49 protein-coding genes, 2 pseudogenes and 1 riboswitch (2 of these 52 running past the window's edge) are annotated in these 56,072 nt (G+C 65.5%); of the genes and pseudogenes, 19 read left to right on the top strand and 32 right to left on the bottom strand.

The window, feature by feature from the left end; translation table 11 throughout:
- The 3 genes in view from recD to recC are tightly spaced (each overlapping or abutting the next) and all read right to left on the bottom strand, a layout consistent with a single transcriptional unit that may run on beyond the window.
- Positions 1 to 1,938: the 5' portion of an exodeoxyribonuclease V subunit alpha gene (gene recD / locus ACAW63_RS10690; RefSeq protein ID WP_371233547.1), read on the bottom strand. It extends 99 nt beyond the left edge of the window; only the first 1,938 of its 2,037 coding nucleotides appear in the window; the start codon lies at positions 1,936 to 1,938; the stop codon falls past the left edge of the window.
- Positions 1,935 to 5,636, bottom strand: coding sequence for an exodeoxyribonuclease V subunit beta (gene recB / locus ACAW63_RS10685; protein ID WP_371233545.1), 3,702 nt, complete (start codon positions 5,634 to 5,636; stop codon positions 1,935 to 1,937). Before recB ends, recD begins: the two co-directional genes overlap by 4 nt.
- Positions 5,633 to 9,100 carry an exodeoxyribonuclease V subunit gamma gene (recC, locus tag ACAW63_RS10680; RefSeq protein WP_371233543.1) on the bottom strand — a complete coding sequence of 1,156 codons (3,468 nt, stop codon included), beginning with the start codon at positions 9,098 to 9,100 and terminating at the stop codon, positions 5,633 to 5,635. The genes recB and recC overlap by 4 nt, the downstream gene beginning before the upstream one ends.
- Positions 9,101 to 9,367: 267 nt before the next feature.
- Between recC and ppk2 the strand changes: the two genes are divergently transcribed.
- On the top strand, positions 9,368 to 10,186 hold the full coding sequence (ppk2, locus tag ACAW63_RS10675; RefSeq protein ID WP_371233541.1) for a polyphosphate kinase 2: 819 nt from the start codon (positions 9,368 to 9,370) through the stop codon (positions 10,184 to 10,186).
- Between the two features lie 276 nt (positions 10,187 to 10,462).
- On the top strand, positions 10,463 to 11,065 hold the full coding sequence (locus tag ACAW63_RS10670) for a glutathione S-transferase family protein (protein ID WP_371233539.1): 603 nt from the start codon (positions 10,463 to 10,465) through the stop codon (positions 11,063 to 11,065).
- Here the strand turns inward: ACAW63_RS10670 and ACAW63_RS10665 are convergent, their stop codons facing one another.
- Positions 11,066 to 12,268 (bottom strand): MFS transporter, encoded by a 1,203-nt coding sequence (locus ACAW63_RS10665; RefSeq protein WP_371233536.1) that lies wholly within the window; start codon positions 12,266 to 12,268, stop codon positions 11,066 to 11,068.
- A gap of 190 nt (positions 12,269 to 12,458) precedes the next feature.
- Between ACAW63_RS10665 and ACAW63_RS10660 the strand changes: the two genes are divergently transcribed.
- On the top strand, positions 12,459 to 12,689 hold the full coding sequence (locus tag ACAW63_RS10660; RefSeq protein ID WP_275610447.1) for a DUF2789 domain-containing protein: 231 nt from the start codon (positions 12,459 to 12,461) through the stop codon (positions 12,687 to 12,689).
- 1 nt (position 12,690) lies between these two features.
- Here ACAW63_RS10660 and ACAW63_RS10655 read toward each other — a convergent pair whose 3' ends face one another.
- Entirely contained in the window at positions 12,691 to 12,966 is a 276-nt protein-coding gene (locus ACAW63_RS10655; protein ID WP_371233533.1) for a metal/formaldehyde-sensitive transcriptional repressor, read from the bottom strand.
- A gap of 59 nt (positions 12,967 to 13,025) precedes the next feature.
- On the opposite strand from ACAW63_RS10655, the gene dmeF reads away from it, so the two are divergent.
- The 3 genes from dmeF (at position 13,026) to ACAW63_RS10640 (ending at position 15,204) form a co-directional block, all read left to right on the top strand.
- On the top strand, positions 13,026 to 13,979 hold the full coding sequence (gene dmeF, locus ACAW63_RS10650; protein WP_371233531.1) for a CDF family Co(II)/Ni(II) efflux transporter DmeF: 954 nt from the start codon (positions 13,026 to 13,028) through the stop codon (positions 13,977 to 13,979).
- Between the two features lie 82 nt (positions 13,980 to 14,061).
- Positions 14,062 to 14,991, top strand: a complete 930-nt coding sequence (locus tag ACAW63_RS10645) for a pseudouridine synthase (protein WP_371233529.1) — start codon at positions 14,062 to 14,064, stop codon at positions 14,989 to 14,991.
- Between the two features lie 78 nt (positions 14,992 to 15,069).
- The gene (locus tag ACAW63_RS10640; protein ID WP_275610443.1) at positions 15,070 to 15,204 is read left to right on the top strand and encodes a hypothetical protein; all 135 of its coding nucleotides are present in this window, start codon (positions 15,070 to 15,072) and stop codon (positions 15,202 to 15,204) included.
- 263 nt (positions 15,205 to 15,467) lie between these two features.
- Here ACAW63_RS10640 and ACAW63_RS10635 read toward each other — a convergent pair whose 3' ends face one another.
- Positions 15,468 to 15,773, bottom strand: a complete 306-nt coding sequence (locus ACAW63_RS10635) for a PsiF family protein (RefSeq protein WP_371233527.1) — start codon at positions 15,771 to 15,773, stop codon at positions 15,468 to 15,470.
- 225 nt (positions 15,774 to 15,998) lie between these two features.
- On the opposite strand from ACAW63_RS10635, the gene ACAW63_RS10630 reads away from it, so the two are divergent.
- The 3 genes from ACAW63_RS10630 (at position 15,999) to ACAW63_RS10620 (ending at position 19,244) form a co-directional block, all read left to right on the top strand.
- Entirely contained in the window at positions 15,999 to 17,075 is a 1,077-nt protein-coding gene (locus tag ACAW63_RS10630; protein ID WP_371233525.1) for a sigma-54 interaction domain-containing protein, read from the top strand.
- Positions 17,076 to 17,273: 198 nt separating this feature from the next.
- Positions 17,274 to 17,495 (top strand): hypothetical protein, encoded by a 222-nt coding sequence (locus ACAW63_RS10625; protein ID WP_371233523.1) that lies wholly within the window; start codon positions 17,274 to 17,276, stop codon positions 17,493 to 17,495.
- Positions 17,496 to 17,774: 279 nt separating this feature from the next.
- On the top strand, positions 17,775 to 19,244 hold the full coding sequence (locus ACAW63_RS10620) for an inorganic phosphate transporter (protein WP_275610439.1): 1,470 nt from the start codon (positions 17,775 to 17,777) through the stop codon (positions 19,242 to 19,244).
- Between the two features lie 176 nt (positions 19,245 to 19,420).
- Here the strand turns inward: ACAW63_RS10620 and ACAW63_RS10615 are convergent, their stop codons facing one another.
- A complete protein-coding gene (locus tag ACAW63_RS10615) occupies positions 19,421 to 22,198 on the bottom strand; it encodes an ATP-binding protein (protein ID WP_371233521.1) in 2,778 nt (925 codons plus the stop codon).
- 8 nt (positions 22,199 to 22,206) lie between these two features.
- A complete protein-coding gene (locus ACAW63_RS10610; protein ID WP_371233519.1) occupies positions 22,207 to 22,686 on the bottom strand; it encodes a TadE/TadG family type IV pilus assembly protein in 480 nt (159 codons plus the stop codon).
- A gap of 209 nt (positions 22,687 to 22,895) precedes the next feature.
- On the opposite strand from ACAW63_RS10610, the gene ACAW63_RS10605 reads away from it, so the two are divergent.
- Together ACAW63_RS10605 and ACAW63_RS10600 are read left to right on the top strand one after the other, a co-directional pair.
- Complete coding sequence (locus ACAW63_RS10605; protein ID WP_371233517.1) at positions 22,896 to 23,375, top strand: prepilin peptidase; 480 nt, start codon at positions 22,896 to 22,898, stop codon at positions 23,373 to 23,375.
- Between the two features lie 148 nt (positions 23,376 to 23,523).
- Positions 23,524 to 24,348 (top strand): response regulator transcription factor, encoded by an 825-nt coding sequence (locus ACAW63_RS10600; RefSeq protein WP_371233516.1) that lies wholly within the window; start codon positions 23,524 to 23,526, stop codon positions 24,346 to 24,348.
- Positions 24,349 to 24,363: 15 nt separating this feature from the next.
- Here the strand turns inward: ACAW63_RS10600 and ACAW63_RS10595 are convergent, their stop codons facing one another.
- Genes ACAW63_RS10595 through cpaB form a run of 9 tightly spaced genes read right to left on the bottom strand, consistent with a single transcriptional unit; the run spans position 24,364 to position 33,700 of the window.
- Complete coding sequence (locus ACAW63_RS10595) at positions 24,364 to 26,100, bottom strand: pilus assembly protein TadG-related protein (protein ID WP_371233515.1); 1,737 nt, start codon at positions 26,098 to 26,100, stop codon at positions 24,364 to 24,366.
- 17 nt (positions 26,101 to 26,117) lie between these two features.
- Positions 26,118 to 26,399: a DUF3613 domain-containing protein gene (locus ACAW63_RS10590; protein ID WP_371233513.1), complete on the bottom strand. Its 282-nt coding sequence runs from the start codon at positions 26,397 to 26,399 to the stop codon at positions 26,118 to 26,120.
- A 20-nt stretch (positions 26,400 to 26,419) separates the two neighbouring features.
- Positions 26,420 to 27,244: a hypothetical protein gene (locus ACAW63_RS10585; protein WP_371233511.1), complete on the bottom strand. Its 825-nt coding sequence runs from the start codon at positions 27,242 to 27,244 to the stop codon at positions 26,420 to 26,422.
- On the bottom strand, positions 27,241 to 28,149 hold the full coding sequence (locus ACAW63_RS10580) for a type II secretion system F family protein (RefSeq protein ID WP_371233509.1): 909 nt from the start codon (positions 28,147 to 28,149) through the stop codon (positions 27,241 to 27,243). The genes ACAW63_RS10585 and ACAW63_RS10580 overlap by 4 nt, the downstream gene beginning before the upstream one ends.
- 10 nt (positions 28,150 to 28,159) lie before the next feature.
- Complete coding sequence (locus ACAW63_RS10575; RefSeq protein ID WP_371233507.1) at positions 28,160 to 29,050, bottom strand: type II secretion system F family protein; 891 nt, start codon at positions 29,048 to 29,050, stop codon at positions 28,160 to 28,162.
- Positions 29,047 to 30,297 (bottom strand): type 4b pilus Flp biogenesis ATPase TadA, encoded by a 1,251-nt coding sequence (tadA, locus tag ACAW63_RS10570; RefSeq protein WP_371233506.1) that lies wholly within the window; start codon positions 30,295 to 30,297, stop codon positions 29,047 to 29,049. Before tadA ends, ACAW63_RS10575 begins: the two co-directional genes overlap by 4 nt.
- The gene (tadZ, locus tag ACAW63_RS10565) at positions 30,294 to 31,478 is read right to left on the bottom strand and encodes a type 4b pilus Flp biogenesis protein TadZ (RefSeq protein WP_371233505.1); all 1,185 of its coding nucleotides are present in this window, start codon (positions 31,476 to 31,478) and stop codon (positions 30,294 to 30,296) included. The genes tadA and tadZ overlap by 4 nt, the downstream gene beginning before the upstream one ends.
- Positions 31,479 to 31,537: 59 nt before the next feature.
- The gene (locus tag ACAW63_RS10560; protein ID WP_371233504.1) at positions 31,538 to 32,770 is read right to left on the bottom strand and encodes a type II and III secretion system protein family protein; all 1,233 of its coding nucleotides are present in this window, start codon (positions 32,768 to 32,770) and stop codon (positions 31,538 to 31,540) included.
- Positions 32,771 to 32,785: 15 nt separating this feature from the next.
- On the bottom strand, positions 32,786 to 33,700 hold the full coding sequence (cpaB, locus tag ACAW63_RS10555) for a Flp pilus assembly protein CpaB (RefSeq protein WP_371233502.1): 915 nt from the start codon (positions 33,698 to 33,700) through the stop codon (positions 32,786 to 32,788).
- A 362-nt stretch (positions 33,701 to 34,062) separates the two neighbouring features.
- On the opposite strand from cpaB, the gene ACAW63_RS10550 reads away from it, so the two are divergent.
- The 4 genes and pseudogenes from ACAW63_RS10550 to ACAW63_RS10535 all read left to right on the top strand — a co-directional run bounded on the left by ACAW63_RS10550 (position 34,063) and on the right by ACAW63_RS10535 (position 38,540).
- A complete protein-coding gene (locus ACAW63_RS10550) occupies positions 34,063 to 34,263 on the top strand; it encodes a Flp family type IVb pilin (protein WP_371233501.1) in 201 nt (66 codons plus the stop codon).
- Between the two features lie 167 nt (positions 34,264 to 34,430).
- Positions 34,431 to 35,423, top strand: a pseudogene (locus tag ACAW63_RS10545) (cache and HAMP domain-containing protein); the annotation flags it as partial.
- Between the two features lie 138 nt (positions 35,424 to 35,561).
- Positions 35,562 to 36,326, top strand: coding sequence for a methyl-accepting chemotaxis protein (locus ACAW63_RS10540; protein WP_371234640.1), 765 nt, complete (start codon positions 35,562 to 35,564; stop codon positions 36,324 to 36,326).
- Between the two features lie 324 nt (positions 36,327 to 36,650).
- On the top strand, positions 36,651 to 38,540 hold the full coding sequence (locus ACAW63_RS10535; protein WP_371233499.1) for a methyl-accepting chemotaxis protein: 1,890 nt from the start codon (positions 36,651 to 36,653) through the stop codon (positions 38,538 to 38,540).
- 132 nt (positions 38,541 to 38,672) lie between these two features.
- Here ACAW63_RS10535 and ACAW63_RS10530 read toward each other — a convergent pair whose 3' ends face one another.
- The 12 genes from ACAW63_RS10530 to ACAW63_RS10475 form a co-directional block, all read right to left on the bottom strand.
- Positions 38,673 to 40,160, bottom strand: a complete 1,488-nt coding sequence (locus ACAW63_RS10530) for a helicase HerA-like domain-containing protein (protein ID WP_371233496.1) — start codon at positions 40,158 to 40,160, stop codon at positions 38,673 to 38,675.
- A 78-nt stretch (positions 40,161 to 40,238) separates the two neighbouring features.
- Positions 40,239 to 41,438 (bottom strand): nicotinate phosphoribosyltransferase, encoded by a 1,200-nt coding sequence (pncB, locus tag ACAW63_RS10525; RefSeq protein ID WP_371233494.1) that lies wholly within the window; start codon positions 41,436 to 41,438, stop codon positions 40,239 to 40,241.
- A gap of 313 nt (positions 41,439 to 41,751) precedes the next feature.
- A complete protein-coding gene (locus ACAW63_RS10520; protein ID WP_275610419.1) occupies positions 41,752 to 42,456 on the bottom strand; it encodes a lipopolysaccharide kinase InaA family protein in 705 nt (234 codons plus the stop codon).
- A 2-nt stretch (positions 42,457 to 42,458) separates the two neighbouring features.
- Positions 42,459 to 43,130: a class I SAM-dependent methyltransferase gene (locus ACAW63_RS10515; protein ID WP_371233493.1), complete on the bottom strand. Its 672-nt coding sequence runs from the start codon at positions 43,128 to 43,130 to the stop codon at positions 42,459 to 42,461.
- A gap of 82 nt (positions 43,131 to 43,212) precedes the next feature.
- Positions 43,213 to 44,487, bottom strand: a complete 1,275-nt coding sequence (locus tag ACAW63_RS10510) for a sensor histidine kinase (RefSeq protein WP_371233492.1) — start codon at positions 44,485 to 44,487, stop codon at positions 43,213 to 43,215.
- Positions 44,477 to 45,160 carry a response regulator transcription factor gene (locus ACAW63_RS10505; RefSeq protein ID WP_275610416.1) on the bottom strand — a complete coding sequence of 228 codons (684 nt, stop codon included), beginning with the start codon at positions 45,158 to 45,160 and terminating at the stop codon, positions 44,477 to 44,479. The genes ACAW63_RS10510 and ACAW63_RS10505 overlap by 11 nt, the downstream gene beginning before the upstream one ends.
- A 126-nt stretch (positions 45,161 to 45,286) precedes the next feature.
- On the bottom strand, positions 45,287 to 45,607 hold the full coding sequence (locus ACAW63_RS10500; protein ID WP_371233490.1) for a DUF190 domain-containing protein: 321 nt from the start codon (positions 45,605 to 45,607) through the stop codon (positions 45,287 to 45,289).
- 16 nt (positions 45,608 to 45,623) lie between these two features.
- Positions 45,624 to 46,007 carry a fluoride efflux transporter CrcB gene (gene crcB / locus ACAW63_RS10495; protein ID WP_371233488.1) on the bottom strand — a complete coding sequence of 128 codons (384 nt, stop codon included), beginning with the start codon at positions 46,005 to 46,007 and terminating at the stop codon, positions 45,624 to 45,626.
- Positions 46,008 to 46,072: 65 nt separating this feature from the next.
- Positions 46,073 to 46,135: riboswitch (Fluoride riboswitch) on the bottom strand.
- 73 nt (positions 46,136 to 46,208) lie between these two features.
- Positions 46,209 to 47,849, bottom strand: coding sequence for a chaperonin GroEL (gene groL / locus ACAW63_RS10490; protein WP_275610413.1), 1,641 nt, complete (start codon positions 47,847 to 47,849; stop codon positions 46,209 to 46,211).
- Between the two features lie 48 nt (positions 47,850 to 47,897).
- Positions 47,898 to 48,191: a co-chaperone GroES gene (locus ACAW63_RS10485; protein WP_009617968.1), complete on the bottom strand. Its 294-nt coding sequence runs from the start codon at positions 48,189 to 48,191 to the stop codon at positions 47,898 to 47,900.
- Positions 48,192 to 48,427: 236 nt separating this feature from the next.
- Positions 48,428 to 48,895, bottom strand: coding sequence for an FxsA family protein (locus tag ACAW63_RS10480; RefSeq protein ID WP_371233486.1), 468 nt, complete (start codon positions 48,893 to 48,895; stop codon positions 48,428 to 48,430).
- Between the two features lie 75 nt (positions 48,896 to 48,970).
- Positions 48,971 to 49,708: a HugZ family protein gene (locus ACAW63_RS10475; RefSeq protein WP_371233484.1), complete on the bottom strand. Its 738-nt coding sequence runs from the start codon at positions 49,706 to 49,708 to the stop codon at positions 48,971 to 48,973.
- 108 nt (positions 49,709 to 49,816) lie between these two features.
- Here ACAW63_RS10475 and ACAW63_RS10470 point away from each other — a divergent pair, with 108 nt between their 5' ends.
- Positions 49,817 to 50,575: an SDR family oxidoreductase gene (locus tag ACAW63_RS10470; protein ID WP_275610410.1), complete on the top strand. Its 759-nt coding sequence runs from the start codon at positions 49,817 to 49,819 to the stop codon at positions 50,573 to 50,575.
- A 194-nt stretch (positions 50,576 to 50,769) separates the two neighbouring features.
- Here the strand turns inward: ACAW63_RS10470 and ACAW63_RS10465 are convergent, their stop codons facing one another.
- Positions 50,770 to 51,771, bottom strand: a complete 1,002-nt coding sequence (locus tag ACAW63_RS10465) for a DUF481 domain-containing protein (RefSeq protein ID WP_371233483.1) — start codon at positions 51,769 to 51,771, stop codon at positions 50,770 to 50,772.
- 195 nt (positions 51,772 to 51,966) lie between these two features.
- On the opposite strand from ACAW63_RS10465, the gene ACAW63_RS10460 reads away from it, so the two are divergent.
- Both ACAW63_RS10460 and ACAW63_RS10455 read left to right on the top strand, forming a co-directional pair.
- Positions 51,967 to 52,341 (top strand): MGMT family protein, encoded by a 375-nt coding sequence (locus ACAW63_RS10460; RefSeq protein WP_371233481.1) that lies wholly within the window; start codon positions 51,967 to 51,969, stop codon positions 52,339 to 52,341.
- 41 nt (positions 52,342 to 52,382) lie between these two features.
- The gene (locus ACAW63_RS10455; RefSeq protein ID WP_371233479.1) at positions 52,383 to 54,197 is read left to right on the top strand and encodes an AmpG family muropeptide MFS transporter; all 1,815 of its coding nucleotides are present in this window, start codon (positions 52,383 to 52,385) and stop codon (positions 54,195 to 54,197) included.
- Between the two features lie 45 nt (positions 54,198 to 54,242).
- Here the strand turns inward: ACAW63_RS10455 and ACAW63_RS10450 are convergent, their stop codons facing one another.
- Positions 54,243 to 55,085 carry a mechanosensitive ion channel family protein gene (locus ACAW63_RS10450; protein ID WP_371233477.1) on the bottom strand — a complete coding sequence of 281 codons (843 nt, stop codon included), beginning with the start codon at positions 55,083 to 55,085 and terminating at the stop codon, positions 54,243 to 54,245.
- Positions 55,086 to 55,236: 151 nt separating this feature from the next.
- A complete protein-coding gene (locus ACAW63_RS10445) occupies positions 55,237 to 55,716 on the bottom strand; it encodes a YajQ family cyclic di-GMP-binding protein (RefSeq protein WP_207883810.1) in 480 nt (159 codons plus the stop codon).
- 140 nt (positions 55,717 to 55,856) lie between these two features.
- On the opposite strand from ACAW63_RS10445, the pseudogene ACAW63_RS10440 reads away from it, so the two are divergent.
- Positions 55,857 to 56,072, top strand: a pseudogene (locus ACAW63_RS10440) (response regulator); its annotated part runs 765 nt beyond the window's last position; the annotation flags it as partial.

Genomic DNA, 56,072 nt, shown 5'->3' with positions numbered 1-56,072 from the left:
GCGGGCACGGGTGATGCCGGTGTAGACCAGCTCGCGGGTGAGGATCGGGTTGAGGCTGTCGGGCAGCAGCAACGCGGCGTGGGTGAATTCCGAGCCCTGCGACTTGTGCACCGTCATGGCGAATACGGTCTCCACCGCCTGCAGGCGGCTGGGCAGGATCCAGCGAATCGCATCACTGCCGTCGCCCGCCGGGAAGGCCACGCGCGGCGCCCAGCGCACGCTGCCGTCGTCCGCCGGCTGGGGCAGCGCCAGGGTGATGCCGATGTCGCCGTTCATCAGCCCCAGGCCGTAGTCGTTGCGCGTCACCAGCACCGGGCGGCCGAGGAACCAGACCTGCGTCGAGGGGATCAGCCCTTCGCTGTGCAGCATTCCAGTGATCAGGGTGTTGAGCCCTTCGACGCCCCAGGGACCACGCCGCAAGGCGCAGAGCAGCTGGAACTGCCCATGGGCCTCCAGCACCTGCCGGGCCCATTCGTCCAGCGCCGCCTGGTCAGCATTCTCGGCTGGCCGCCTGGCCGCCAGCACGCTCAGGTAATGGCGGTAGCCGACCGGTCCGAACAGATCGCCGCCACGTCCGCCGTCCACCACCAGGTCGCGCAGGCTGCGGGTGTCCTGGGCGTCGACGGCGATGCGGGTCAGGTCTTCGTGGCGCGCCTTCCATACCTCGCGCAGGGCCGGGATATCGCCGGCGTTCACGGCCTCCGCCAACTGGCCGATGCCGCTGCCCGCGCTGAAGCGGTGGCTGTGGCGGAGCATGGCCACGGCCTGGTCGAGTTCGCTGCCCTGCTCGTCCAGCAACGCCGCATCGATGGGCTCTCCCGTCACTGCTTCCAGCCAGTCGCGAGTGGCCGGGCGGTAGTGACCTTCGCGGGCGCGGCTGCACAGTTCGCCGAGTACCGCGCCGGCTTCCACCGAGGCCAACTGGTCCTTGTCGCCGAGCAGGATCAGCCGTGCGCGCGGTGGCAGGGCGGCGAGCAGCGAGGCCATCATCTCCAGATCGACCATCGAGGCTTCGTCCACCACCAGCAGCTCCAACGCCAACGGGTTGCCGGCGTGATGGCGGAACTGACGACTGTCCGGGCGGCTGCCGAGCAGGCGGTGCAGCGTGGTGACTTCGGTGGGAATCGCCTCGCGCGCGGCCTCGCCATTGGGCAGGCCGTCGAGCTGCAGGCGCTGCACGGCGCCGGCGATGGATTCATTCAGGCGCGCAGCCGCCTTGCCAGTGGGTGCCGCGAGACGGATGCGCAATGGCCGCCCGCCCTCCCCCAGCGCCAGGCTTTGCAACAGCGCCAGCAACTTGACCACGGTGGTGGTCTTGCCGGTGCCGGGGCCGCCGGTGACGATGCCGAAGGCATTCCCCGCCACCAGCGCACAGGCCAGTTTCTGCCAGTCCGCTGGAGCGCCGGCCTTCTTCGGGAACAACGCATCCAGCGCCTGGCGCAACGGCGCGGCGGGCAAGCCGGCACGCAAGGCTTCGCCCTGGCGCAGGCGCTGGTCGATGCCGGCGCGCACCGCGCATTCGTATTGCCAGTAGCGCCGCAGGTACAGGCGCCGGCCGACCCGCACCAACGGCGTATCGCCGGCGCCCTCGCCGATCAGGCGCGGGTCGTTCAGCTCCGCCTGCCAGGCGTCCAGCGTCGTGCTGTCGAGCAGTACGCCGGGCAGCTCGGGCGCGTCCTTCGCGGAGTCACCCTCCGGCGGCAGCGACAGCGCGAAACGGCTGTCGGCCAGGGTCGCAGCAAGGTCCAGGCAGACATGCCCGCGACCGAGCTGGTGGCTGGCCAGCGCGGCGGCCAGGATCAACAGCGGATGCGCATCCGGTGCCCGCTCCACCAGGAAGGCGGCGAAGGCGCGGTCGAGCTCGCGCAGCCAGCCGCGCTCGGCCCAGCGGCCGATCAGTTCGAGCATTTCACCGGCGGTGTTCAGCGGCGCAGTCATGCCGGAATCTCCTCATCGACCGCGCGGAACAAGCGGTCCAGTTCCTCCATCAGGGCCTTGGCCGGGCGCTCCAGGTACATGCCCTGGGTCGCCGACTGGCTGCCGCGCAGGAACAGGTAGATCGCGCCGCCAACATGCCGCTCGTAGTCGTAGTCCGGCAGGCGTGCCTGCAGCAGGCGGTGCAGGGCGAACAGGTAGAGCGCGTACTGCAGGTCGTAGCGGTGCTCCAGCAGCGCTTCGCGCAGGGCCGGCTCGGTGTAGGCCTCGTCGTCGGCGCCGAGCCAGTTGGATTTGTAGTCGGCGACGTAGTAGCGGCCTTGGTGTTCGAACACCAGGTCGATGAAGCCCTTGAGCATGCCGTTGAGCTGGTTGGCCTGCAGCGCCGGCCGCGCCGCGCCGCCGAGGGTATGGCGGGTGACGATGCGGTCCAGGCGCTGGCTGTCCACCTGGCGGGTGGCGAACCAGAACTCCATTTCCTTCTGGTAGCTGGAGAGCCCGGCAAGGCTGACCGGAGTGGCATCGGGCAGGCGGAACTCGGTGTGCAGCAACTGCGTCAGCCAGCCATGCAGGGGCTCGATCCAGGCTTCCCAGCCGCGCACCTGGCAACGCCGCGCCAATTGATCGCGCAATTGCTGCGGGTCGCAGGCGCCGAAGCCTTCGTCGGCCGCCCACTCCAGCAGACCATGGAGGAAGCTGCCGGGGTTGGCCCCTCGGGGGAAGGCGTGCAGGCTGAACGGCGCCGGCACGGCATCGGCTTCGCGGGCTTCCTCCAGGCTGCTTTCACGCAGCAGGTCTTCGTCTGCGCTGGTGGGCTCGTCCGCCGCCGGCGCGGGTGCGGGTGACTCGATGTCCTCGTCGCCGGCCAGGTTCGCCAGCGCGGAGTAGCTGGCGATCCACCACTTCTCCGCCACCCGTCGGCGCGGCTCGCGGGCCGCGCCCAGTTCGCCGGCCTGCGGGCCGACGAACAGTTGCAGGTCGGCAAGGGGCGCCGCTTCCAGAACGATCTCGCGGTGGCCGGCCTGCAATTCGCCCAGGCGCGTGGCGAGGTCTTCCACGCCCAGCGCATTGCCGCCACCGAGCAGGTAGCCGATCGCGCCCTTGTGCAGTTCCGGGCTCTTGCTGTTGCTCATCACCAGCGGCGCCACGCCCAGCCACACGGCGTGGCAGGCACGGGTCAGGGCCACGTAGAGCAGGCGCATGTCCTCGCTCAGGCGTTCGTCGTTGGCCTGTTGATAAGCCGCCTTGGCCAGTTCCTTGTCGCGGGACAGCTCCACCACCCGCGCCTCCCCTGCCTGGAAGCTCGGCGGCGTGCCGCTCTTGCCATCCAGCTCGCGCCAGCTGCAGATGAAGGGCAGCAGCACCAGCGGATACTCCAGGCCCTTGGACTTGTGGATGGTCACCACCTTGATCAGGTCGGCGTCGCTTTCCAGACGAAGGATTTCTTCGCTGGAGGGGCTTTCCAGCTGCTCCGCCAGCACGCGCAGCAGCGCGTGTTCGCCGTCGAGCTCCACTGCCTCGCGTTGCAGCCACTCGGCCAGGTGCAGCAGGTTGGTCAGGCTGCGCTCGCCGTCGATCTGCCGCAGCAGGCGCGCCGGCAAGGCGAAGTCGGCGAGCAGGCGACGCAGCATCGGCAGCACGCCCTGCTGCTGCCAGAGCACGCGGTAGTCGCGGAAGCGCAGCACCATGTCTTCCCAGAAGCGCTCGTCCTGGTTCAACCGTTCCAGGGTTGCCCAGTCCAGCGCCAGGCTGCGGGTGGCCAGGGCGATGCGCAGGGTACCGTCATTACCGGGGTCGGCGCAGGCGCGCAGCCAGTGCAGCAGGTCCACCGCTTCGGGGCTGTCGAACACCGAGTCGCGGTCGGACAGGTACACGCTGGCCAGCCGGCGTGCGGCCAGCTCGCTCCGGATCGCCTCGGCCTCGCTGCGGCCCCGCACCAGGATGGCGATGTCCGCCGGGCGCAGTGCGCGCCAGTGGCCATCGGCCTTGCGGAAGCCGCTCTGCGCCGAACTCAACCAGCGCTGGATGGCGCTGGCGCTGCGCGCGGCCATCTCCTGGCGGTAGACAGTCGAGCCGCAGACCTGGCCGTCGTTGTCCAACTGCCAGAAGGTCATGGCCGGCGCTTCGCCACCTTCCAGCAGCAGGGTTTCGTCACGCCCACGGGCGCCGACTTCGAGGAAGGGTACGGGGTTGTCCTGCCCCTGCTGCGCAAAACGGAAGGCGCCGCGCGGATGCGCCTCGGCGAACTGGAAGCAGCGGTTGGCCGCCGCCACCATGGCGCGCGTGGAGCGGAAGTTGGTGCCCAGGGTGTAGTGACGCCCGGCGGTGGCGGAGCGGGCGCGCAGGTAGGTGTGGATGTCGGCGCCACGGAAGGCGTAGATCGCCTGCTTGGGGTCGCCGATCATGAAAAGACCGAGGCTGCGCGGGTTCTCTGCGATGCGGTAGACGCGCTCGAAGATGCGATACTGCAGCGGGTCGGTGTCCTGGAATTCGTCGATCAGCGCCACCGGGAACTGCTCGCGGATGCGCTCGGCCAGGCGCTCACCGCCGCTGCCGGCCAACGCGCGGTCGAGGCGCACCAGCAGGTCGTCGAAGCCCAGTTCGGCACGCTTCTGCTTCTCCGCCTCCAGGCTCTGGCGCACTTCGCCCAGGGCATGCAGCAGGAGCTGCGGGGCGATCTCCGGACGCTGCTCGGCGCGCTCGCACCAGGCGTCGATGGCCTGCAATGCCGGGTGTTCCGGCACCACGGCCTTGGCCTTCACCTTGATTCGCGTCTGGCCGAACCTGGCCAGGTTGTCCGGTGCGTCGGCGCCTTCGCTCCAGGCGTCCAACGCCTCGATCCAGCCGCCGAAGATGGCGTCGTCGTCCTTGCCGCGATAGCTGTTGCCGTTGAGGTCACCGCGCAGGTTGCGCAGCAGTTCGGCGAGATTCGCCCGGTCCGCGGCCCAGGCTTCGCGCGCGCGGGTCTGGGCGGCCTCGAGTTCCTCGTACCAGTGGCCGGTGGACTCCAGCAACTCGCCCAGCGAGGTCGGCGCATCGAGCGGCTGGTCGCCGTAGCGGAAGCCCGCCTCCTGCGCCGCCAGCAGCGGCTGCAAGGCGCGCATCAGTGCCTCCGGGCCGGCGTAGCAATGGCGCACGGCATTGGCGGCGGCCACGCCCAGGGGATAGAAATTGCGCCGCCAGTAATCGCGTACCGCTTCGGCGAGCAGTTCGCTCTGGTCGGCGGCCAGGTCCTGGGTGAACAGGCTGCCGCTGTCAAAGGCATGCTCGCGCAGCATGCGGTAGCACCAGCTGTGGATGGTGGAGACGGCGGCCTCGTCCATCCATTCGGCGGCCAGGCGCAGCAGACGCGCGCAGCCCGGCCAGCGCTCGACGGGATAGCTGTCGCGCAGCGTCCGCAGCAGGCCGTCGTGCTCGCCCTCGGGCTCGGCGAAGCAGTGCGCGGCTTCACCCAGGCGCGCGCGGATACGTTCGCGCAACTCCTGGGTCGCGGCTTCGGTGAAGGTCACCACGAGGACCTCCGGCGGACTCAGCGGCCGGCCGAAGGCCTGTTCGCCGCCGTGGTCGAGCACCAGGCGCACGTAGAGCAAGGCGATGGTGAAGGTCTTGCCGGTGCCGGCGCTGGCCTCGATCAGCCGGCTGCCGTGCAGCGGGAAGCTCAGCGGGTCGAGCGCTTGCGAACCTGAATCGACGGCGCTCATGCGGCCTCCTCCTTGCGCTGCAGCAATTCGAACAGGGGCCCGTAGAGCGACTCGGCCCAGGCGGCGAATTCTCCGCTGGCCTCGAGGCTGTCGAAGTCCGGGTAGACCCGCGCCAGCGCCGGCGAGGACGCCGCCTCGCCAGCGAGATTGAAGCCGCCGTCGTAGCGCTTGGCGGCTTCACGCCTGGCGCGGTCGGCATCCTCGCCGGCCGCCAGCCAGGCGAAGGCGGTCTTGCAGGCCACCGGCAGCGGCCGGCTCATGCCCTGGAACCATGCGTCCATCAGGCTGTTCAGTTCGGCGCGCGCCTGCTCGGCGGGCAGCGGCGGGAATTCGAGGGTGCCGGTCAGGCCGACCAGCACGCTGGTTACCGGCTCGCCGCACAGTTGCAGCGCGAGATGGCGCACCCACGGGCGCACCAGGCCATGCCATTTGTAGCCCTTGCCTTCGTGGAGCTTGCCGCTGACCAGTTGCAGGCTGGCGAGCTGGCCATCGGCATTGCGGCGCAGGCCGCCGAGCCAGTCGGCCAGCTCGATGCCGGCATGCCCATGGTTGAGTTCGCGCTGCTCCTCTTCAACCTGCGACCAGTGCTCGAGCTGCTCGCGGTAGCGCGCCAGCAGGTCCTGCAGCGGCGCCACCAGCGACTGGGCGGAAAACTCGCCGAAGGCCGCCAGCGGCAGGCGGCCTTCGCGGCGCAAGCGCTCCACCTGCCCGGTCAGCTGCGAATCCAGCTGCTCGGCCTGCCAATGCTGCTCCACCCAGGGACGCAGGCGCTCGCACAGTTCGAACTGCAGCTGCCAGACGTCCAGGCCGTTGAGCTCGAAGGGCTCCTCGTCCTGGCCGGTGAGCTGCTCCTCGGCGAAGCGCACCTTGAGGCGCTGGACGAAGAAGGCGCCCACCGGGTTGGCAATGAAATCGGACAGCGTGCGCAAGCCGATCGGCGCATCGAGGCCCAGCGGCGGCAACGGCGCGTCATCCGTTTCGGCATCCTGTTCGCGGTGCACGTCGCGCCATTCGCGGGCGTAGGTGTAGAGGCCGTCGACACCCCGGCCCGGCGCCTGGGCGAAGTAGGCGCGGCTGAAGGGTTGCAGCGGATGTTCCAGGGTCAGGCCGTGCAGCAGGTCGCCGCCATCGGCGCGCCGCCAGCCATCGGCGAGGTGGTCGCGCAACTGGCCGATCAGCACCGACGGCGGGCGGTCAGTGTTATCGCGAATGCTCCGGCCAACCCAGCTGACGTAGAGCTGGCGGCGGGCCGAGAGCAGCGCTTCGAGCAACAGGTAGCGGTCGTCCTCGCGACGCGAACGGTCGCCGGGGCGGTAGTCGTTGCGCATCAGGTCGAAGTCCAGCGGCGATTGTGGGCGCGGGTAGTCGCCGTCGTTCATGCCCAGCAGGCAGACCAGCTGGAAGGGAATCGCGCGCATCGGCATCAGGGTGCAGAAGCTTACCGCGCCGGCCAGGAAGCGCTGGTTCAGGCCGCCCGCGTCCAGGCCGCCGAGCCAGGCCTCGCGCACCACCGAGAGCGGCAATGGGTCGCTGAAGCCGGCGTGCTGGCAGATTTCCAGCCAGCGTTCGAGCAGGTCCAGCAATTGCTGGCGCAGCAGTTCGTCGTGATCGTCGGTCACCCGGAAGAAGGCGTCGAGCAGCCCGCGCAGGCGCTCCACCCACTGCTGCGGCGCGGCCTCTTCGGCGAGGGTGAAGCAGGCCTGTTCCAGGGCGCCGAGCAGCCCCGCGAGCGGGCCGAGCGCGGCGGCATCCAGCCCGCCGATTTCCGCGTAGGGCTGGATGCCCTGGAAGGCCTCGCCCTCGCCCACCGCGAAGCCGAGCAGCATGCGCCGCAAGCCGAAGCGCCAGCTGTTGGCTTCGGCGGCGGCGGGCAGGCCGAGGCGTTCGCGCTGCTGGCCGTCGAGCCCCCAGCGCACGCCGGCACCGTCGATCCAGCGGCGCAGCAGCGGCAGGTCGGCATCGGTCAGGCCGAAGCGCTCACGCAGGGCGGCCACGTCCAGCAGGTCGAGGACTTCGCTCACCGCGAAGCGGCTGTCGGGCAGCCGCAGCAGGTGCTCCAGCGCCACCAGCAGCGGCTCGCGGCCACGCTGGCCCTGGTCGGCCAGGGTGTAGGGAATGAAGCGTTTGTCATCGCGCGGCAACTGGCCGAATACGGCTTCGATGTGCGGCGCGTAGGGGTTGATGTCCGGCACCATGACGATCACGTCGCGCGGGCGCAGCGTGGGGTCGGCGTCGAAGCGGGCGAGCAGCTGGTCGTGGAGGATTTCCACCTCGCGCTGTGCGCTGTGGGCGACGTGGAAGCGGATCGAGTCGTCGGCCTGCGGGTCGACCGCCGGCCAGTGCCCGCGGCTTTCGGCCAGCGGGCGCAGTTCGAGAATGTCGTCCTGCAACTGGCCGAGCAGGTTGCGCGGCTCGTCCTCGCTGAACAGGTCGATGCGCCCGTTGCTCACCGCTCCCAGACGCGCACGATAGCTGTCCGGGTCGTCGTACTGGTCGAGCAGGTTGATGTAGTCGCGGCCCTGCTTGCCCCAGGCGGCTAGCAGCGGCTGGGCGTACTGGTGCTGCTGGTCGTCGGAGAGCAGCTCCGGCGTGCCGGCGCGGCGACGCTGGCGGCGGTACTCGTGGCGCAGCAGGTCCTTGTCGGCGACGATGTCGGCCCAGTGGTGACGGCAGGGGTTGTGCACGCAGAGCAGCACCTGGGCGTGGCGCGCCAGCACGGCGAGGGCTTCGACGGTCTGCGCCGGCATGGCAGAGATGCCGAACACCACGATGCGGCGCGGCAAGCCCGGCAAAGGATTCTCGGCGGACTTCAGCTTCTGGATGAAACGCCCGTGCACGCCGGCACGGCTGGTGGCCAGGCCTTCGGGGCCGACGTCATCGAGCAGCGCGCGCCACAGCGCGGCCTGCCAGCGATTGTCGGCTTCCAGCTCCTTCAGGGTGCCGTTGGCCAGGCGCAACTGGTCGACGCCACGGCTCCAGTCTTCCAGCCAGTCGGCGCGGTAGACCTGGTACTGGTCGAACAGGTCGGCCAGGCGCTCGGCCAGTTGATAGCGCTTGCGCAGGTCGGCGTCGTCGGCGAGAAAGCGCTGCAGGGCGGCGAACTCTTCCCGCTCCAGCAGGGTCGGCAGCAGGCGCATCAGGCGCCAGGTCAGCGGGCCCTTGTCGAGCACCGAGACCTCGGGAATCTCGTCGCGCCCCAGGGCCGCGCGATAGGCGCGCCAGAGGAATTGCGCGGGCAGTTGCACATCGAGCGCGGCGGTCACGCCACAGCCGCCCTCTTCCACGTCGCGTCCCAGCGCCAGCTTCAGCCACTGGGCGATGCCGTTGCTCTGCACCAGGATGACTTCGTTCTCCAGCGGCGCCAGCGGATGCAGGCTCATCCACTGCACCAGCAGGTCGCGCAGCGCTTCCGGATGGTTGCCGTGGATCACCATCAGGCCGGGGGTCAGTCGCTGCTCGCTCATCGTCTCTCCTGGTTCGGACGGACGTCGTTCGGACGCCGCGTGGAATGCACCGCATTTCACCAAAAAGCGTGAGCCGGAGCAGCCTTTTTCCCTCTTGCTTCAGCGATTTTCGTCACCGCCTGGAAATGGCGGATTGTCCGCCCCTCATAACCACGAGCGCTCCCCGCCATCTCCTACATTTTCGAAACCAACTCGATTAGGCTCCAGCGCTGTGGCCAGCGGCTATGATCCATCCCACGGCCACACGGGCCAGCCATGGAGAAAAAAATGGGCAAGAAGAGCAAGGCGAACAACCCGGTCCCCGAAAAGACCGGGAAAATGAAGAACAAGGAATACGAAGAACACCTGAAGAAACTGACCATCGAACTGGTCAAGCTGCAGGAGTGGGTGGTGCACAAGGGGCTGAAGGTCTGCATCGTCTTCGAAGGCCGTGACGGCGCCGGCAAGGGCGGCACCATCAAGGCCATTACCGAGCGCGTCAGCCCGCGGGTGTTCCGCGTGGTGGCGTTGCCGGCGCCAACCGAGCGGGAAAAGTCGCAGCTCTATGCCCAGCGCTACCTCACCCACCTGCCGGCCGCAGGCGAGGTGGTGATCTTCGACCGCAGCTGGTACAACCGCGCCGGCGTCGAGCGGGTGATGGGTTTCTGCACCGAGGAGCAGGCCGACAAGTTCCTCGCCGTCACCCCGCTGTTCGAGCGGATGATGACCGAGTCGGGGATCATCCTGCTCAAGTTCTGGCTGGAGGTCAGCCCCGAAGAGCAGGCGCGCCGCCTGGGCGACCGTATCACCGACGGCCGCAAGATCTGGAAGCTGTCGCCGATGGACCTGAAGTCCTACACCCGTTGGGACGAGTACACCCGCGCCCGCGACCTGATGTTCGCTGCCACCGATTCGCCCTGGGCGCCCTGGTTCGTGGCGCGTTCGGAGGACAAGAAGCGTGTACGCCTGAACGTCATCAGCCACATCCTCAAGCACGTGCCGTACAAGGAAGTGCCACGCGACGAAGTGAAGCTGCCCAAGCGCGGCAGGATCGGCAAGTACAAGAGCCAGGACTACCCCTTCCACTACATCGACGAAGCCTTCTGAGCTCCGGGCTGGCGCCCGTGCGGTGCCAGCCCGCGGTCGGCACGCCGCACCCTCGCCTGCGTTGCTTTACGCCGCCTCATCTCTCCGTCGGGTTGCGCGCATGCCCCATGATCGATCCCGAAGCGGCTCTGGCCGGAGAAAGACTCACGTGGGCATGTTCAATCGAAACCGCCGAAAATCTTCGATTCGTCTATGCGAACAAAGCGGCTAGATTCATGACCATTGCGCGGGAAAACGCGCCAGCCTCGATGTGATCGCCAAGAACAGGATGCCCCCATGCAACTGATCGGAATGCTCGACTCCCCCTATGTCCGCCGTGTCGCCATCACCCTGCGTCTGCTGGACATCGAATTCCAGCATCGCCCGCTCTCGGTATTCAGCACCTACGAGGAGTTTCGCGGGATCAACCCGGTGGTCAAGGCACCGACGCTGATCCTCGAAGACGGTCAGGTGCTGATGGACTCCACCCTGATCATTGACCTGATCGAGCATGAAGCCGGACGCAGCCTGATGCCCGGCGAATCCACCGCGCGGGTGCGCGCCACCCGCCTGCTGGGACTGGCGCTGGCGGCGATGGAAAAGGCGGTGCAGCGTTACTACGAGCAGCAACGTCCGGAGGACAAGCAGCACATGCCCTGGCAAGGGCGCGTCGAGGAACAGCTGCACGCCGCCTGTGCCGCGCTGGAGCGCGAACTCACGGAACACCCGCTGCCGCGCGACGGGCGCCTCGATCAGGCCGGCCTGAGCATTGCCGTGGCCTGGACCTTCATCCAGCTGCTGCACGTCCAGTACATGCCGGCGGACACCTACCCCGCCCTGCACGACTGGACACTGCATGCCGAGTCGCTGGAGGCCTTCAAGGCCTTCCCGCCGGTGTGATCAGTCCTGCGGCAGCTCCTCATGGCGCTGCCGCGTCCAGCGCAGCAGGCCGAGGCAGATGACGAAGCCGCAGGCGGAAAGGCCGGCGGCGGCGAGGAAGGTCGACGCATAGCCGTGGTGGACGGCGATCAGCCCCATCAACGGACCGGCCACGCCCATCGCCAGATCGAAGAACAGCGCATAGGCCCCCAGCCCCGCGCTGCGGCTGCTGGCCGGAATGCGCAGCACTGCCTCCACGCCCAGCGACGGATAGACCAGCGACAGACCGCAACCGGTGAGGGCCGCCCCCAGCAGGGCGAAGCCCGGTCCTGGCGCCTGCCAGAGCAGCAGCAGGCCGCAGGCCTCCACCGCCAGGCAGACCACCGCGACCACGAAGCCGCCGAAGCGGTTGACCGTCCCCGAGAACAACAGCCGCGCGCCGATGAAGCAGACGCCGAACGCCGTCAGGCACCAGGCCGGATTGGCCCAGCCCTGGCTGCTGTAATACAGGGTGATGAAAGTGGCGAGGGTGCCGAAGCCGATGGAACCGAGCATCACGCACATCCCATAGGGCAGCACGCGGCCGAGCACGGCATGGAAGGCCATGCGCGTACCGGCGATGATCGGCACGGCCTGCCGGCCACGGGCGGCGAGCAGGCCCAGGACGGTGCACAGCAGGATGCTCGCGCCCAGGCTCCACAATCCCAGCGAAGCGGACAGGGTGACGCCCAGCGGCGCGCCGATGGCGATGCCGCCGTAGCTGACGATGCCGTTCCAGGAGATCACCTTGGCGGTGTTCTGCGTGCCGACCAGGGCAATGCCCCAACTGGCCGTGCCGATGCCCAGCAGCCCTTGCGCCAGGCCGAACAGCAGGCGGCTGCCCAGCAGCAGTATCAGGCTCAGCCAGCGCACGCTCTCCAGGCTGGTGGAGAGCAGCACCAGCAGCCCGCCGCTGCCGAGTACGCCCAGCCCATAGAGCACCGCGCGCTTGGCACCATGGGTGTCGGTCAGGTAGCCGGCCAGGGGGCGCGAGACCAGGGTGGCGAGGTACTGCAGGCTGATCACCACACCGGCGGTGACCGTGTCATAGCCCAGCCCCTCATGGACGAACCCCGGCAGTACCGGCAGCAGCAGGCCGATACTGAGGTAGAGGATCAGCGTGAAGGAAACGGTCGCGAGTATCTGCAGGGTGACGGAGGCAGTTCGCTGCTCGGGAGAGCTCATGGACAGGCCTGGCGGTGGGAGGGCTGCGCCCATCATTACGCGGCGTCGGGGAAATTGAAAGCTGGCTATCTATTCTCCGTGCACGCGGGCCGATCACCCGCTGGCATCGGGCAGATGCACCTATAGTTGTTGCAGCCACCCGCGTCCACGAACGCGTCCCCTGTTCTCATCGGGTTCACCGGAGGTCCCCATGGATACCAGCCCCCACACGCTCGGCGCACTGTTCAAGCAACTCGGCCTGCCCAATGGCCGCCAGGACATCGACGCCTTTCTCGGCAGCCACCGCCTGGCCGCGGGCCAGGCACTGCCGGATGCGCCGTTCTGGAGTCCCGCCCAGGCGGAGTTCCTGCGCGAAGCCCTGGAGGATGACTCGGACTGGGCCGAGGAAGTCGACGAACTGGCGGTGCGGCTGTCCGGCTGAGTCACTTCAGATAGGAGCGCAGCACGCCCATCACCTGCTCCAGGTCTTCCTGGCGCTCGGCTGTGGTGCGCTCCTCGGCGCCCAGGTGCTCGCGCAGGTGACCTTCCAGCACCTCGGCCATCAGGCCGTTCACCGCGCCGCGGATGGCGGCGATCTGCTGCAGGATAGCCGCACATTCGCTACCCGCTTCCAGCGCCCGCTCCAGCGCCTCGCTCTGCCCCTTGATGCGGCGCACCCGGGTCAGCAGCTTCTTCTGGTCCTTGATGGTATGTCCCACGTCAACACTCCAAAGTATACTGGGGTATAGTATCCAGGCATCTATTACGGACCATCATCATGCAGCACATGGCGCAGCCGCAAGACGGCCGGCACGATCACCAGTTCCACGAAGGCAATCCCCTGGCCGAACGCAACACCCTGCGGGCCGCGCTGCTGACCGTCGTGATGATGGTAGTGGAGATCGCCGGCGGCTGGATCTTCAACTCCATGGCACTGCTCGCCGACGGCTGGCACATGAGTTCCCATGCCCTGGCGCTGGGCCTGGCGTTCTTCGCCTATGTGGCGGCGCGGCGCTTCAAGGGCGATGCGCGCTTCGCCTTCGGCACCTTCAAGATCGAGGTGCTGGCCAGCTACACCAGCGCCATCCTGCTGCTGGGCGTGGCCGGGCTGATGCTGTTCGAATCGGTGGCGCGCCTGCTCGCCCCCACGCCGATCCACTACGAGCAGGCCATCGCCATCGCCGCGCTCGGCCTGCTGGTGAACCTGGTCTGCGCCTGGCTGCTGCGCGGCGAGCACCATCACCATGACCACCATGATCATGACCACCATCACCATGGGCACGACCATCATCACGACCATGGCCATGACCTCAACCTGCGTGCCGCCTACCTGCACGTGATCGCCGACGCCGCCACCTCGGTGGCCGCCATCGTCGCGCTGATCGGCGGCATGTTCTGGGGCGCGGCCTGGCTCGACCCGCTGATGGGCATCGTCGGCGCCGCGCTGGTGGCGGCCTGGTCGATCGGCCTGCTCAAGCAGAGCAGCCGGGTGCTGCTGGACGCGGAAATGAACGATCCGGTGGTGGAGGAAATCCGCGAGGTGGTCGCCGAACTGCCGCAGCCGGCGCGCATCACCGACCTGCACCTGTGGCGCGTGGGCAAGTCGCGCTACGCCTGCATCCTCAGCCTGGCCACCGCCGGCGACCTGACGCCCGAACTGGTGCGCCGGCGCCTGCAGGTGCACGAGGAACTGGTGCACGTTACGGTGGAGATCAACCCCGTCGCGGCCTGACACCGGAAGTCGCGCCGCTTTGACGACCGGCGCACGGCTGCGGCCTAATGCACGGCTTGTCGAACCCCGGTCGCCGCTTCCGATGTCCAGCTCCCGCTTCTCCGCCGCCCAGCAACGCGCCAGCACCCTGCACCTGCCCGCCGGCCCCTGGGCGACCGTGCTGGATTGCCTGTGCGCGCGCTTCCCGGCGATCAGCCGCGATACCTGGCTGGACCGCATGGCGCGCGGCAAGGTGCTGGACAGCGACGGCCAGCCCATCGGCCCGCAGCATCCCTATCGCGAAGCCTTGCGCATCCACTACTTCCGCGAAGTACCGCAGGAGACGCCGGTGCCGTTCCAGGAGTCGGTCCTGTACGCCGACGAGCACCTGGTGGTAGCGGACAAGCCGCATTTCCTGCCGGTGACGCCCTCCGGCCAGTATGTCGAGCAGACCCTGCTCGCGCGCCTGGCCAGGCGCCTGGACAACCCGCTGCTGGTGCCGCTGCACCGCATCGACCGGCTTACCGCCGGGCTGGTGCTGCTCTCCGCCAACCCCGACAGCCGCGCCGCCTACCAGGCGCTGTTCCGCGAGCGGCGCATCGACAAGATGTACGAGGCCATCGCCCCGGCACTGCCGCAGCTGGCGTTTCCCCAAGTGCGCAAATCGCGGATGGTGGATGGCGATCCGTTCATCCTGATGCAGGAAGTGGACGGCGCGCCCAACAGCGAAACGCGCATCGAGGTGCTGGAGCGGCGCGGCGCGCTATGGCGCTATGGCTTGCATCCGGTGACCGGCAAGCGCCACCAGTTGCGCATGCACATGTCGGCCCTCGGCGCGGCGCTGTGCTTCGACCCGCTCTACCCCACCCTGCCGCCACGCGACGAGCGCCCGCCGGAAGACTACGAGAAGCCGCTGAAGCTGCTGGCCCGCCGGCTGGACTTCATCGATCCGCTCACGGGCGAGCCGCGTCGCTTCGAAAGCCAGCTGGAGCTGTCCTGGCCTTCCATCAATTTCATCGATGGTCACCCTTAAGGCTATCCATTTCCGTCGATAGTGGCCCCGATGTTTTCATGGCTCCACCCAATGGAGAGAAAGCATCAGGAGCCGAACATGAGCTACAGCGCCAAGTCCTTTTCCGCCCTCGTCAACGCCCTGCTCGCCGATGGCATCACCCGCCCCGAGCAGATGGCTCGCCAGCCGTTCCGCAATGCCCAGGGCTACTGGTCCGCGGTGGCCAGGAAATGAACCGGTCCCGGCGTTTTTCGCCCGGCCTGCGGGTCGATGCAACGATCGTGGCCTACGCCCTGATCAGCGCCTGGCTGGTGTTTTCCGGCATCTGACCAAGCAGATGGGTTCGCGAGCAAGCTCGCTCCTACGAAAAGCACACCGAAGTTAGATCTGCCTGTAGGAGCGAGCTTGCTCGCGAACCTGCAGAAGCGTCAGACACGAAAAAGGGCAGCCCAAGGCTGCCCTTCCAGCAAATCACGCGGCACTGCCGCGCCCCATCCTCACTTCTTCAGACACGTACTCATGAACGCCTTGCGCTCGTCGCCCTTGAGGGCCTTGGCGGTCGCGTCGGCATTACAGGTCTTCATCTTCTCCTGCTGAGGCGTCATCGCCTTGGCATCACTCCCGGCCGAAAGGCATTTGCTCATGAACGCCTTGCGCTCATCGCCCTTGAGGGCCTTGGTGGTGGCATCGGCGTTACAGGTCTTCATCTTTTCCTGCTGCGCGGTCTGGGCGGCGGTAGCGGCGAAGCCCTGCACCGAAAACAGCAGAGCCAGTGCCAGCAGCGGAACGCGAACGGTGGTCATGGAGTGGTCTCCTGGGATGGTTTGCCTTCTCAGCGTAGCCTGCGCCCTCGCATTGGCGACTCCGGACAGCGTGGAACCCCGGGCAGAATCATGAATGGTGCAGGGGCCGTTGCTGCCCACCAGAATATTTAAGTTATATATAAATTCTAATTAATAATTTTTTGAAATAACAAAAATGACGCAGTATGGCGTTGCCCATTCATCCGGTACGCCAGGAAGCCTGCCATGTCGCTCTTGACCCTCCCCAATGCCCGCGAGCAAACCAAGTCGGTCCGCGCCACGGTGCTGGTGTTCAAGGATCCGCGCTCGCAGGAGTTGCTCAACCGGATCGAACGCCTCGCGCCCAGCGAGGCCAACGCCCTGATCATCGGCGAAACCGGCACCGGCAAGGAGCTGGTCGCCCGGCATATCCACAAGCTCAGCCGGCGCAGCGCCGCGCCCTTCGTCGCGGTGAACTGCGGCGCCTTCTCCGAGACGCTGGTGGAGAGCGAACTGTTCGGCCACGAGAAAGGCGCCTACACCGGCGCCACCAGCAGCAAGGCCGGCTGGTTCGAGGCCGCCAACGGCGGCACCCTGTTCCTCGACGAGATCGGCGACCTGCCGCTGAACATGCAGGTCAAGCTGCTGCGCGTGCTGCAGGAGCGCGAGGTGGTGCGCCTGGGTTCGCGCACACCGGTGCCGATCAACGTGCGGGTGGTCGCCGCGACCAACGTCAACCTGGCCGACGCAGTGGTCGCCGGACACTTCCGCGAGGACCTGTTCTACCGCCTGCACGTCGCCACCATTCGCCTGCCGCCGCTGCGCGAGCGCCCCGGCGACATCCTGCCGCTGGCCGAATTCTTCCTCGAAGAACACTGCCAGCGCCTGGGCTACAACCGCGCCTCCCTCAGCCCCGAAGCCGAACGCAAGCTGCTCGGCCACAGCTGGCCGGGCAACATCCGTGAATTGGAAAACGCCATCCACCATGCGCTGCTGGTATGCCGCAACCAGCAGGTGCAGCCGGGCGACCTGCAACTGGCCGAGCTGCCGTCGTCGCCGCGCCACGACCTGCTGCGCCAGGAGCACATCCCCCACGCCCTCGCCCCGCGCGTCGAGGCCACACTGGAGCAGGCACTGCTGGAGCTGTTCGAAAGCAACAAGCCCGACCTCTACGAGCACATCGAGGAAGTGCTGTTCCGCACCGCCTACCACTTCTGCCATGGTAACCAGCTGCAGACCGGCCGCCTGCTGGGCATCAGCCGCAACATCGTCCGCGCGCGGCTGGAGAAGATCGGCGAGCTGAATCTCAGCCGCACCGCCTGAGCCCTCCCGCAACCCGCGCCGTTACTGCCCTGACGCCGTCCGTCGGCAGTATCGGCGCGAGTCCCCCTCGCGAAAGGTTATAATCCGCGCCGTTTCCGGTCCTCCCGGCTATGTAACGCCCAGCGTCTACACTGCCTGGAGCGGCGTCCAGGCAGGGCGTCCGCCGGCAACGAATTCTCTCTGTCATCAGGACACATCGTGACCAAAGACGAACTGCGCGCGGAACTGGAGCGCCAGGAGCAACGCTACAAGGATGTATACGGCGGCGAAGTCACTCTCTATGCCGCCCAGCCGGACCCCGAACGAAAGCCGTGGCGCAAGCGCCGCAACCTGCTCGACCAGGCCTTCGACCGGGAGCTGGAAAAGATCGAAGAACAACGACTGAAAAAGGAACAGGAAGCCGCTTCCCCTAAACCGTAGGTCCGGGTACGAAGGTTCCTCCGCCAGGCCGGCCAGGCAGACTTTTTGCCGCAGCTTGCGGGTGGGATGGGCTCCGTGGGGGAGTCCGGTACTGACCTCAAACATTCATCAGATGGGCCGGCGGCCCGGCGTGGAAGCATTGCAAGTTTTTTCCACCCTGTCTGAAAGCAGCGTGCGGCGTGGCGTCGCGCGAATTCGAGAAACCGTTTCAGGCTAAATACGGTACTCATTGCTTCTGGCATAATCGCCGCCCCGTCTCCGACCGGTCATAGAAATTTCATGTTCGATCTCTTCAGCGGACTCGATATCTGGGTAGGTGTCAGCCTGGTTCTGGCACTGGCGTTCGTACTCGCCTTCGAGTTCATCAACGGCTTCCACGACACCGCCAACGCGGTGGCCACGGTCATCTACACCAAGGCCATGTCGCCCTACCGCGCGGTGATCCTCTCCGGCATCTTCAACTTCCTCGGCGTATTGCTCGGTGGCGTCGGCGTCGCCTACGCGATCGTCCACCTGCTGCCGGTGGAACTGCTGATCAACGTGAACACCGGCCACGGCCTGGTCATGGTGTTCTCGCTGCTCGCCGCCGCCATCACCTGGAACCTCGGCACCTGGTACTTCGGCATCCCCGCCTCCAGCTCGCACACCCTGATCGGCTCGATCCTCGGTGTGGGCCTGGCCAACGCGCTGCTCACCGACATACCGCTGGCCGACGGGATCAACTGGGGCAAGGCGATCGACATCGGCCTGTCGCTGATCTTCTCGCCGCTGGCCGGCTTCCTGGTCGCCGCCGCGCTGCTGATCGGCCTGAAGTGGATGTATCCGCTGTCGAAGATGCACAAGACCCCGGAAACCCGCCGCGACGTCGACGAGAAGAAGCATCCGCCGTTCTGGAACCGCCTGGTGCTGGTGATCTCCGCCATGACCGTGAGCTTCGTGCACGGCTCCAACGACGGCCAGAAAGGCATCGGCCTGATCATGCTGGTGCTGATCGGCATCGTGCCGGCCCAGTTCGTTCTCGACCTGAACAGCACCACCTACCAGATCGAGCGTACCCGTGACGCCGCCACCCACCTGCAGCAGTTCTACCAGCGCCACTCCGAGACCCTCGGCGAGATGCTGGCCCTGGGCAAGGCCAATGAGGCCGACATGCCGGACCTGTACCGCTGCGAGCCGAAGCAGACCGAAGCCACCCTCAATGGCCTGCTGACCGACCTGCGCGGCGTTTCCAGCTACACCGACCTGAGCAACGATGCCCGCGTACAGGTACGCCGCTACCTGCTGTGCCTGGACGACACCGCGAAGAAGGTCGGCAAGCTGTCCGAGCTGCCGGCCCGCGAGAAGGCGGACCTGGAGAAGCTGCGCAAGGACCTGACCAGCACCACCGAATACGCACCGTTCTGGGTGATCATCGCCGTCGCCCTGGCCCTGGGTATCGGTACGATGGTCGGCTGGAAGCGCGTGGTACTCACCGTCGGCGAGAAGATCGGCAAGCAGGGCATGACCTACGCCCAGGGCATCAGCGCCCAGCTCACCGCCACCGCCGCCATCGGCCTGGCCAACATCTACAGCCTGCCGGTTTCCACCACCCACGTGCTGTCCTCGGGTGTGGCCGGCACCATGGTGGCCAACCGCAGCGGCCTGCAAGGCAGCACGGTACGCAACATCATCATGGCCTGGGTGCTCACCCTGCCCGCCTCGATGGGTCTGGCCGCCGGTCTGTTCTGGCTCACCTCGAAGCTCATCTGAGCCGGGCCCGCCCCCAGGAAGAACGCCTGCATCCGCAGGCGTTTTTTTTGCGTTTTCGTAGGAGCGAGCTTGCTCGCGAACGATGTTTTCCAATGGTTCCGATGCTCGGACGGTTCGCGAGCAAGCTCGCTCCTACAGGGCAGTCCTACCTATCCGGCGCAACGGGTGCCGATCGCTCAGTCGGCCGCCGGCCGCAGCGGCAAGCGCACCCGGAAGCGCGCCCCGCCCTTGTGGTTGTCCACCGACAGGCTGCCGCCCATGTTGCGGATCAGGTCATGGCTCACCGACAACCCCAGGCCCGTGCCCTTGCCGATCGGCTTGGTGGTGAAGAACGGCTCGAAGATCCGCTCCATCAGGGCTTCATCGATGCCGCCGGCGTTATCCCGCACATGCAGCTCGACCCATCCCGCATCGGCACAGGGCTCCTGCGACAGGCCGATCCAGCGCGCGCCCTCGCCGTCCCGCCCGAGCAGCGCATCGCGCGCGTTGGCCAGCAGGTTGATCAGCACCTGCTCCAGCTGATCGGCGAAGCCATGGACCACCACCCGCTGCGGCGGTGGCCGGCACTCCAGCAGGATGCCCTGCTGCGTCAGGCTCTCGCCCAGTAGCTCCAGCGCGCCTTCGCAGGCCGCGAAGGGATCGAAGGACGACATCTCCAGCTCGGAGGTGCGGCTGAACACGCCCATGTGGGCGACCACTCGGGACAGGCGGTCGATCTGCGCGTCCGCGCGCTCGATCTTGTCCTTCAGGTAGTCGGCGTCGGCCAGGCGCTGACGGGCGTTGTACAGCGCCATGCGCATCACGTGCAGGGGCTGCTTCATCTCGTGGGTCATGCCGCTGACCATCTCGCCCAGGCTGGCCATCTTCGCGCCCTGCGCCAGCTGCTGCTGGGCACGGCGCACGGCGGTGTTGTCGCGCCCGACCGCCTGCACCTCCAGCAACTGCCCGTCGGCGTCCAGCAAGGGGCGGTCCGCCCAGACCAGCCAGAGGTTGCGCTGGCCGGGCAGCGAGAAGCGCAATTCCCAGGAGTCGTCACTGGTCGCCTGCGCCCCGCCGACCAGGCGGGCGCGCAGAGCGCTGCAATCCTGGGCGGACAACCACTCGTCCAGGCGCCGGCCCAGCAGCGCCTCCACCGGCTCGCCCAGCACCTGGGCGAAGGTGTGGTTGATGAAGGTCAGGGTGAGGTCCGGGGCGTAACGGCAGATCAGCGCCGGCGAGTCCTCCACCAGCACCCGGTAGCGCTCTTCGCTTTCGGCGATCTGCAGCGCCGCCAGATGCTGCTCGGTGACGTCCAGCCAGAGGCCAACCGCCTCCTGCGGGATGCCCTGGATATCGCGCAGCAGCTTGGCCTCGTCGTACAACCAGTGCCACTCGCCGGCGGCATCGCGCAGGCGGTATTCGGTACGCACCCTGCCCTCGCGCAACAACTCGCGACCACGGGCGAGGAAGATCTCCAGGTCCTCCGGGTGCACCCGTTCGGCCAGCGCCTGCCAGTTCTGCCCCTGCAGGTCGAGACCCAGCAGGTTGCCGGCGCTCTCGCTGTAGAACTCGGGAATCAGGTGCCCTTCCTCCACCCGCTGCACATAGATCACCACCGGCGCACTGTCGATCAGGTTGCGCAGCCGGGCATGGGCCGCCAACGCCTGCTCCTCCTGCTGCTTGCCCTCGCTGATGTCCAGCAGCACGCCATCCATCATCTGGTCGCCGGCCCGCGCCTGCATCCGGCCTTGCAGGCGCAGCCAGCGGCGCGCCTGCGCAGGCGCCTGGCCGCGCAGGCGCAGGTCCTGCACCAGGCGAGCGCCGGGCTGCAGGTTGCGCAGACGCAGGCGAAGCTCATCGGCGTCGGCCGGGTGCAGCATGGCCAGCAGGTCGGCCAGGGCCAGTTCACCCTGCCCGGCGCCGAGCCCCAGGCATGCCGCCACGGCCGGCGACAGCTCGAACACCTCGTCCTCCAGGCGCATCCGCCACCAGCCACCGCCGACCATGTCCTGCAAAAGGCTCAGACGCCGACTGCTGTCGCGCAGGCTGTGCAGCTCGGAACGTTCATGCACCAGGTTGGCGAGGATTTCCGCCAGGTACTGCCAGTCGCTGGGCGTCGGCCCCTGGGGGGCGCCGCCCGGCCCCGCGGGCTCGGCCAGCAGCCCGGCCAGGCGTCCGCCACGGACCGGCGCCGGCACCAGGTACAGGCAGTCGCAGCAGAGCGTCCGCAACAGTTCGGAATGACCCGCGCCCGCCTCCAGCAGGTAGGCGCCGGAGGCCTGTCGCAGTTCGCCATCGGGCAGCGTCAGGCCCTCGCGCATCAGGCTGTCGAACCCCGGCTGGACGTGGCAGGCGAAGACCTTCAGCACGCTGTCGACCGATTCCAGCAGCAACGCCATGGAGCGCATCTGGAAGGCGCCACAGAAGGACTCCAGCACCTCGCCCACCGCATCGCCCAGGCGCCGCTGCGAGCTGTGCCGCAAGCGCGCCAGCAGCAACTTGCTGAGGTTCAGGCATTGCAGCTTGTGCTGCTGGCTGTCGGACTGCCAGTTCAGGTCGGAGATATCGGTGCCCAGCAACAGGCAGTGCTCGTCGGCCTGCAACACCGCCTGGAAACGGCACACCAGCGGCAGGTCGCCGCTGCTGCGCAGCACCAGATCGACCCGCTCGCCGCCACGCAACCCCGTCAGCGGCATGCTGCCGGGCACGCGGCGCTCCAGGTAGTCGCCCAGCGCCGGCGCCTCCGTGCCGTCGGAGGGCGTCAGCAGCCGGTGCACCTGCCGGCCTCCACGGGCCACCACCCGGTCGCGGCCGTCCAGCTCCAGCCAGATGTCCCAGTGCGCCGCGGCAGTCGTCGGCGCCACCGCCTCGGCCGTCAACGCCGGACGCTGCCGTGCGGCCAGGGGACGATTGGGCGCAGGCTCCGGCGGCTCGTCATCCTGCGAGCCGGTCAGCGAGCGGAAGAAATCGAACATGGCGATCCTTAGAACAACAGGCTGGCCTGGCCCTTGAGAACGTCTGGCAGATGCGGGATGGTACCGATGCCCGGCAAGGTGAGCAGCGGCACGATGGGCGAAGCCGTGTAGGGATAGCTGACACACACGTTGATACGGGTGTAGACGCGCTCCTCTTCGCCTATCGTCTCGGTGGGCAGCGGTGCATCCTCCAGGTACGAGCCGCCATAGCAGCCCTGGTGCCAGGCATCCGGCATCCAGGCCAGGCGCTTGTCCACCTCATCCGTCACCACCTGATGCAACAGGGTTTCATAATTGTCGGCCTGCGGATTGACCGAAATGGCAATGCGCGCCCCTGACGCGGCGGCGTCATTGAAGGCCTGCAGCATCAAGAGTGGCACGCAATAACCGAGCAAACCGTAGAGCACCGCGAAGAACAGCACGAAAACCCCAGCGAACTCGATCGCCACCGCTCCGCGTTGCATCTGAAAACTGCCGAATCCTTTCATCCGCGGCACTCCTCGAATAACTTCGATAATCGATGGGTCGCTCAGGTTTTCGATATTTGATTGACCGTTCAGTTAGTCGGCTGCGCGAAAGAATCCTGAAGAAACTTATGGCGAAGTCCGGCACTGATTGATTAATACTAGATGCTGCTGGCGAAGAGACATTCCCGCCATAAGGCATTAATTCTTTCGTGTGAACAGGGACGCTTCCGATGCTGGTCAAACTCCTGCTGCTGGGCTGGTTCGCGGTGTGTGCCTACCAGGACCTGACACGCCTGCGCGTGAGCAACCTGCTGACCCTGGGCGGTGCCCTGATCGCTGCGGCCTTCCTGCTGATCACTGGCCACACGCTGACCGGCCACTCGCCGCCGGCCGCCCTGGCGGCAACCCTCCTGGCACTGGTGCTGAGCGTGCCGGGCTACCTGCTGGGCAAACTGGGCGCCGCCGACGTCAAGGCCCTGGTCGCCCTCGCCCTCGCCAGCGATCCGCTTTTGCTGCTCTACGTGCTCGCACTGGCGAGCCTGATCAGCCTGGCACTGATGTTCGCCAGCAAACTTATGATGGGTTCGGATTGGCTCAAGATTAATTACCAAACGCAATTAGCGAGACTGTTACCTTCAAGATCCAAGTCGTTCCCCTTTATATTCTCCCTGTTCGCCGGACTGTTGGCGTATATCCCTTTTTCCCACTGAACAATTTCTTCACATGGCGGCCCCCGGACTTAACGACTATATGCTATGGGTTAATACCATCCGTCACCTGATGTAGAAGCCGGCTACGGAAATCCAAAAGCCGGACGACAAGAACAATGTGTTTTGCCTTTGCAAGGAGCGTGCAGTCATGGACAAACCGGCCAATCGGCGCTTCAGCGTGCTGGTCATCGACGATGAACCCCAGGTCACCGCCGAACTTTCCGAACTTCTGGAAAACAGCGGCTACCGCTGCGTCATCAGCGACAGCAAGGACAGCGCTCTGCAGAAGTTTCGCGACGACAGCGCGATCGGGCTGGTGATCTGCGACCTGGGCCTGGGGCGGGACAACGGCATCCGCGTGGTCGAGGCGCTCAAGGAGATCGCCGGCGGCGGGCGCTTCTTCGAAACCATCATCCTCACCGGCCAGCAGGGCAGCCAGGAAGTGATCGAAGCGATGCGCGTCGGCGTCGCCGACTACTACCAGAAGCCGGTCGCGCCGCTGGACCTGCTCAATGGTCTGGAACGCCTGGAAGCGCGCCTGCACGAGCGCATCCGCAGTCAGCTCAGCCTGAGCCATGTGAACCAGCGCCTGGAGTACCTGGCCGAGTCGCTCAACTCGATCTCGCGGGATATCCACAAGATCAAGTACGAGGTACATGGCGGCGGACAGCCGTCCAGCGTCCTCAAGCAGGAGCAGCCCGAAGCGCCGGAACGCCAGGCGAACAATGCCGAACAGATCGCGCCGGTGGTGAACAACCCGCTGTTCAACAAGCTCTCGCCGCGCCAGCAAGCGGTGGCGCGGCTGGTCAGCAAGGGCCTGACCAACTACCAGATCGCCTACGATCTGGGCATTACCGAAAACACCGTGAAACTCTACGTGTCCCAGGTGCTACGGCTGATGCACATGCACAACCGCACCCAGCTGGCCCTGGCGCTCTCCCCCAGCGCGTCGCACAGCAGCGCGGTGCACTGAACGCGACACGAACCTTCAGATCAGTAGATCCGTGCCACTGGTCTGGAGGTCGATCAGGCGCACGTCAATGGTTCCCAGACCTACACCCAGAAGCTGCAGCAACGGGTCCAAGACCATGCTTCCCAGTGCGGAGATGGCCGGAACCAGAAGCTGGAGCACATCTGTGACCAGCCACGCCAGCGGTACCTTTGCACCGGCCAGATACGTCGTCACCTCCAGGGACGAGCTGAGGTCACTCAAGGCATTGCTCAGCGAGTCGCTCAACTTGCTCGTGGCAGTCTGAGGCTGACTCGGCAAGTCGGAGGGTTGCGTGACCGTATAGGTCAGGGTTTCGGCATCCACACCCCCTACGACCGCTTTGCCAGACACGTCAGCCTCCGCGAGCCCCATTCCCAGGCCCAACACTTTCAATACGGTGACCTTGATCGGAGTGATTGGAGTCCCCGATTGCAGGTTGGAGAAAGTCCCCAGATACAGCTGAGCAATCCCCGGAAACGCCTGGACGGTGACATTCACCGGTTTCCCCACGCCTGCGCAGGCAATGCTGTCCAGCGCCGCCGTTCCCTGCGCCACATCCAGCGCCAGTCCCAGGTCGATGCTGAGCACCGCCGGCAGACTCACGGTACCCGTGACGTTGGCACGCAGCGCGGCCGTGCGGACCTGCGTACGCCACTGGCCGTTGCTGTCCTTGCCGGGGTAGCCGAAGGCGATCTGCGGCGGCTCGACGATCCAGAGCTGGATCTTGGCCGAAGCCAGGCCACCGAGATTCACACCGGTGTTCAGGGTTACGGCATGCTGCCGGTTGGCGACGAAGGCCAGTGCAGTGATCAGATCGAGGGCATTCACCGAGCCCTTCAGCGCCTGGTCCCGCACCGAGGTGGGAGCATCGACCGATAGCACGCTGCCCAACGTGACGGCAGCTGACTTGACACCAGCCCCGAGCAATTGCTGTCCCAATACCCCGGTATCCAGGTTGGCGACCTGCGAAGGATCGATGGCATTGACGGTCGCCCCCAGCAACTGGGCGAGGCTGGCCTGCGCACCCAGCAAGGAATCCACGGAGCCGGCGGCCACGTTGACGCCTAGGGCACGCATCTGGTCCGAGAGCCCGAGCAGGTCGACATTGGCATTGGCCAACCCACGGTAGCCCACCGCATTCAGCGAGAGGTTGCTGCCCAGCAGCGCATTGAGCAGGTTATTGAGCAACCCGGCCTGCTGGTCGTCGAGTGTGGCCAGGGTAGTCCCTGCCGATATTCCAGCCATCGCCGTGCGGCGCGCTACCGCCTCGGCGCTGAGGCGGGTTTCCGCCTTCGCGCCGCTGAATAGGCTGGCGACATTGAGTATCAGGCTGGAGGGAACGGTACGGGCGACATCGACCTTCACCGAGTCCAGGTCTGCGCCGCCCTCCGTGAAGACACGGCGCGCCTTGTCACCATACTCATCATCGAAAGTAATGCTGCCCACCTTCGTAACCAGATCATCCGCAGAGGCGGGCACAAAGCCGTTCGCAGCCGCACTGGAGAGAGCAAAGTCCCGGGGGTTGGTTCCTTGCCCATTGGTACTTTGCGGAGGGGCGCACATCCCACTCTGCCCAGCCGCCTCCAATGCCGCCATGTCGGCGACCCGCTGCAATTTGCGCTGCTCGTAGTACAGGCGCCCGGTGTCGATCACCAGCGCCAGGCAAACCAGCGCCAGCAGCAGCGTTCCCGCCGCCATGATGCCGATCGCGCCCCGTTGCCGTTCGCGTCCCATGATCCGCTCCCGAAGAATCAATTCTTCCCGGTGCTGAAATCGTTGTTGTCGTCGAGCAGGTATTCGGGTATTTCGCGGGTATAGCTCTTCAGGTAGCGCTGGTAGGCGCGGTCACGCTCAGCCGCCGTGGCGCTCTGTGGGTAGGGCGATGCGGCGCGCCCGCTGCGCTGCAGGTCCAGCCAGGTCAGCACCTCCTGTTGATCGCGCTCGACGGTGCCGGGTTGTGCCGCCGGAGCCTCCACCGCCTGCGTCAGCAACGGAGCGGCCAGCAGCGTGCCGGCAAAAATCCATGCCTTCATCCTCCTCCTCCTCGCCCGCCTCAGCGGGCCTTGACCAGCAGCCCGGCGTCCCGCGCCGCGGCAGTGGTGTGATCCTGGGTCACGGGATCGATATCGACGACCGAGGTCCGGACCTGCACAACGGCATCGACCGGTTCAGTGACGGGCGCTGGCTGTTGACGGCTGAGGCTCTCCGCCGGCAGGGGCGAGGAGCTCGACGAGCGCAACGAATCGGCGCGTTCATGGGCCTCGCGCACATCATCGGTGGACAGACCGGTACGCTGGATCAGCCCCTCGGCCTGGGTGTTCTCGCCCTCCAGGTACATCAGGCTGAGCAGGTTGGTGGCCGGCAGCTTGCCGCCCTCGCTGAGCTCCAGCGCGGTGATGAACTCGAAGCGCGCGCCGCTGCGATCGCCGCGCTCCAGCAGCACCACGCCCAGGTCGTTGCGGAAGTCGCTGTCGGTCGGCTGCAGCCGCGCCGCCTCACGCAGCTCGCGCTCGGCCTCGATGCGGTTGCCGTTGCGCATGGCGATCAGGCCCAGGCCATGGTGCGCCTCGCCGGCCTTGCAAGTGCCCAGCAATGCCTGGTACTCGGTCCGCGCCAACGGACTGCCGATACGCCGCAGCGCCAGTGCCTTGCTCTCGCGCACGTCCAGCGAGTCCTGCGGCAGGGTTTCCAGATTGGCCAGGGCGGCGTGGGCGCGGCCCTGGTCGAGCATTTCCCGCACCAGGTTGAGCTGCAACTCCACCGCTTGCGGCAAGTGCTCGCTGCATGCCTGGCCGACTGGACCGCCACCCAGCGTGCCGAGGTTGGCGCAACCGCCCAGCGTCAGGCTCAGCAGACCGACTGCGACTGCGTTTCTCATTTCATGCCCCCCAATGCCTTGGTAATCGCGATGAACCCCGGCCCGGCGAGGATGATCAACAGTGCCGGGAACAGCAGCAGCATCATCACCAGGCTCATCTTCGCCGACAGCTTGCTGACCTTTTCCTGCAAGCGGGTCAGCCGGCGGTCCTCGAACAGTTGCTTGAGCGTCAGCAGCGAGCTGCGCGCACTGCCCCCCTGGCGCACCATCTGGCGCAGCACGTTGCAGCAGTCGCTGAGTTCGCTCACGGCCAGGCGCTTGTTGAGCAGCTCCAGCTCGTCGGCCAGATCCAGGCCGCTATCGATATGCGCCAGCACGGTTTCCAGTTCCTCGGCCAGCACCGGCACGATGTTCTGCCCTTCCTGGCGTACCACCCGCAGGCCTTGCTCCACCGTCAGGCCGGAGTCGAACAGGATGCGGATCAACTGGATGAACACGATCACTTCCTCCGCCAGGCGCTCGCGGCGCTTGCTGGCGAAATGCGCCAGCACACGTTTGGGCAGGAGGAATCCGACTCCCGCGGCGAAGACCACCGGCAGCAACGGTGATTCGAATAACGGTTTGGGCATCATGCTGACGGCCAGCGCCAGCCCCACCAGCAACAACGGGCATAGCAGCAATGACATCAGGTAGATGCTGCGCGGTGTACTGCCGCTCCAGCCTGCCTGCTCCAGCAGGATGCGCACCTCGTGGTCACGCAATTGCAGCCGCTGCGCCAACCCACTGCCGCCCACACGCCCCAGCAAACCGACCAGAAGCCGTCCGCCGGCGCGCGGCAAGGGGCCGCTGCCCAGGCGCTGTTCGATCAGGCGCTGCTCGCGGCCGGCGGCGCGGCTCTGCGACAAGGCCACCAGCGCCGCAGCCAGGACCAGGATTACTACGAGCAGACCATAGGTCATCGGCATTGCCCGCCTCCTAGATGCTCTTGAGCATGCGCCAGAGCGTGTAGCAGCCCAGCACCTGCAGTCCGAGGGAGGTCAACAGCAGCCAGCGTCCGCTGCTGTCGAGCCACATGTTCATCAGATAGCCGGGATTGGTGAACAGGATGTAGGCCCCCAGGCTTACCGGCAGGACTGCCAGCACCAGGGCGCTCAGGCGGGTCTCCCCGGTCATGGCGTGCAGCTGGCGACTGAGTTTCTCCCGCTCGTGGATGACCTTGATGATGTTTTCCAGCAGGTCGGTGGTATTGCCGCCATAGCGGTGGTTCACCGCCACGCCAAGGGAAAACACGTGGAGCTCCTCCTGGTCATAGAGCTCCGCCACTTCCTGCAGGGCTTCAGGCAGGCTGATGCCGAGCTGCACATGGTTGGTCGCCAGGGCGAAGACCTCTCGCAGCGGGTCGTCCGACGCATTCACCGCCTGAGCGATGGCGTCGCCCAGGGTCCGCCCCGAATGCAGGCTGCGCACCACCTGGTCGAGGAAGTTGGGCATCTGCCGGATCATCCGTTTCAGACGCCGCTGGTACAGCACGTTGAGCAGCACATGTCCGCCGGCCAGCGCCAGCACCACGGCGCCCAGCGCACCAGGCGCACCGCCCAGGCGGGCACCGAGCAACCCCATCAGCAGCGCCGCCACGCCGAAACACAGCAGCCAGCGGCGCATGTCGGCAACACCCGCGCGACGCATGCGCCGCGCCAGCCAGTGGCTGCTGCGGCCGCGCGCCGTCTCCGCCGGCAGCGCGCCGCTGCCGCTCAGGCGCTGCAGCACCTGCTCGTTGTGCCGAGTGCGCCAGGCCATGATGCCGGTCAGCAGGCCAAAGAGAGCCAGCACCAGGCTGACCGCGGCCAGCAACAGGGCACCGCTCATACCACCACCTGGCGGAACTTCAGCCCGCCCGGCTGGGCAGTGCGGACGAACTGTCCGCTGCCCCGGCGGTCGAGCTTGAACAGGGAGTTGGTGACATACACCCCGTCACGCACCTCCAGCACTTCGATGATCTCGCTGATGCAACGACGGCCGCTGGCCAGGCGGGTGATCTGCACGATGATGTCCAGCGCCGAGCAGAGCATCTGCCGCAGGGTCTGCTCCGGCACTCGCTGGCCGGTCAGGCCGACCAGCATCTCCAGGCGCAGCAGCGAGTCCATGGCGGAGTTGGCGTGCACGGTGCTCATCGAGCCGTCGTGGCCGGTGTTCATGGCCTGCAGGACGTCGAGCACTTCCACGCCTCGGATCTCACCGAGGATGATGCGGTCCGGGCGCATCCGCAGGGCGTTGCGGATCAGCTCGCGGGCGGTGACCTCGCCGAAGCCCTCGGCGTTCGGCGGCCGGGTTTCCAGGCGCACCACGTGGTTGTGGCCCAGTTGCAGCTCGGCGGTGTCCTCGATGGTGACGATGCGTTCGCGCTCGTCGATGAAGCTGCTCATCACGTTGAGCAACGTGGTCTTGCCGGTGCCGGTGCCGCCGCTGATGAGGATGTTGCAGCGGTTTTCCACCGCCTCGCGAAGGAAAGCCAGCATCGGTTCGTCGACACTCTGGTAGCCCAGCAGGTCGGCGCTCTTGAGCAGTTCCTTGCTGAACTTACGGATGGAAAGGCAGGGCCCGTCCAGCGCCACCGGCGGGATGATCGCGTTGACCCGGCTGCCGTCGGGCAGGCGCGCATCGACCATCGGGCTGGACTCGTCCAGGCGCCGGCCCAACGGCGCAAGGATGCGCTGGATCACCCGCTGCACATGGTGATCGTCGATGAAGCGCAGGTCGCTCTGGTACAGCCGACCACCGTGCTCGACGAAGACCCGGTCGGGGCCGTTGACCAGGATTTCCGAGATGTTCGGGTCGCGCAGCAGGATTTCCAGCGGGCCGAAGCCGGTCAGCTCATCCACCACCTCTTCGGCGAGGCGGTCGAGCTCGTAGCGGGATATTGCCAGCTGGCGGCGCGCGGCGTATTCGCTCACTTTTTCCGAGACGTACTGGGCCACTGCCGGGCGGGCGCCTTCCAGCAGGTTCATGCCGTCTTCGTCGATCTCGTCGATGATGTAGCGGTGCAGGCGCATTTTCAGCGCTTGCAGGTCCTGGTCATGGCGCCCGGAAAAACCACCGTCGCTGCCGTAGCTCATGGCCGCACCGCCTTCGGCCAACCGAGCCAGGCGAAGCGTCTGGGCCGTTCACCAATGTTCGCCCCCAGGTTATCCGCCAGGTCGCGCAGCTTCACGGTCAGCGGGTCTCGCGGCGACAGCTCGAACAGGCTTTGGCCGATGTTCTTCGCCCGCAGGCGCGCCTCCGGCGAGGCTGGCAGCACGCCGAACAGTTCCAGGCCGAACATCTTGCCCAGGGCCGCCGAATCCGGCGGCACGGACGGCCAGTAGCGCTCGATCAGCAACTCGATGCGCGGCAGCGTGGAACTGCGCTCGCGCAACCGGCGCAGGCGCTCCAGCCCCTTCTTGCAGGACGGCACGCTCTGGTCCACCAGCCAGAGAACGCGATTGGCCTGGCCCAGCAACTGGCTGCTGAGCTCGCCCTCGGCGACGCCGGTGAGGTTGACCAGCACATGGGTGAAGGCACTGCGCAGGTTGCCCAGCAGCAGATAGAGCTCGGCGGTGGTGACTCGCTCCAGGATGCCCGGCTCGTCCGACAGGCTGAGGATGCGCAGCCCGGAGTCATGGCGAGTGAAGGCACTGTCGATCAGCGTCTGGTCGAGACGGCGCAGGTTGCGCATGGCATCGGCAAAGCTGAAGGCCGACTCCATGCCGAGGATCGCCAGCGCCTCGCCGGTGGGCTGGCCGATGTCCACCAGCAACACGCGGTTATCCGCCTGGCGTTGCAGCGCCAGGGCCAGGTGCAGCGCCACGAAGGCGCCATCGGCGTCCGGCCGTGCGCTCACCAGGCTCACCAGCTCCCCCTGCCGCGCGGCGCTCACCGGCACGCTGGGCAAGCGGCCGCCCAGGCGGCGGATCAGACCGCTCAACTCGCTGGCGCGGGCACCATAGGTGACGAAATCGCGGGCACCGGCGCGCATCGCCGCCAGAACCAGCTGGTTGTCCAGGCCATCGCCTACCGCCACCACCGAGAGCAGCGGACGGGCCGACACCAGCCCCTCGACCAGCGAACTCTGCGCCACCAGGTTGGCCTTGTTCAGGCTGGTGAACAGGACGCTGGCGCCGGTGACATCGAGCAGCGCCAGCAGCTCTTCCAGGGTTCCGCTGTTGGCCACCACCACTTGCCCGCAGCTGGCCAGGCTGCTCTGAAGCCACTCCTGCTCGCCGGGATGCTGTACCAGTGCGACGAATGTCTGACTCATGCTGTCGCTCCCTTCCCTGCGGCCCGTTTTCTGGCGGGATGCCGCGTCATAGGTGTCCATCAGCGCGACATCCCGCTGCTGGCCTTGCGCTGATCGAAACGGCCGTCTTCGAGGAAATAGAATTCGCCGAAACCCGGGTCGTACTTGCGCAGGCCCTCGCCCGGCAGCGTCGGCAGCGAGGCGGTGGCCGCCAACGGCTGGACCAGGTGCGGCGTGACGATCATCAACAGCTCACGGTCGTCCTTGTCCAGGCTCGAGGAGCGGAACAGCGCACCGATCACCGGGATGTTGCCGAGGAAGGGGAACTTGTCGATGTTGCTGATGGTGCTGCTGCTGATCAGCCCACTGATCACGAAGCTCTCGCCGTCGGCCAGCATCACGCTGGTGTCGGTGCGCCGCACGGTCAGCGCCGGCACCGCGATGTCGTTGGTGCGGATGCCACTGGAGAAGTCCAGCTCGCTGACCTCAGGTGCCACCTTCAGGGCGATGCGCCTGTCGCTCATCACCGTGGGCGTCAGGGTCAGACGAACACCGAACTCCTTGTACTGGATGGTGATGGTGTCGTTATCGCCATTGGGCACCGGAATGGGGAACTCGCCGCCGGCCAGGAACGAGGCGCTCTGCCCGCTGGTCGCCACCAGGCTCGGACGCGCCAGGGTATAGGCGAATCCGCTGCCCTCCAGGGCATTGATGAAGCCCAGCCATTTGCTGCTGCCGCCACCCCAGATGATGTTGAAACCGCCATTGGCATTGCCGAAGGTGCCATCCAGATTGCCAATGGGATCGACCGTCAGGTTCCCCAGGCTGCCCGGAGATCCCAGCACGAAGGTATTGGAACCCCGCCGCACCAGGGAGGTGCTGGCCTGCTTGAGTTTGCTGCGGCTGACCTCGACGAAGCGGATGTCAGTCTGCACCTGATTGGACAGGCCGGCGGCAAGGTTGCCTGGCGCCCCTCCCGCATCGGCGATTGCCCGCGAACCGACGCGCACCACGCTGCTCATCGGCTGGTCGCTGCAGGGGGTCCAGATCAACAGGCTGGTCAGGCCCTCGGCCTTGCCGGTGACGAGGAAGTCACGCTTGTCGACCACCTGCACGTCGGCAATGTTCGGATCGCCAATGGCCAGTCGCTTGATCGGCACCGGCAGTTGCTGGTCGAGCTGGGCGCCCTGCTGGACGTCGAGATTCAGTTGCTGGCCGGCGAAACCGGCACAGGCGCTCGGCACCGCCTGCGCGGCGGAGTGGACGGCACAGGCCAGAAGCGCGGCCAGCGACAGAATGAAGCGCTTGGACATCGATGCACTCCTTGCTCAATGTGCTTCACGGGTGACGGCGGTACCGCGATAGACCACGATGCCCGAACTCACCTCCGGCGCCGAAACCTGGCGTGCGACCGGCGCAGAGCGGGCCTTGCCGAGCAATTGTTCGAGGGTGATCGGCTGGCTGCCGGACGCATTCAGCGATGCCTGTATATAGCGCCCCTGCTGCTCCTTCTCGTAGAGGTTCTCGTCCTTGCTGCGCACCGCCAGGCGCAGCGAGCCGGCCTGGCTGGCGAGCATCAGGCGCGAGGCCGCCTCGGCCGGCACGGCCAGCACAGCGGTGCGCGGCGGGCGCGGGGTCTTGTCCTTCGGGTCACCGCCGTTGCGGGCCTGGCCGTCATTGGCGACGGCGATCTGCTCACCGTAGGTCAGGACGCGCACGCCGGGCAGCACGACCTGGGCACTGATAACGCGATCAGTACCCTGCTGATCCTTCACGAAGAGCATCACGTCGACGTAATCGCCGGGCAGCACGAAGCCACCACCGCCAATCACCTCATCCACCGCGATGGCCATGGCTCGCTCGTCCGGTCGGATGGTCCGCGCCAGTGGGCCGCCCGGCTCCATCAGCGCCGCGGAAAGAATGCTGCCGGCCGGTACCGCGACCCAGACGCGCTGACCGATCAGGGCTTCAGGCTTGGGATAACTACCCTCTGGCGCGGTGTGCAGCAGCTCAATGGCCAGATCGTCCTTGCCGATCACCGTCAGCGCCGCGAGATCGCGGCGCGCCACCACCACAGGAGTCCGTTGCAGCTTGTCCGCCTCAGCCATTGCAACGGGTGCGACCTCCTGAACGGCGCCTGCGACCGGCGCCGTCGGCTTCCCCATCGACAATCCCAGATAACCCACAACCCCAGCACACAACAGCAACAGCCCGGCGAAAACCATCAGCACCTTGCTATTCATGACCACATCCTTGCGTGTTATCGGGATGAGCGGACCTGTGGTCCACAGCCTGATCGGAAGTCACAACACCGGGAGTGCCGGTATACGCCCTTCAGACCCTTATTGTTGTTTCGGCCCGACGAGGAAGTTCGATAAGAAGCATTCCTCATAATTAGTTCCTGCTTGTTCCAAAGCAGAATTTAGTTGCTGCGGTAATAGCGTCAAATGCCGGTGTGAAAATTCCAATCCTCAGATAGTTCTACTTCGCCATGACTATAACTTTGGTATTAGCACCATTTGATCAATTGCATTCCGCCATACCGAGCCTAGCCTGACGGTGAAGTCGGGGCGTCGCCCCGGTGGTGCCGCTAGGAGCAATCACGATGAACCTGAACACCAAAGATCTGACGCTGAAGCTGTACTGCAAGGCAAAAGCTTTCGTTGCCGACAGGGAAGGTGCAACCGCCATCGAATATGCGGTAATTGCTGGCCTGATCGCGGTAGCCATCGTGGCAATGGCCAGAACTCTTGGCACTGATATCGGTGGCGTATTCACCAAGATAAGCGGTGAGCTTCCCAAGTAATCCCTGATAATTGCCCGAGCGGTCAACAAACAGAACATGAAATACCCGCAAAACTTCGCGGGTATTTCATGTCGAGCCTGGAAAAATCGTCCACCGCCTAAAGTTCCGCCACTTCCCGCCGATACATCCTGCCTACCCCTTCGTTCCACCTGCAGGATGCTTTACCGATGCTTCGCTCGCTGTCCTTCGCCAAGAAGATTCTTCTGGCGGCCTCCCTCGTGGTCATCTTCGCCTTCGCCTGCTTCATCCTCTTCAACGACTTCCGCCAACGCGAGGCGATCCACGACGCCACCGACTCCAAACTGACCGAGGTCGGCACCCTGACCGCCAGCAACATCCAGAGCTGGCTGGAAGGCCGCATCCACCTGGTGGAGAGCGAAGCCGCGCAACTGGCCGACGGCGAACCGACGCCCGAGCGCATCCAGCACGTGCTGGAGCAGGCGGTGTTGCAGAAGAACTTCGAATCGGTCTACCTCGGCGAAGCCGCCAGCGGCGTGTTCACCATGCGCCCCTATGCGCCGATGCCCGATGGCTATGACCCGCGCCAGCGCGGCTGGTACAAGGATGCCGTGGCCGCTGGCCGGCTGATCGTCACCGAGCCCTTCCTCGACGCCGGCACCAACGAGCAGATCCTCGCCATGTCCATGCCGGTGATGCGCAACGGCCAGCTGATCGGCGTCGCCGCCGGCGACATGAAGCTGGAAACCATCACCGCCATCATCAACTCGCTGAAGTTCGACGGTAACGGCTACGCCTTCCTGGTCAGCGACGCCGGCAAGATCCTGCTGCACCCGGACAGCCAGCAGATCTTCAAGAACCTCTCCGACATCTACCCGCAGGGCGCCCCGAAGGTACAGACCGGCGTGCAGGAAGTCAGCCTCGATGGCGAAGAGCAACTGGTATCCATGTTCCCGGTGAAAGGCCTGCCGGGCGTGACCTGGTACGTCGCCCTGGTGCTGGACAAGAGCGCGGCCTATTCGATGCTCAGCGACTTCCGCACCTCGGCCATCATCGCCACGATCATCGCCATCGCCGCCATCCTGCTTCTGCTGGGCATGCTGATCCGCGTACTGATGGCCCCGCTGAACGACATGGGCCGTGCCATGCAGGACATCGCCCAGGGTGACGGCGACCTCACCCAGCGCCTGAAGGTCGCCAGCAACGACGAGTTCGGCGTGCTGGCCAACGCCTTCAACCGCTTCGTCGAGCGCATCCACGAGTCGATCCGCGAAGTGGCCTCCACCGCCCGCAGCCTGCATGACGTCTCGCAGCTGGTGGTCAACGCCTCCAACTCGTCCATGAGCAACTCCGACGAACAGGCCAACCGCACCAACAGCGTGGCCGCCGCGATCAACGAGCTGGGCGCCGCCGCCCAGGAGATCGCCCGCAACGCCGCCGACGCCTCGCACCACGCCACCGATGCCTCGCACCAGGCCGGCGACGGCCGCCAGGTAGTCGAGCAGACCATCAGTGCGATGAACCAGCTGTCGGACAAGATCAGCTCCGCCTGCGCCAACATCGAGGCGCTGAACAGCCGCACGGTGAACATCGGCCAGATCCTCGAGGTGATCAAGGGCATCTCCGAGCAGACCAACCTGTTGGCGCTGAACGCCGCCATCGAGGCGGCCCGCGCCGGGGAAGCCGGCCGTGGTTTCGCCGTGGTCGCCGACGAAGTGCGCAACCTGGCCCACCGCGCCCAGGAGTCCGCCCAACAGATCCAGAAGATGATCGAGGAGCTGCAGGTCGGCGCCCGCGAAGCCGTGGACACCATGACCGAAAGCCAGCGCTACAGCCTGGAAAGCGTGGAGATCGCCAACCGCGCCGGCGAGCGCCTGGCCAGCGTCACCCACCGCATCGGCGAGATCGACTCGATGAACCAGTCGGTGGCCACCGCCACCGAGGAACAGACCGCCGTGGTCGACTCGCTGAACATGGACATCACCGAGATCAACACCCTGAACCAGGAAGGCGTGGAAAACCTCCAGGCCACCCTGCGCGCCTGTGCCGACCTGGAGAACCAGGCCGGCCGCCTGCGCCAGCTGGTGGACAGCTTCCGCATCTGATCAGTGCGAAAAAGCAAAAGGCGCCTTCGGGCGCCTTTTTTGTTCGCGACAGGCAGGCCTCGCCCGCCCTACCGTTCGTCCTCCTGCCTCAAGCTTTTCCCCGGCGTGCCGACAGCAAAGATGAAGGTCCGCGAGAACAACGAATCCAGGCGGACCCGATATCACCGCTGGCACATGGGAGTGCCGGCCCCGCCCGCCCGGCTACCCGCCGAGCCGGCTTCGTCCGTTCCGTCACCACACGGGCGGGCGCACCCTGGCGACATCGGACCTGTCGCCCGGACCCACGCCGTTCTGGCATCCCACTACCTCCGGACTCGACGCAGCATGATCAAGAGCCTGAAATTCAGCCATAAGATCCTCCTGGCCGCCTCGCTTGTGGTTTTCTCCGCTTTCGCCCTCTTCACCCTCTACAACGACTACCTGCAGCGCAACGCGATCCGCGAGGATCTCGAAGACTACCAGCGGGAAATGGGCACGGTGACCGCGAGCAATATCCAGAACTGGCTGAGCGGCCGATTGCTGCTGATCGAAAGCACGGCGCAGACCATCGCCCGCGACAATGCGCCGGACAAGCTTGCCGCGCTGCTGGAACAGAACACCCTGCGCAGCACGTTCAACTACACCTACCTGGGCCAGGAAGACGGCACCTTCACCATGCGGCCGAACGATGCCATGCCCGACGGCTACGACCCACGTACCCGTCCCTGGTACAAGGACGCCCAGGCCGCCGGCGGCACCACCCTGACCGAGCCGTACATCGACGCGGCTACCCAGCAGTTGGTCATCACCATCGCCACTCCGGCCCGCAATGGCGGCAAGACCGTTGGCGTGGTCGGGGGTGACCTTGGCCTGCAGGCCCTGGTACAGATCATCAACTCGCTGAACTTCAGCGGCATGGGCTACGCCTTCCTGGTCAGTGGCGACGGCAAGATCCTCGTGCACCCGGACAAGAGCCTGGTGATGAAGACCCTGGCCGAGGTCTACCCGCAGAACACTCCGAAGATCGGCAACGGCTTCAGCGAAGCCGAGCTCAACGGCCAGACCCGCATCCTCAGTTTCACCCAGGTGAAGGGGCTGCCCTCGGTGAACTGGTACATCGGCCTGTCCATCGACAAGAGCGCCGCCTACGCCATGCTGAGCAAGTTCCGCGCCTCGGCCAGCGTCGCCGCGGCCGTCGCCATCGTCGCCATCCTGCTCCTGCTGGGCATGCTGATCCGCGTACTGATGGCTCCGCTGAACGACATGGGCCGCGCCATGCAGGACATCGCCCAGGGTGACGGCGACCTCACCCAGCGCCTGAAGGTCGCCAGCAACGACGAGTTCGGCGTGCTGGCCAACGCCTTCAACCGCTTCGTCGAGCGCATCCACGAGTCGATCCGCGAAGTGGCCTCCACCGCCCGCAGCCTGCATGACGTCTCGCAGCTGGTGGTCAACGCTTCCAACTCGTCCATGAGCAACTCCGACGAACAGGCCAACCGCACCAACAGCGTGGCCGCGGCGATCAACGAACTGGGCGCCGCCGCCCAGGAGATCGCCCGCAACGCCGCCGACGCCTCGCACCACGCCACCGATGCCTCGCACCAGGCCGGCGACGGCCGCCAGGTGGTCGAGCAGACCATCAGCGCGATGAACCAGCTGTCGGACAAGATCAGCTCCGCCTGCGCCAACATCGAGGCGCTGAACAGCCGCACGGTGAACATCGGCCAGATCCTCGAAGTGATCAAGGGCATCTCCGAGCAGACCAACCTGCTGGCGCTGAACGCCGCCATCGAAGCGGCCCGCGCCGGGGAAGCCGGCCGCGGTTTCGCCGTGGTCGCCGACGAAGTGCGCAACCTGGCCCACCGCGCCCAGGAGTCCGCCCAGCAGATCCAGAAGATGATCGAGGAGCTGCAGGTCGGCGCCCGCGAAGCCGTGGACACCATGACCGAAAGCCAGCGCTACAGCCTGGAAAGCGTGGAAATCGCCAACCGCGCCGGCGAGCGCCTGGCCAGCGTCACCCACCGCATCGGCGAGATCGACTCGATGAACCAGTCCGTGGCCACCGCCACCGAGGAGCAGACCGCCGTGGTCGACTCGCTGAACATGGACATCACCGAGATCAACACCCTGAACCAGGAAGGCGTGGAAAACCTCCAGGCCACCCTGCGCGCCTGCGCCGACCTGGAGAACCAGGCCGGCCGCCTGCGCCAACTGGTGGACAGCTTCCGCATCTGATCGCTGCGAAAAAACAAAAGGCGCCTTCGGGCGCCTTTTTTGTTCGCGAGCAAGCGGAATCCGCTCTCCTAGGCGCGTTGGGGGCGCCAGGCCCTTATCCGCTATGGGCGAACCTGGGTCCGCTCAATGCCCTCAGCGCCGCTTGCTCCCCCCCAACAGCGCGCCCATCAATCCACGCACCAGCTGTCGGCCAATCTGGTTGGCCGCCTGCCGGACCACGGTCTTCGCCGTCTGGCTGGCCAGGGTGCCAAGCAGCTCGCCGGCCAGCCCGCCCAGGTCGCCGCCGAAGCCCTTCTCCTCCGGTTTGGCTTCCGTCGGCGCCATTTTGTCGTCAGCGCGCCCGGTGAGCCTCTCGTACGCGGACTCTCGATCGATCGGTTGATCGTAGCGGCCCGCCAGCGGCGAGCGGCGGATCACCTCCGCACGTTCGGCGTCGCTCAGCGGGCCGATACGCGACTGCGGCGGCGCCACGGCAACACGCTGGACCATGGCCGGCGTGCCCTTCTCCTCCAGCGTGCCCACCAACGCCTCGCCAATGCCCAGCTCGGTCAGCACCTTGAGGCTGTCGAACGCCGGATTGGGACGGAACCCATCGGCCACCGCGCGCAGCGACTTCTGCTCCTTGGCGGTGAAGGCCCGCAGGCCATGCTGGATGCGCAGACCCAGCTGCGCCAGCACGTCGTCCGGCAGATCGCTCGGCGACTGGGTGACGAAATACACGCCCACCCCCTTGGAGCGAATCAGCCGCACCACCTGCTCCAGACGGTCCTGCAACGCCTTGGGCGTGCCGTTGAACAGCAGGTGCGCCTCGTCGAAGAACAGCGCGAGGATCGGCTTGTCGGCATCGCCGCGCTCGGGCAACTGCTCGAACAGCTCAGCCAACAGCCAGAGCAGGAAAGTGGCGTAAACCTTGGGCGCGTCGTGCACCAGCATGCTGGCGTCCAGCAGGTGGATACGGCCACGACCATCGGCCTCGGGGCGCAGCAGGTCTTCCAGCTGCAGGGCCGGCTCGCCGAAGAATGCCTCGGCGCCCTGCTGCTCCAGCAGCGCAAGACGGCGCAGCAACGCCTGGGACGAGGCGGCGGTGAACAGCGCGCGGTCCTCGCCGAGGATTTCCGGATGCTCCTTGAAATGGTTGAGCAGCGCCTTGAGGTCCTTCAGGTCGAGCAGCAGCAACCCCTCGCGATCCGCCACCTTGAACGCCGCGAACAGCGCGGCCTGCTGGCTCTCGGTCAGTTCCAGCAGGTTGGCCAGCAGCAGCGGCCCCATCTCCGACAGCGTGGTGCGCAGCGGATGCCCGGACTTGCCGGCCACATCCCACAGGCTCACCGGATAGGCCTTGGGGGTGTAGTTCAGCCAGGGCATGCTGGCGATGCGCTCGGCCACCTTGCCCTGCGGATTGCCGGCAGCCGCGATGCCGCACAGGTCGCCCTTGATGTCGGCGGCGAAGACCGCGATGCCGGCATCGCTGAAGGACTCGGCCAGGCGCTGCAGGGTGACGGTCTTGCCGGTGCCGGTGGCGCCGGCGATCAGGCCGTGGCGGTTGGCGAGCTTCCAGGCCTGGCCGACCGGCTGGCCGTCGGGACCCGCGCCGATGATGAGTTCGTTCGTGGATGACATCCGTTGTTCCCCTTCAGTGGCCCTGTCGCGATGAATTCAACAGCAAGAGTGGCGTGTCCCGCGGCACTGCGCAATCGACTAGCCCGGTACTTTGAAGACATGCTTGAGGTAGTGCAGGAAGTTCTCGTCCCTGCACTGGGTCTTGCCCGGCGTATCGGAAATCTTCGCCACCGGGTGCCCGTTGCAGGCGGTCATCTTCAGCACGATATTCATCGGCGTGGCACCGGGCACATCGCAGGTGAAATGGGTGCCGATGCCGAAGCTGACGTCGATTCGCCCCCTCAGCGCCCGATAGATTTCCAGCGCGCGCGGCAGGTTCAGGCCATCGGAGAACACCAGGGTCTTGCTGCGCGGATCGATGCCCAGGCGCTCGTAGTGGCGGATGGCCTTTTCCGCCCAAGCCAGCGGGTCGCCCGAGTCATGGCGCAGGCCGTCGAAGAGCTTGGCGAAATACAGGTCGAAATCGACCAGGAAGGCATCCATGGTGATGCAGTCGGTCAAGGCGATGCCCAACTGGCCACGGTACTCGCGGACCCAGCAGTCCAGCGCGGCGGCCTGGCTGTCGATCAGCCGCGGGCCGAGCTGCTGGTGCGCCATCAGCCATTCGTGGGCCATGGTGCCCAGCGGCTTCACCCCCAGCAGGCGCGCGAGGTGCACATTGCTGGTGCCGACGAAGTGGCCGGGGAAGCCGTCGCGCAGGTCCCGCACCACGGCCTCCTGCACCGGATAGGAGAAGCGCCGGCGGGTGCCGAAATCGGCCATCTTGAACCCGGCCAGTTCCTCGGCGCTGGCCTCGCCACGCAGCCAGTGGAACTTCTCCTGCAGACGATCACGCACCGCCGTCAGCGACGCGCCCGGATAGCGGTGGCGATTGCGCACCTCGCTGATGGTCGCGAGCAGCGGTACCTCGAAGAGGATCACGTGCAGCCAGGGGCCATTGAGGCGGAGGAAGAACTCGCCATTCTCGACGCCCATCTGCACATAGCAGGGATTGAAGCGGAACAGGCCGAGAAAGCGGATGAAGTCGGGCTTGAAGAACGGAATGCGTTCGAGGAAGGCCAGCTCCTGGGGCGCGAACGACAGCTGCGACAGGTACTCGACCTGTTCGCGGACCGGGTCCAGGTAGGCCCGCAGGTCTTCCTCGTTGCGGCAGCGAAACTCCCACTCCACTTCGGCGTTGGGATAGTTGTGCAGCACCGCCTGCATCATGCTCAGCTTGTAGAAATCGGTATCCAGCAGGTTCTGCACGATCCGCCGGGAAAATACGCTGTCGCTCATGCTCGTCTCGTTGCAGGCTTCGAACCGGCAGTCTAAACCCGCCGCCCACAAAAAACCCCGCCGAAGCGGGGTTCTTGTCAGATACACGAAGCTCAGCGCGATTGCGCAACGCCACCCTGCGACATGCCGAACAGGAACAGCAACAGGTCCTGGTCCGGACTGGCCGCTTCCTTGTGACGCATGTTGGGCGGTACCGGACAGGAGTCCGCCCGGCTCGAAATGACCGAGGGAGAGGGTTCATGCCAAGCGGCCGCCGCCAGGGTGGCCACCCCGAGCGCGCCGACCAGGAGCAAACTTCGCGTAAATTCTAATTTCATGTCTGCAACCCTTTGATGGCGCTGCCAAACGCCGCTTGGTAACCATAGACAAAGGCCTGCCACTGCGCTTCTGTCCACGACGAACGGCGTTTCACCTGGCGAAGGTCGTGACGAGCGGCGCGCTGGGCGCTGAAACGTCGGCGGGCCTTCTCCATGTCGATCAGCGCCACTTCAATCTTGTCGCCGTCCACCCGCACGAAGACGTGCTTGAGGTACAGGCAGCCATGCTGCCAATGGCCGGCGTTAAGTTTGGCGAGGGTACTACCGTATTGTTGCAGAATGCGTTGATGCAGCGCTTCGCCCCAACGTTCGCGGTCGCCACGGGCGTAGCAGTCTTCCAGGCTGGAGAAACCGTCGAGGGATTCGGTGACCAGCAGCGCCTGCCATTCACCGTTGACCTTGCGGCAACCGGCGTAGACCAGGGTCGGGACCTTCACACCCAGGGCCTCGGCGGCCTTGAGCGCATCACGCTCGCGAATGGCGGTGGGATAACCGAAGGGATGCAGCAGATCGCGATAGATGTGCCCCATCTGCTGCTTGCGGTACAGCAGGCGCCCGTCAGCAGTCAGGACGCGCTGCACACCGCTTTCGCCGCCGCGCCGCCGATTCGGTTCCTCTACCCATTTGCCGGGAATCTGCAACCAGCGATCGATAGCGTTTTCACCGGAAATTTGCTGCAGAGATGCCAGATCAGCGGCCATTGTTACTCCTTACGCAGAATGTAGACCCGCCACATATGGATCAGCGGGACGAAATCAATGTGATCCTGAACCTTGAAACCTGCTTGGCGGAACTCCGCCTCGATGGTCTTGGCCGGAATCACGAAACGGTTCTGGTAGGCGTGCTTCTTGCGGGAGGCTTCGGCGCGCTTGCGTTTCCAGGACTTGAAGTTGCCATCCACCCACATCGACAGGATCACCGAGTCACGGGTGACGCGGTGGAACTCGCGCAGCATGGTCAGTCGGTCGTCCACTTCGCCGATGTGGTGCATCAGACGCATCGAGAAGATGCTGTCGACGGCGTTGTCCGGCAGATCGATGGCGAACGCCGAAGTCTGCAAAGGTCGAACGCGTTTTACAACCTCTTCCGGCTGCCCGGCACAGGCGACCGCGATCATGTCCGGCGAGTTGTCCGCCCCGATGATCACGCGGTTTTCCTTTTCAGCCAGCATCGGCCAGAAGCGCCCGGCGCCGCACGGCAGGTCGAGCACCAGATTGGGCTGACCGGCGAGTTTGAGTGCCTGGCGGGCAACTTGGACATCCCGCCAGTGGGAAAGTTTCCGCGACAGCCCGGCCTGGTGTTTACGCAGATAGCGCTCGGCATGCTGGCGGTCGTATTTCTGGGAAAACTCCAGATCGACGGGTTTGTCACTCATCGGATGTTTACCTATCCCTATCTCGGATCGAACGATACCAACCAGCCTGTCACAGGCTGGTCACCCACTTGTGAAGTTTTCGTCAAAGAACGGCTAGGCAAACTTCGAAGCGACAGCCGTGTGGTTCAACCGGATGCAAGCTGACGTCCCAGCCTTCCGAGGCGCAGATGCGCTTGACCAGCGACAACCCCAGCCCAAGCCCCTCGCCACGCGGGTTCGCGCCCCGCACGAACGGCTGGAACACGCGTTCGCGCTGCTCTTCGGGGATTCCCGCACCGGTGTCTTCGACCCAGAATCCGGTTGCGGAAAGTTGTAAGCGGATGCTGCCTGTTTCGGTGTAGTGCATCGCGTTGCGCAATAAATTGCTCATTACCGAGCGAAGAAACGGTGCGTTGAACTGGCCAGGCATGGCTTGCGCCCCCACGAATTCCAGTCGCAACCCTTTCGCTTCGATCGGCCCGCGCCATTGTCCGACCAGTTCCTCGGCGATCTGCAGAAGTCCCGCCTGCGGGACGATTCCCATATCCTTGCGCTGCGCGCGTGCCAGCAGCAGGAAGGTCTGGACCAGGTCACGCATCTCCTCGCAGGCGCTGGTCATCCGCGCCAGCTGATTACGCGCCCTGGCGCTCAAGCCGGGCTCCTCGGCCAGCAGTTCGCAGCTGGTGGCGATCACCATCAGCGGGGTGCGCAACTCATGGCTGACGTCGCTGGTGAAAAGCTTTTCCCGGGTCAGCACGTCGTGCAGCCGGCCCATGGCGTAATCGAAGGCCGATGCCAGCTCACCCACCTCGTCACGGGCATAGTCCGGGGCCATCGGCGGCGCCAGCTCCAGCAACTGGTCGCGGTGACGTACCTGGCGCGCCAGGCGGGCCACCGGCTCCATGACCTTGCGCGACAGCAGCCAGCCCAACAGGCCGGCCAGCGTCAGGCTGAGCACGTAGCCGGTAACCACGGAGGCGTAGAGAACCTGCTCGCGCGCCTCGAAATCGCTCTGGTCCTGCAGCAGCACGAAGCGCCGGCCACCCTCATCACGCACCAGCGCATGGAAGGACAACTCGCCGTCGAAGACCTCGTGGAACCCTTCATCCAGGCGGCGCAGCGCCGGCGGCATGGCATACACGCCCTGGCCATCGCTGATGAAGAAGCGCATGCCGGGATCGAGCTTCGGGGCCTGGCCGATCGCCAGGTCCGCCTGGAGAATCCGATCGAGCTCACCGCCCAGATCGTGGGAGATCAGTCGCTCCTCGACGACATGGACCACCCCGACGATCCCGACCGAAAAGAGTCCGCCTACCGCGGCGGTCATGAGTACGAAGGCAAAGACAATCCGTCGGGAAAGGCTCTGCTTATACTCCATTCGCTTCCTCCGCCAGGCGGTAGCCGACGCCGTGCACGGTGTGCAGCAGCGACGAATCGAAAGGCTTGTCGATCACCTGGCGAAGTTGGTGGACGTGACTGCGCAGGCTGTCGCTGTCCGGGCAGTCGTCACCCCAGACCGCCTCTTCCAGCACGTCGCGACGCACCACATGGGGACTCTTCTGCATCAGCACCGCCAGCAGCTTCAGGCCGATGGGGTTGAGCTTGAGCGGCTTGCCGTTGCGGTTCACTTCCAGCGTGTCGAGGTTGTAGCTCAGGTCACCGACCTGCAGCTCGCGGCGTCCGCCGCCCTGGCTGCGGCGCAGCACGGCCTCGATGCGGGCCGCCAGCTCCGACAGGGCGAACGGCTTCAACAGGTAATCGTCGGCGCCGGAACGGAAGCCCTGCAGGCGGTCATCCAACTGGTCGCGGGCGGTGAGCATGATCACCGGGGTGTCGCGCCGGGCGTCCTCGCGCAACCGGCGGCACAGCGTAAAGCCGTCCAGCCCCGGCAGCATGACGTCGAGCACAATCAGGTCGTAATGGGATGTCGCTGCCAGATGCAGCCCGGAAAGCCCGTCCTGCGCGCAATCCACCGTATACCCCTTGAGTCCGAGGTAGTCGGCCATGTTCGCCAGAATGTCCCGATTGTCTTCAACCAACAGAATGCGCATGAACTCTCCTCCGAAGTGCACCCTAGCCTATCTTCCTTAAATGGAACTTAAACGGGTTTGACACAAATTTCACATTCGAATGAGAGCGCGGTAACGGCACCGAGCCGCCCCGGCGCCAGGCGTGGCTCACTCGCCCTCGCCGACGACCCCGAACTCGATCGGCGTCTTCACGTAGAACAGCTTGACCCCGGCCTGACGGATCACCGCGAAGATCCGTTCGGACTCCTCGGCACTCACCGCCATGGTGACCTCCTGCGGCTGATCGGCCAGCTCGAAGAAGTGCGTGTAGTGAATCCGCCCGGTCTTGCCGAATCCTTCGCTTGCGGTCATCAGGGTCGCGCCGCGCACACCCTGCCGCCGCGCCTCCTCCAGCAGCCACTGGGCAAGCGGCAGGCCGGCATGCTTGCGGTCCTGCTGGGTGAAGAACTTCAACTGGAAACCGTTCATCTCTACCTCCCCATATTCATCGCCCCATCAGCCAGTGGATCGACAGCAGACCCAGCATGGTCATCAGCAGCGAACCCGCCAGGTGCGTGGCGACCGCGCCCAGCGCCCAGACCAGACGGCCCTGCTGAAGCAGTACCACGACCTCGGCAGAAAAGGTCGAAAAGGTGGTCAGCCCGCCACAGAAGCCGGTAATGATCAGTAACCGCCATTCTGGCGCCAGGCCCGGGGAATTGGCGAAGAAGGCGATGGCCGCGCCGATGATGTAGCCGCCCAACAGGTTGGCGACCACCGTGCCCGGCGGCAGGGAAGGCAGCAGCGTGTTGAGCTTGAGCCCGAGCACCCAGCGCAGCAGCGCACCGAGGGCGGCGCCGAGGGATACGGCGAGAATGGATTTCCACATGATCCTGTCCTTGGGAGGGATGTTTTGGACAGGCTGCAGGCGAGCGCCTACGCGCCTTTCCAGGTCAATGCGTAGGCATCATCAGCCACGAGGGCGGTTGAAGGAGGAATGCCATCTCCTGCTGCGCAGTCTGGCATAACCCTCACGCATGAAAAAGCCCCGCCTAGGCGGGGCTTCTTCCTACAGCAGATGCCGGGTGGCTTACATCATGCCGCCCATGCCACCCATGCCGCCCATGTCCGGCATGGCCGGAGCAGCCTTGTCGTCGACCACTTCGGCAACCATGGCCTCGGTGGTGATCATCAGACCGCCGATGGAAGCAGCAGCCTGCAGGGCCGAACGGGTGACCTTGGCCGGGTCCAGGATGCCCATCTCGATCATGTCGCCATAGACACCGGTAGCGGCGTTGAAGCCGAAGTTGCCGGAACCCTGCTTGACCTTGTCGACCACCACGCTCGGCTCGTCACCGGCGTTGGCGACGATCTGGCGCAGCGGAGCTTCGACAGCGCGACGCAGCAGAGCGATACCGACGTTCTGCTCTTCGTTGTCGCCCTTCAGGCCTTCGATGGCTTGCAGAGCGCGCACCAGGGCCACGCCACCGCCAGGAACCACGCCCTCTTCCACCGCAGCACGGGTAGCGTGCAGGGCGTCTTCGACGCGGGCCTTCTTCTCTTTCATCTCGACTTCGGTGGCAGCGCCAACCTTGATCACGGCAACACCGCCGGCCAGCTTGGCCAGACGCTCTTGCAGCTTCTCGCGGTCGTAGTCCGAAGAGGTCTCTTCGATCTGCTTGCGGATCTGCAGGACGCGGGCTTCGATGTCAGCCTGGGCGCCAGCGCCGTCGATGATGGTGGTGTTTTCCTTGTTCAGGACTACGCGCTTGGCGTTACCCAGGTGCTCCAGGGTGGCGCCTTCCAGGCTCAGACCGACTTCTTCGGAGATGACGGTACCGCCGGTCAGGATGGCGATGTCCTGCAGCATGGCCTTGCGGCGATCGCCGAAGCCCGGAGCCTTGACAGCGGCGACCTTGACGATGCCGCGCATGTTGTTGACCACCAGGGTGGCCAGGGCTTCGCCTTCGACGTCTTCAGCGACGATCAGCAGCGGGCGACCGGCCTTGGCGACAGCTTCCAGCACCGGCAGCATTTCGCGGATGTTGGAGATCTTCTTGTCGACCAGCAGCAGCAGCGGGCTGTCGAGCTCGGCAGCCATGGTGTCCGGCTTGTTGATGAAGTACGGGGACAGGTAGCCGCGGTCGAACTGCATGCCTTCTACGACGGACAGTTCGTTTTCCAGGCCCGAGCCTTCTTCAACGGTGATCACGCCTTCCTTGCCGACCTTGTCCATGGCTTCAGCGATGATTTCGCCGATGGATTCGTCGGAGTTGGCGGAAATGGTGCCGACCTGGGCGATGGCCTTGGAATCGGCGCACGGCTTGGCCAGGTCTTTCAGCTGAGCAACGATGGCCACGGTGGCCTTGTCGATGCCGCGCTTCAGGTCCATCGGGTTCATGCCGGCGGCAACGGCCTTCAGGCCTTCGTTGACGATGGCCTGGGCCAGAACGGTAGCGGTGGTGGTGCCGTCACCGGCAGCGTCGTTGGCCTTGGAGGCAACGTCTTTCACCAGCTGGGCGCCCATGTTCTCGAACTTGTCTTTCAGCTCGATTTCCTTGGCAACGGAAACGCCATCCTTGGTGATGGTCGGAGCGCCGAAGGACTTGTCCAGTACCACGTTACGGCCTTTCGGGCCGAGGGTGGCTTTGACAGCGTCGGCCAGGACGTTCACGCCGACCAGCATTTTCTTGCGAGCGGAATCGCCGAACTTAACTTCTTTGGCAGCCATGTTCTCTTTCCTCTAAATCGAATTCAGTGGGTTGGGGGACGGACTGGATCAGTCTTCCAGGACGGCGAGGATCTCGGACTCGCCCATCACCAGCAGCTCTTCACCGTCGACCTTGATGGCGTTGCTGCCCGAGTACGGGCCGAAGACCACCTTGTCACCCACTTTCACTGCCAGAGCGCGAACTTCGCCGTTGTCCAGCACGCGGCCGGCGCCGACGGCGACCACTTCACCGCGGTTCGGCTTCTCGGCGGCGGAACCCGGCAGCACGATGCCACCTGCGGTCTTGGTCTCTTCCTCGCTGCGACGGATGACGACGCGGTCATGCAGAGGACGAAGCTTCATAGTCGTAACTCTCCCAAACAGTGATTTCCAACGGCCGGATCGATGCCCGGCAGGTTTTGTTGAATCCGGCGGTGCCGGTTTGCGACCCGGTTGGCGAGTCGCGTAAAGAGCAGCCTGTCCGTGTGACAGGGACCTTGCGGTGACCGGTACATAAGGTCGCTACAAGGCATTTCAAGGGTATGAAGAAAAAATTTTTACTCGGATGGGCGCCGCGAAGGGCCAGGGCCGCTCGCCGCTCAACGCAGACGGTCGCGCTCTTCCTCGCGGCGCTGGTATTCCCCTTCGATCACATTGGGACCGCCACGCTGCTGGGCAGCGGGATCGTCGGCGAAGGCGCGCCGACGCATGGCCTGCTCCTGCATGCGCTGGCGCACGCGACCGAGCATCAGGTGACGGGTGAAGGGGATCAGGCAGAACAGGCCGATGATGTCGCTGATGAAGCCCGGCAGCATCAGCAGGCCGCCGCCGACGGCGATGACCAGGCCATCGAGCATTTCCTGCTCGGGCAACTCGCCGCGGCTCAGGCGCTCACGGGCGCGCATCGCCGTCGCGAAGCCGGCCACGCGCAGCACCGCGGCACCGATGAAGGCGCCGGCGATGATCAGCAGAAGGGTCCAGCCCACGCCGATCACGCTACCGACCTTGATCATCACGGCCAGCTCGATCAGCGGGAACAACAGAATCAGGAAAAGGGGAACTCGCATCAGTGAATCCTTGGCGGGGCAATTGCCCGGGTAAAGGCTAGGTGGCGACGCCCCGCCCTGATTTCAAGGGATATCTCAAGCCTGGATCACTTCATTGCCCGGCCAGACTTCTGCCCGCGCCAGCTGCACCAGCGCCTGGCGGACCTCGCCAGGATCGCCGCACGGCGCGGGGAACGGCAACCAGTGCAGGACCTGGCCGATCCGCAGGTGGAAACCTTCTGTATCAATTCCCGCCAGCTCCGGCGTTGCCTCGCCCGGCAGTTCGGCCAGTTGGACATAGTGCGCCACGGCATTGGCGTGGTCGCTGTTCATGTGCCCGACCATGCCCCGCTCCACTTCACCGACGAAGGGGTTGGCCAGCGGCACGCTCTCGGCGCTCAGCCAGTGGATGTCGCCGAAACCGCCAATGTAGCGCCATTGCACCGGCTCCAGTACCCAGAAATCGAAGTCATGGACGATGTGGTAGTCCTGCGAACCGGGGAAGTAACGGTAGTAGCGCTCGGCGGCGTCGGCGATGGCGTCCACGTCCTCGACCTGCCGCGCCTCGGCCAGCAGGGTCAGGCGGCCGGCGGCCTGGATGTCGTCGGCGCTGCGTTCGCCGATCAGCAACGAACACTTGCCGTCCTGCAGCAGGTTATGGGTGTGCTGGGCGATGCGGCTGATCAGGATCAGCGGCCGGCCCGCCGCGTCCAGGCAGTAAGGCACCACCGAGCCAAAGGGGAATCCCGGCCACTTTTTCGAGTGGGTGGAGAGGACCGCGCGGTATTCCTTGAGCAGCAATTCTCGGGCATTCTTAGCGGCTTTCACGCTCACCTTTATGACTCCTCGCAAAGAATCCGTCGTAAAACGGACGGGCAGGATGACTCTGTTCTCAGCTGCCGGCGAGGCTTCTCACCAGAAACTGTTCGTGGGGTTGTTCAGATGCAATTGAAAGACAAGGTCATCATCATCACCGGGGGCTGTCAGGGCCTGGGGCGTGCCATGGGCGAGTATCTCGCCGCCAAGGGCGCCCGCCTGGCGCTGGTCGACCTCAACGCCGAAAAACTGGACGAAGCCGTGGCCGCCTGCAAGGCCGCCGGCGGCGACGCTCGCGCCTATCTGTGCAACGTCGCCAATGAGGAACAGGTTACCCATATGGTGGCCCAGGTCGCCAGCGACTTCGGCGCCATCAACGGCCTGGTCAACAATGCCGGCATCCTGCGCGACGGCCTGACCATCAAGGTCAAGGACGGCGAGATGAGCAAGATGAGCCTTGCCCAGTGGCAGGCGGTGATCGACGTGAACCTGACCGGCGTGTTCCTCTGCACCCGTGAAGTCGCCGCGAAGATGATCGAACTGAAGAACGAAGGCGCGATCATCAACATCTCCTCCATCTCCCGCGCCGGCAACATGGGCCAGGCCAACTACTCCGCGGCCAAGGCCGGCGTCGCCGCTGACACCGTGGTCTGGGCGAAGGAACTGGCGCGCTACGGCATCCGCGTGGCCGGCGTTGCACCGGGCTTCATCGAGACCGACATGGTCGCCAGCATGAAGCCCGAGGCCCTGGAGAAGATGACCTCCGGCATTCCGCTCAAGCGCCTGGGCAAGCCGATGGAAATCGCCCACTCGGTGGCCTACATCCTCGAGAACGACTACTACACCGGCCGCGTGCTGGAGCTGGACGGCGGTCTGCGCCTGTAATCCGCCCGGCCAATAAAGAGCCCCGCCAAGTGCGGGGCTTTTTATTGGGCTCTCGTAGGAGCGGAGCTTCTCCGCGAAATCCCGACGAAGCCGGGACAGTCGTGGTGGCCGGTCTTGCGGCCGCATCGCGGATAAGATCCGCTCCTACGAAAGCAGTGCGTGCCGGCGTCAAAGCCCCCCGCACGGACTTGGCACTACCAACCCACACCCAGACCCAGGGTGTAGCGGCGCTCGTTGACGTCACCGTCGTGGCCGCTGAGCTTGTCCCACTCCGCCTTCATGCTCAGGGACGCCCAGGAGGTCAGCTTGTAGCGCACGCCCGCCTCGCTATCGAGTTCGTAGTCCACGTTGGACTCCAGCGGCTTGCTGACCTCGCCGTTGGTGAAGAGCTCGAACTGCTTGGCCAGCAGGAAGCGGTTGTAGTCCCACTTCACGCTGCTGGAGTAGAAGTGGTCCTTCTCGTTATCGGTGAATTCGTAGTCGTTGCGGTTGATCAGGGTGGCCAGGGAGAAGGCCCCCAGCTCGTTGTCCCAGAACTGGTAGCCCGGACCGGTACCGACGGTGCGCTTCTTCTCCAGGTCCTCGACCCAGTCGCGCTTGTACTGTGCCTGGCCCTGCCAGAACCAGTGCTCGTCGAGGAAGCGGTCCAGCGCGTACTCGGCCGAGTAGTTGTTGGTGCTGACCGAGTCGTTCTTCTTCTCGCGGTTGTATTCGCCCTGCAGGTTGTGCCGCCAGCGGCCGTGGCGGGCGTTGGTCTTGAAGTCGATGTCGTAGTCCTCGACATCGTTCTCGGCCTGCTTGTGGTCGAGTGAAAAGTCGACGTTGCCGGTCCACACCCAGTCTTCGAGAATCGGCTTGGGCGGCATCATCTGCTCGATGCTGGCCACGTCCACCGTGCGCGGCGAACCGTTGACCAGGGTGACCTTGCCCGGGTCCGCGGCCTTGAGCCCCTTGGAGTGCTCGCCGTTTTCCTCGTCGTACTTCACCAGCAGGTTCTGGTCGGTCTCGAGGGTGGCGATCTGGTCGCCTTTCAGGGTGATGTCGCCGCCGTACTGGGTACTGAGCAGCAATTTACCGCCGTCGTAGAGCTTGATCGTACCGGTGAGGCGGTCGCCGTTCTTCAGCCAGACGGTGTCGGCAACGGCGGAGAGTGAACAACTGGCAAGTGCGACAAACAGCAGGTTTCTGGACAGCATGAGTCTGGGTCAACGGGCTCTGTGGGCAAAAAAGCCGGGCATTATCCAGACACCCGACGCTTGAGCAACGACTGACAGCCCCTTTTTGCGGAGAGTTCATCCACATCGACAGATGGGCATCGGGAAACCTGAGGATTTGCCCGCCGCCGACATCCCGATATGCTGCGAAAGCAAGCCGCAAAACGTGATCACGCCATGCCCAAGCGCAAGACCGACTCCCCAGCTCCCCCTGCCGATCTCGGACTGGAAAGCCTGCAGGTACGCCGCGAGGCCATCTTCCTGGTGCTCGCCCAGGTACCCGAGGGTTGCGTCGTCAGCTACGGCGAACTGGCTCGCCTGGCCGGGCTTGGGCGCGCGGCACGCCTGGTCGGGCGCATTCTCGGACAATTGCCGTCCGATACCCGCCTGCCCTGGCACCGGGTAATCGCCGCAGGCGGTCGCATCAGCCTTGCGCAAGGCACTCCGTCGGGCAACGAGCAGCGCGCACGATTGCGTGCGGAGGGTGTCAGAATCCATAACGATAGGGTGGACATACGTCGGCACGGCTGGCCTAGCAGCGAGCAGTCCTAGTAGAGTTCGCGTAATTTTCGATCTGCTGGAATACAACCCCCATGAAAGAGCACTCCTGGCGAGAGGCATGGATTGCCTACAAGTCTCCCGCCAGCCTCGCGCTTTTGCTGCTGGGATTCGCCGCCGGCCTGCCGTACATGCTGGTGCTCTCCACCCTCTCGGTGTGGTTGCGTGAGGCGGGTGTCGCTCGGGAAACCATCGGCTTCGCCAGCTGGATCGGGCTGGTCTACGCCTTCAAATGGGTGTGGTCGCCGATGCTCGACCAGTGGCGCCTGCCCGTCATCGGACGACTCGGCCGCCGCCGCTCCTGGCTGGTGTTCTGCCAGGGTCTGATCGCCCTGGGCCTGCTCGGCATGGCCCTGTGCAACCCGCAAGCGCATCTCAACTGGCTGATCTGCCTGGCGATGGTAGTGGCGTTCGGCTCCGCCACCCAGGACATCGCCATCGATGCCTACCGCCTGGAGATCGCCGAGAACACCCGCCAGGCCGCCCTCGCCGCCTGCTACATGACCGGCTACCGCGTCGCCGTGCTGTTCGCCACCGCGGGCGTGCTGTTCCTCGCCGAGTGGGCCGGTTCCAGCGTCCTGCATTACAGCCAGTCGGCCTGGGCGCTGACCTACGCGGTGTGTTCGCTGGCCATCCTCCCCGGCCTGATCACCACCCTGCTGATGCGCGAGCCACCGGTGAACGTGCAGCCGCAGGCCGGCAGCTCGGCGTTCGCCTTCAACCACCAGGTGCTCTCGGTGCTGCAGCTGCTGGTGCTGCTGATCTCGGTGCCGGCGATGCTCACCGCGCTGACCAACCAGGCCTGGCCCCGCGCCGCGCTCTACGCCATCTTCATCGGCATCTGCATGACCCCGCACGGGCGACGGCAGATCCGTCCGGTGCGCGAATTGCTGTCGAAGGTACGCCGCCCGCTGCTGCTCGCCGTGCACGGCAAGGGCCTGCCGCAGTTCGACTTCGTCCACCAGGCGGTGTCGGTGATGGTGCTGATCATCCTGCTGGTAACCAGCACCGCGTTCTACGGCATGGCCAGCGCCGGCAAGTGGTGGTTGGCATCGCTGTACCTGCTGATCGCCCTGAGCTGCATTTCCGCGCCGGGACGCCTGCTGATGGCGCCGGTGCTCACGCCGATCACCGAGTTCGTTCGCCGTTACCGCTGGCAGGCGCTGCTGCTGCTCGGCCTGATTTCCACCTATCGGATGTCGGACACCGTCATGGGCACCATGGCCAGCGTGTTCTACATCGACATGGGCTTCACCAAGGACACCATCGCCACCGTCAGCAAGCTGTTCGGCGTGGTCATGACGCTGGTTGGCGCTGCGGCCGGCGGCGTGCTGATCGCGCGCTTCAGCATCCTGCCGATCCTGTTCATCGGCGGCGCGGCCTCGGCGGCCACCAACCTGCTGTTCGCCATGCTGGCGCAGATGGGCGCCATCGACGATCCGCAGCTGATGAGCCAGAACGTGTTTGCCCTGCTCAAGGTGCTGGAGCCGCACGTGACCATGCTGGTGGTGACCATCATGCTCGACAACTTCAGCGGCGGGCTGGCCACCTCGGCCTTCGTCGCCTACCTGTCGAGCCTGACCAACCTGAAGTTCTCCGCCACCCAGTACGCCATGCTCAGCTCCACCATGCTGCTGCTGCCGCGTTTCATCGGTGGCTACTCCGGGACCATGGTCGAAGGCATGGGTTACGAGCGGTTCTTCTTCTTCACCGCCCTGCTCGGCGTTCCGACCCTGCTGCTGATCGGCTGGCTCTGGCTGCACAACCGTGGCGACATGACCAACGGCGCGCCCGAGCAGCCGCCAGAACCCCAGACGCAAGCCAGCGCGGAGCGTCACCAGGCACCATGAAAAAGGCCGGCGAATGCCGGCCTTTTTCATGGAACGCTGGACGTATCAGTCGATGCCGACCGTCTCGCCCTTCACCACCTTCACCACGCGGTGTGGGAAGGGAATACCGATGCCATGCTTGCCCAGTGCGTCACGAGCGGTCTCGTTGAACAGGAACATCACATCCCAGTAATCGGCGTTCTTCACCCATACACGCAGGGACAAGGTGATGGCGCTCTCGCCCAAGGTGCTCACCACCGCCACCGGTGCCGGATCGCGCAGCACACGCGGATCGTTGGCCAGTTCCAGGAGGACCGACTGGGCGCGCTTGAGGTCTGCCTCGTAATCGACGCCGACATCGAACACCACCTTGCGGGTCGGCTCGGCGGAGTAGTTGGTGATGGTGCCGTTGGACAGCGCGCCGTTGGGCACGATCACCCGCTTGTTGTCGCCGGTACGCAGCACGGTATGGAAGATCAGGATGGTGTCGACGGTGCCGATCACCCCCTGCGCCTCGATGGTGTCGCCCACCTTGAACGGACGGAACAGCAGGATCAGCACCCCACCGGCAAAGTTCGACAGGCTGCCCTGCAGCGCAAGGCCGATGGCCAGGCCGGCGGCACCGATGGCGGCGACGAAGCTGGTGGTCTGGATACCGATCATCGAGGCCACGCTGACCAGCAGCAGCACCTTCAGGATGATGTTCACCAGACTGCCGACGAAGCCGCGCAGCGTGCGGTCGACGTGACGGGAGGCGAGCAGGCCGCCGACCCGGGAGGTCAGGGTGTTGATCAGCCACCAGCCGATCAGCAGCGTGAGCAGTGCCAGGACGATCTGCCCGCTGTAGGCGAGCACCACCGGCAGCCAGGCCTCGGCTGTCTTCATCATCCCGTCGTAATTGATATCCATGGATTCATTCCCCTTTTTCAGCTGGCCGGCAACGCGCCGGCCGATTTCCCACTACCGGAAACGAAACCGCCATGGCCTGGGCCATGGCGGTTTGAACCGGTACTGCGCCGTAACCTGAGACGGCGCAGTCCGACGTCAGGTTCCCTTCGCGTCAGTCGCGGAAGTTGTTGAACTGCAGCGGCATGCCCAGCGACTCGCCACGCAGCAGCGCGATGGCCTCCTGCAGGTCGTCCCGCTTCTTGCCGGTGACACGCACCTGCTCGCCCTGGATGGCGGCCTGAACCTTGAGCTTCTTGTCCTTGATCAGGGCGACGATCTTCTTCGCCAGGTCCTTGTCGATGCCCTCGCGGAAGTTCACTTCCTGCTTGACCACCTTGCCGGACGGGAAGGCGTCCTTGATCTCCATGCACTGGCTGTCGATCTTGCGCTTGATCAGGCTGGCGCGAAGGATGTCGAGCATCTGCTCGAGCATGAACTCCGCCTCGGCGGTCAGGGTGACGGACTTGTCCTTGGACTCGAAACTGCATTTGCCCTTCAGGTCGAAACGGCGGTCCAGTTCCTTGGCAGCATTGTCCAGGGCGTTGGTCAGTTCGTGTTTGTCCAGTTCGGACACCACGTCGAACGAAGGCATGACATCTCTCCAGATGGACGGCGCGACCCGGTTCACAGACGTGATCGCACCTGGCTTGACGATAAAAATGCGCGGTCATTATAACTGACAGACAAGACCGCGCCCGACCTCTGATATCGAGAGCCGGCATTTCCCACCCGTTTGCGAGCCCTTCAATGCCTACCAACCATCTCAGCATCCTGGTGGTCGACGATGCCAAGTTCTCCAGCGCCATGATCGGCCGTGCGCTGAGCCAGGCCGGCTACCAGAATGTGCGCTTCGCCAGCAGCGCCAGCGAAGCCCTGCAGTTGCTGGAGAAGGAGCCGGTCAGCATCCTCCTCGCCGACTGGCTGATGCCCGAGATGGACGGGCTGGAG

This window comes from Pseudomonas sp. QE6 (assembly GCF_041379005.1).
Lineage (GTDB): Bacteria > Pseudomonadota > Gammaproteobacteria > Pseudomonadales > Pseudomonadaceae > Pseudomonas.
The sequence above is the reverse complement of the archived record's forward strand: the minus strand, read 5'-3'. Positions and strand labels throughout refer to the sequence as shown.

Bases quoted from the DNA above. Each gene is read 5' to 3' on its own strand.
- ACAW63_RS10615 (WP_371233521.1), bottom strand. From the start codon at position 22,198: ATGTTCGATTTCTTCCGCTCGCTGACCGGCTCGCAGGATGACGAGCCG.
- ppk2 (WP_371233541.1), top strand. From the start codon at position 9,368: ATGGGCAAGAAGAGCAAGGCGAACAACCCGGTCCCCGAAAAGACCGGG.
- ACAW63_RS10515 (WP_371233493.1), bottom strand. From the start codon at position 43,130: ATGAGTGACAAACCCGTCGATCTGGAGTTTTCCCAGAAATACGACCGC.
- tadA (WP_371233506.1), bottom strand. From the start codon at position 30,297: ATGAGCTACGGCAGCGACGGTGGTTTTTCCGGGCGCCATGACCAGGAC.
- ACAW63_RS10595 (WP_371233515.1), bottom strand. From the start codon at position 26,100: ATGGGACGCGAACGGCAACGGGGCGCGATCGGCATCATGGCGGCGGGA.
- cpaB (WP_371233502.1), bottom strand. From the start codon at position 33,700: ATGAATAGCAAGGTGCTGATGGTTTTCGCCGGGCTGTTGCTGTTGTGT.
- ACAW63_RS10485 (WP_009617968.1), bottom strand. From the start codon at position 48,191: ATGAAGCTTCGTCCTCTGCATGACCGCGTCGTCATCCGTCGCAGCGAG.
- ACAW63_RS10620 (WP_275610439.1), top strand. From the start codon at position 17,775: ATGTTCGATCTCTTCAGCGGACTCGATATCTGGGTAGGTGTCAGCCTG.
- ACAW63_RS10590 (WP_371233513.1), bottom strand. From the start codon at position 26,399: ATGAAGGCATGGATTTTTGCCGGCACGCTGCTGGCCGCTCCGTTGCTG.
- ACAW63_RS10520 (WP_275610419.1), bottom strand. From the start codon at position 42,456: ATGGCCGCTGATCTGGCATCTCTGCAGCAAATTTCCGGTGAAAACGCT.
- ACAW63_RS10665 (WP_371233536.1), bottom strand. From the start codon at position 12,268: ATGAGCTCTCCCGAGCAGCGAACTGCCTCCGTCACCCTGCAGATACTC.
- ACAW63_RS10455 (WP_371233479.1), top strand. From the start codon at position 52,383: ATGAAAGAGCACTCCTGGCGAGAGGCATGGATTGCCTACAAGTCTCCC.
- ACAW63_RS10600 (WP_371233516.1), top strand. From the start codon at position 23,524: ATGGACAAACCGGCCAATCGGCGCTTCAGCGTGCTGGTCATCGACGAT.
- ACAW63_RS10635 (WP_371233527.1), bottom strand. From the start codon at position 15,773: ATGACCACCGTTCGCGTTCCGCTGCTGGCACTGGCTCTGCTGTTTTCG.
- ACAW63_RS10450 (WP_371233477.1), bottom strand. From the start codon at position 55,085: ATGGATATCAATTACGACGGGATGATGAAGACAGCCGAGGCCTGGCTG.
- recC (WP_371233543.1), bottom strand. From the start codon at position 9,100: ATGAGCGAGCAGCGACTGACCCCCGGCCTGATGGTGATCCACGGCAAC.
- groL (WP_275610413.1), bottom strand. From the start codon at position 47,849: ATGGCTGCCAAAGAAGTTAAGTTCGGCGATTCCGCTCGCAAGAAAATG.
- ACAW63_RS10630 (WP_371233525.1), top strand. From the start codon at position 15,999: ATGTCGCTCTTGACCCTCCCCAATGCCCGCGAGCAAACCAAGTCGGTC.
- ACAW63_RS10645 (WP_371233529.1), top strand. From the start codon at position 14,062: ATGTCCAGCTCCCGCTTCTCCGCCGCCCAGCAACGCGCCAGCACCCTG.
- ACAW63_RS10550 (WP_371233501.1), top strand. From the start codon at position 34,063: ATGAACCTGAACACCAAAGATCTGACGCTGAAGCTGTACTGCAAGGCA.
- ACAW63_RS10535 (WP_371233499.1), top strand. From the start codon at position 36,651: ATGATCAAGAGCCTGAAATTCAGCCATAAGATCCTCCTGGCCGCCTCG.
- ACAW63_RS10610 (WP_371233519.1), bottom strand. From the start codon at position 22,686: ATGAAAGGATTCGGCAGTTTTCAGATGCAACGCGGAGCGGTGGCGATC.
- ACAW63_RS10670 (WP_371233539.1), top strand. From the start codon at position 10,463: ATGCAACTGATCGGAATGCTCGACTCCCCCTATGTCCGCCGTGTCGCC.
- ACAW63_RS10660 (WP_275610447.1), top strand. From the start codon at position 12,459: ATGGATACCAGCCCCCACACGCTCGGCGCACTGTTCAAGCAACTCGGC.
- ACAW63_RS10470 (WP_275610410.1), top strand. From the start codon at position 49,817: ATGCAATTGAAAGACAAGGTCATCATCATCACCGGGGGCTGTCAGGGC.
- ACAW63_RS10605 (WP_371233517.1), top strand. From the start codon at position 22,896: ATGCTGGTCAAACTCCTGCTGCTGGGCTGGTTCGCGGTGTGTGCCTAC.
- ACAW63_RS10575 (WP_371233507.1), bottom strand. From the start codon at position 29,050: ATGAGCGGTGCCCTGTTGCTGGCCGCGGTCAGCCTGGTGCTGGCTCTC.
- ACAW63_RS10640 (WP_275610443.1), top strand. From the start codon at position 15,070: ATGAGCTACAGCGCCAAGTCCTTTTCCGCCCTCGTCAACGCCCTGCTC.
- ACAW63_RS10530 (WP_371233496.1), bottom strand. From the start codon at position 40,160: ATGTCATCCACGAACGAACTCATCATCGGCGCGGGTCCCGACGGCCAG.
- recB (WP_371233545.1), bottom strand. From the start codon at position 5,636: ATGAGCGCCGTCGATTCAGGTTCGCAAGCGCTCGACCCGCTGAGCTTC.
- ACAW63_RS10465 (WP_371233483.1), bottom strand. From the start codon at position 51,771: ATGCTGTCCAGAAACCTGCTGTTTGTCGCACTTGCCAGTTGTTCACTC.
- dmeF (WP_371233531.1), top strand. From the start codon at position 13,026: ATGCAGCACATGGCGCAGCCGCAAGACGGCCGGCACGATCACCAGTTC.
- tadZ (WP_371233505.1), bottom strand. From the start codon at position 31,478: ATGAGTCAGACATTCGTCGCACTGGTACAGCATCCCGGCGAGCAGGAG.
- ACAW63_RS10580 (WP_371233509.1), bottom strand. From the start codon at position 28,149: ATGCCGATGACCTATGGTCTGCTCGTAGTAATCCTGGTCCTGGCTGCG.
- ACAW63_RS10500 (WP_371233490.1), bottom strand. From the start codon at position 45,607: ATGAACGGTTTCCAGTTGAAGTTCTTCACCCAGCAGGACCGCAAGCAT.
- ACAW63_RS10585 (WP_371233511.1), bottom strand. From the start codon at position 27,244: ATGAGAAACGCAGTCGCAGTCGGTCTGCTGAGCCTGACGCTGGGCGGT.
- ACAW63_RS10480 (WP_371233486.1), bottom strand. From the start codon at position 48,895: ATGCGAGTTCCCCTTTTCCTGATTCTGTTGTTCCCGCTGATCGAGCTG.
- ACAW63_RS10460 (WP_371233481.1), top strand. From the start codon at position 51,967: ATGCCCAAGCGCAAGACCGACTCCCCAGCTCCCCCTGCCGATCTCGGA.
- ACAW63_RS10445 (WP_207883810.1), bottom strand. From the start codon at position 55,716: ATGCCTTCGTTCGACGTGGTGTCCGAACTGGACAAACACGAACTGACC.
- ACAW63_RS10505 (WP_275610416.1), bottom strand. From the start codon at position 45,160: ATGCGCATTCTGTTGGTTGAAGACAATCGGGACATTCTGGCGAACATG.
- crcB (WP_371233488.1), bottom strand. From the start codon at position 46,007: ATGTGGAAATCCATTCTCGCCGTATCCCTCGGCGCCGCCCTCGGTGCG.
- ACAW63_RS10540 (WP_371234640.1), top strand. From the start codon at position 35,562: ATGAGCAACTCCGACGAACAGGCCAACCGCACCAACAGCGTGGCCGCC.
- ACAW63_RS10560 (WP_371233504.1), bottom strand. From the start codon at position 32,770: ATGTCCAAGCGCTTCATTCTGTCGCTGGCCGCGCTTCTGGCCTGTGCC.
- pncB (WP_371233494.1), bottom strand. From the start codon at position 41,438: ATGAGCGACAGCGTATTTTCCCGGCGGATCGTGCAGAACCTGCTGGAT.
- ACAW63_RS10510 (WP_371233492.1), bottom strand. From the start codon at position 44,487: ATGGAGTATAAGCAGAGCCTTTCCCGACGGATTGTCTTTGCCTTCGTA.